Source organism: Leclercia sp. (genome assembly GCF_036780805.1).
Taxonomy (GTDB): domain Bacteria; phylum Pseudomonadota; class Gammaproteobacteria; order Enterobacterales; family Enterobacteriaceae; genus Enterobacter.
On sequence record NZ_DAIQCE010000002.1, the window covers coordinates 172,384 to 229,287 of the forward strand.

At 58.0% G+C, this 56,904-nt stretch carries 53 protein-coding genes and 1 tRNA gene (2 of these 54 cut by a window edge); 28 read left to right on the plus strand and 26 right to left on the minus strand.

The window, feature by feature from the left end; all coding sequences use genetic code 11:
- The 3 genes from V7Q49_RS10130 to V7Q49_RS10140 form a co-directional block, all read right to left on the minus strand.
- Positions 1-1,094, minus strand: the 5' end (the start) of a protein-coding gene (locus tag V7Q49_RS10130) for an efflux RND transporter permease subunit (RefSeq protein ID WP_333850825.1). 2,041 nt of this gene lie to the left of the window's left edge; 1,094 of the gene's 3,135 nt are visible here — the first part of the coding sequence; its start codon is at positions 1,092-1,094; its stop codon lies off the left edge, out of view.
- Positions 1,095-1,103: 9 nt separating this feature from the next.
- Positions 1,104-2,168 carry an efflux RND transporter periplasmic adaptor subunit gene (locus V7Q49_RS10135; RefSeq protein ID WP_333850826.1) on the minus strand — a complete coding sequence of 355 codons (1,065 nt, stop codon included), beginning with the start codon at positions 2,166-2,168 and terminating at the stop codon, positions 1,104-1,106.
- Between the two features lie 106 nt (positions 2,169-2,274).
- Positions 2,275-4,989 (minus strand): cation-transporting P-type ATPase, encoded by a 2,715-nt coding sequence (locus V7Q49_RS10140; RefSeq protein WP_333850828.1) that lies wholly within the window; start codon positions 4,987-4,989, stop codon positions 2,275-2,277.
- 486 nt (positions 4,990-5,475) lie between these two features.
- Here V7Q49_RS10140 and V7Q49_RS10145 point away from each other — a divergent pair, with 486 nt between their 5' ends.
- A complete protein-coding gene (locus V7Q49_RS10145; RefSeq protein ID WP_333850830.1) occupies positions 5,476-5,724 on the plus strand; it encodes a DUF1158 domain-containing protein in 249 nt (82 codons plus the stop codon).
- Positions 5,725-5,726: 2 nt separating this feature from the next.
- On the opposite strand, the gene V7Q49_RS10150 is transcribed toward V7Q49_RS10145, so the two are convergent.
- Positions 5,727-6,068, minus strand: coding sequence for a RamA family antibiotic efflux transcriptional regulator (locus V7Q49_RS10150; protein WP_106992253.1), 342 nt, complete (start codon positions 6,066-6,068; stop codon positions 5,727-5,729).
- A gap of 32 nt (positions 6,069-6,100) precedes the next feature.
- Entirely contained in the window at positions 6,101-7,204 is a 1,104-nt protein-coding gene (locus V7Q49_RS10155; RefSeq protein ID WP_333850834.1) for an MBL fold metallo-hydrolase, read from the minus strand.
- 190 nt (positions 7,205-7,394) lie between these two features.
- Between V7Q49_RS10155 and V7Q49_RS10160 the strand changes: the two genes are divergently transcribed.
- The 3 genes from V7Q49_RS10160 (at position 7,395) to nfsB (ending at position 9,076) form a co-directional block, all read left to right on the plus strand.
- Entirely contained in the window at positions 7,395-7,985 is a 591-nt protein-coding gene (locus tag V7Q49_RS10160) for a TetR/AcrR family transcriptional regulator (RefSeq protein ID WP_333850836.1), read from the plus strand.
- Positions 7,975-8,346 (plus strand): MmcQ/YjbR family DNA-binding protein, encoded by a 372-nt coding sequence (locus V7Q49_RS10165; RefSeq protein WP_333850838.1) that lies wholly within the window; start codon positions 7,975-7,977, stop codon positions 8,344-8,346. The genes V7Q49_RS10160 and V7Q49_RS10165 overlap by 11 nt, the downstream gene beginning before the upstream one ends.
- A 76-nt stretch (positions 8,347-8,422) precedes the next feature.
- Positions 8,423-9,076, plus strand: coding sequence for an oxygen-insensitive NAD(P)H nitroreductase (nfsB, locus tag V7Q49_RS10170; RefSeq protein ID WP_333850840.1), 654 nt, complete (start codon positions 8,423-8,425; stop codon positions 9,074-9,076).
- A gap of 62 nt (positions 9,077-9,138) precedes the next feature.
- On the opposite strand, the gene V7Q49_RS10175 is transcribed toward nfsB, so the two are convergent.
- Positions 9,139-10,173, minus strand: a complete 1,035-nt coding sequence (locus tag V7Q49_RS10175; protein ID WP_333850842.1) for a DUF2157 domain-containing protein — start codon at positions 10,171-10,173, stop codon at positions 9,139-9,141.
- On the minus strand, positions 10,170-11,039 hold the full coding sequence (locus V7Q49_RS10180) for a helix-turn-helix transcriptional regulator (protein WP_333850844.1): 870 nt from the start codon (positions 11,037-11,039) through the stop codon (positions 10,170-10,172). The genes V7Q49_RS10175 and V7Q49_RS10180 overlap by 4 nt, the downstream gene beginning before the upstream one ends.
- A 107-nt stretch (positions 11,040-11,146) precedes the next feature.
- Here V7Q49_RS10180 and V7Q49_RS10185 point away from each other — a divergent pair, with 107 nt between their 5' ends.
- Together V7Q49_RS10185 and V7Q49_RS10190 are read left to right on the plus strand one after the other, a co-directional pair.
- A complete protein-coding gene (locus V7Q49_RS10185) occupies positions 11,147-12,583 on the plus strand; it encodes an MFS transporter (RefSeq protein ID WP_333850846.1) in 1,437 nt (478 codons plus the stop codon).
- 67 nt (positions 12,584-12,650) lie between these two features.
- A complete protein-coding gene (locus V7Q49_RS10190) occupies positions 12,651-13,895 on the plus strand; it encodes a mechanosensitive ion channel family protein (RefSeq protein WP_333850848.1) in 1,245 nt (414 codons plus the stop codon).
- A 1-nt stretch (position 13,896) separates the two neighbouring features.
- Here V7Q49_RS10190 and V7Q49_RS10195 read toward each other — a convergent pair whose 3' ends face one another.
- The 9 genes from V7Q49_RS10195 to V7Q49_RS10235 form a co-directional block, all read right to left on the minus strand.
- The gene (locus V7Q49_RS10195) at positions 13,897-14,871 is read right to left on the minus strand and encodes a LacI family DNA-binding transcriptional regulator (protein WP_333850850.1); all 975 of its coding nucleotides are present in this window, start codon (positions 14,869-14,871) and stop codon (positions 13,897-13,899) included.
- A gap of 75 nt (positions 14,872-14,946) precedes the next feature.
- Positions 14,947-16,089, minus strand: coding sequence for a Gfo/Idh/MocA family protein (locus tag V7Q49_RS10200; protein WP_333850852.1), 1,143 nt, complete (start codon positions 16,087-16,089; stop codon positions 14,947-14,949).
- Complete coding sequence (locus V7Q49_RS10205) at positions 16,082-17,107, minus strand: sugar phosphate isomerase/epimerase family protein (protein ID WP_333850854.1); 1,026 nt, start codon at positions 17,105-17,107, stop codon at positions 16,082-16,084. Before V7Q49_RS10205 ends, V7Q49_RS10200 begins: the two co-directional genes overlap by 8 nt.
- A gap of 15 nt (positions 17,108-17,122) precedes the next feature.
- Complete coding sequence (locus V7Q49_RS10210; protein WP_333850856.1) at positions 17,123-18,361, minus strand: MFS transporter; 1,239 nt, start codon at positions 18,359-18,361, stop codon at positions 17,123-17,125.
- Positions 18,362-18,636: 275 nt separating this feature from the next.
- Complete coding sequence (gene pheP, locus V7Q49_RS10215) at positions 18,637-20,022, minus strand: phenylalanine transporter (RefSeq protein WP_333850858.1); 1,386 nt, start codon at positions 20,020-20,022, stop codon at positions 18,637-18,639.
- Between the two features lie 118 nt (positions 20,023-20,140).
- Positions 20,141-22,327, minus strand: a complete 2,187-nt coding sequence (locus V7Q49_RS10220) for a TonB-dependent receptor (protein ID WP_333850860.1) — start codon at positions 22,325-22,327, stop codon at positions 20,141-20,143.
- A gap of 64 nt (positions 22,328-22,391) precedes the next feature.
- On the minus strand, positions 22,392-23,474 hold the full coding sequence (locus V7Q49_RS10225) for a YncE family protein (RefSeq protein WP_333850862.1): 1,083 nt from the start codon (positions 23,472-23,474) through the stop codon (positions 22,392-22,394).
- A 284-nt stretch (positions 23,475-23,758) separates the two neighbouring features.
- Positions 23,759-24,223 carry a hypothetical protein gene (locus V7Q49_RS10230; protein ID WP_333850864.1) on the minus strand — a complete coding sequence of 155 codons (465 nt, stop codon included), beginning with the start codon at positions 24,221-24,223 and terminating at the stop codon, positions 23,759-23,761.
- The gene (locus V7Q49_RS10235) at positions 24,210-25,019 is read right to left on the minus strand and encodes a winged helix-turn-helix domain-containing protein (RefSeq protein WP_333850866.1); all 810 of its coding nucleotides are present in this window, start codon (positions 25,017-25,019) and stop codon (positions 24,210-24,212) included. The genes V7Q49_RS10230 and V7Q49_RS10235 overlap by 14 nt, the downstream gene beginning before the upstream one ends.
- 548 nt (positions 25,020-25,567) lie before the next feature.
- On the opposite strand from V7Q49_RS10235, the gene V7Q49_RS10240 reads away from it, so the two are divergent.
- From V7Q49_RS10240 to V7Q49_RS10250, 3 genes are all read left to right on the plus strand, one after another.
- Positions 25,568-26,008: a winged helix-turn-helix domain-containing protein gene (locus tag V7Q49_RS10240; protein WP_333850870.1), complete on the plus strand. Its 441-nt coding sequence runs from the start codon at positions 25,568-25,570 to the stop codon at positions 26,006-26,008.
- Between the two features lie 150 nt (positions 26,009-26,158).
- Positions 26,159-28,081 (plus strand): methyl-accepting chemotaxis protein, encoded by a 1,923-nt coding sequence (locus V7Q49_RS10245; protein WP_333850872.1) that lies wholly within the window; start codon positions 26,159-26,161, stop codon positions 28,079-28,081.
- Between the two features lie 74 nt (positions 28,082-28,155).
- On the plus strand, positions 28,156-29,001 hold the full coding sequence (locus V7Q49_RS10250) for an EAL domain-containing protein (RefSeq protein ID WP_333850874.1): 846 nt from the start codon (positions 28,156-28,158) through the stop codon (positions 28,999-29,001).
- Here the strand turns inward: V7Q49_RS10250 and V7Q49_RS10255 are convergent.
- The 3 genes from V7Q49_RS10255 to V7Q49_RS10265 all read right to left on the minus strand — a co-directional run bounded on the left by V7Q49_RS10255 (position 28,942) and on the right by V7Q49_RS10265 (position 31,433).
- On the minus strand, positions 28,942-29,790 hold the full coding sequence (locus tag V7Q49_RS10255) for a hypothetical protein (RefSeq protein ID WP_333850876.1): 849 nt from the start codon (positions 29,788-29,790) through the stop codon (positions 28,942-28,944). The two genes, V7Q49_RS10250 and V7Q49_RS10255, sit on opposite strands and share 60 nt — an antisense overlap.
- A gap of 148 nt (positions 29,791-29,938) precedes the next feature.
- The gene (locus V7Q49_RS10260) at positions 29,939-31,240 is read right to left on the minus strand and encodes a Fic family protein (protein ID WP_333850878.1); all 1,302 of its coding nucleotides are present in this window, start codon (positions 31,238-31,240) and stop codon (positions 29,939-29,941) included.
- Positions 31,241-31,356: 116 nt separating this feature from the next.
- Positions 31,357-31,433 (minus strand) — tRNA-Arg (locus V7Q49_RS10265).
- A gap of 222 nt (positions 31,434-31,655) precedes the next feature.
- On the opposite strand from V7Q49_RS10265, the gene folD reads away from it, so the two are divergent.
- From folD to V7Q49_RS10290, 5 genes are all read left to right on the plus strand, one after another.
- A complete protein-coding gene (gene folD, locus V7Q49_RS10270; protein WP_333850880.1) occupies positions 31,656-32,522 on the plus strand; it encodes a bifunctional methylenetetrahydrofolate dehydrogenase/methenyltetrahydrofolate cyclohydrolase FolD in 867 nt (288 codons plus the stop codon).
- 1 nt (position 32,523) lies between these two features.
- The gene (gene ybcJ / locus V7Q49_RS10275) at positions 32,524-32,736 is read left to right on the plus strand and encodes a ribosome-associated protein YbcJ (RefSeq protein WP_333850882.1); all 213 of its coding nucleotides are present in this window, start codon (positions 32,524-32,526) and stop codon (positions 32,734-32,736) included.
- A gap of 278 nt (positions 32,737-33,014) precedes the next feature.
- Positions 33,015-34,514 (plus strand): PTS transporter subunit EIIC, encoded by a 1,500-nt coding sequence (locus V7Q49_RS10280; protein WP_333850884.1) that lies wholly within the window; start codon positions 33,015-33,017, stop codon positions 34,512-34,514.
- Between the two features lie 74 nt (positions 34,515-34,588).
- The gene (locus V7Q49_RS10285; protein ID WP_333850886.1) at positions 34,589-35,605 is read left to right on the plus strand and encodes a substrate-binding domain-containing protein; all 1,017 of its coding nucleotides are present in this window, start codon (positions 34,589-34,591) and stop codon (positions 35,603-35,605) included.
- 72 nt (positions 35,606-35,677) lie between these two features.
- Positions 35,678-36,199 (plus strand): metal-dependent hydrolase, encoded by a 522-nt coding sequence (locus tag V7Q49_RS10290; RefSeq protein ID WP_333850888.1) that lies wholly within the window; start codon positions 35,678-35,680, stop codon positions 36,197-36,199.
- Positions 36,200-36,286: 87 nt separating this feature from the next.
- On the opposite strand, the gene cysS is transcribed toward V7Q49_RS10290, so the two are convergent.
- Positions 36,287-37,696, minus strand: coding sequence for a cysteine--tRNA ligase (gene cysS, locus V7Q49_RS10295; protein ID WP_333850890.1), 1,410 nt, complete (start codon positions 37,694-37,696; stop codon positions 36,287-36,289).
- A 296-nt stretch (positions 37,697-37,992) separates the two neighbouring features.
- Here cysS and ppiB point away from each other — a divergent pair, with 296 nt between their 5' ends.
- From ppiB to mnmH, 7 genes are all read left to right on the plus strand, one after another.
- A complete protein-coding gene (gene ppiB / locus V7Q49_RS10300; protein WP_333850892.1) occupies positions 37,993-38,487 on the plus strand; it encodes a peptidylprolyl isomerase B in 495 nt (164 codons plus the stop codon).
- Positions 38,488-38,490: 3 nt separating this feature from the next.
- Positions 38,491-39,213, plus strand: coding sequence for a UDP-2,3-diacylglucosamine diphosphatase (gene lpxH, locus V7Q49_RS10305; RefSeq protein ID WP_333850894.1), 723 nt, complete (start codon positions 38,491-38,493; stop codon positions 39,211-39,213).
- 142 nt (positions 39,214-39,355) lie between these two features.
- Positions 39,356-39,565: a YdgH/BhsA/McbA-like domain containing protein gene (locus V7Q49_RS10310; protein ID WP_333850896.1), complete on the plus strand. Its 210-nt coding sequence runs from the start codon at positions 39,356-39,358 to the stop codon at positions 39,563-39,565.
- A 70-nt stretch (positions 39,566-39,635) separates the two neighbouring features.
- Positions 39,636-39,824, plus strand: coding sequence for a hypothetical protein (locus V7Q49_RS10315; RefSeq protein ID WP_333850898.1), 189 nt, complete (start codon positions 39,636-39,638; stop codon positions 39,822-39,824).
- Positions 39,825-39,997: 173 nt separating this feature from the next.
- Complete coding sequence (gene purE / locus V7Q49_RS10320; protein ID WP_032616904.1) at positions 39,998-40,507, plus strand: 5-(carboxyamino)imidazole ribonucleotide mutase; 510 nt, start codon at positions 39,998-40,000, stop codon at positions 40,505-40,507.
- Positions 40,504-41,571, plus strand: a complete 1,068-nt coding sequence (purK, locus tag V7Q49_RS10325; RefSeq protein WP_333850901.1) for a 5-(carboxyamino)imidazole ribonucleotide synthase — start codon at positions 40,504-40,506, stop codon at positions 41,569-41,571. Before purE ends, purK begins: the two co-directional genes overlap by 4 nt.
- 74 nt (positions 41,572-41,645) lie before the next feature.
- Complete coding sequence (gene mnmH, locus V7Q49_RS10330; protein ID WP_333850902.1) at positions 41,646-42,716, plus strand: tRNA 2-selenouridine(34) synthase MnmH; 1,071 nt, start codon at positions 41,646-41,648, stop codon at positions 42,714-42,716.
- 3 nt (positions 42,717-42,719) lie between these two features.
- Here mnmH and V7Q49_RS10335 read toward each other — a convergent pair whose 3' ends face one another.
- The 6 genes from V7Q49_RS10335 to ybbA all read right to left on the minus strand — a co-directional run bounded on the left by V7Q49_RS10335 (position 42,720) and on the right by ybbA (position 49,938).
- Entirely contained in the window at positions 42,720-43,379 is a 660-nt protein-coding gene (locus V7Q49_RS10335) for a methionine ABC transporter permease (RefSeq protein WP_333850903.1), read from the minus strand.
- The gene (gene sfbB / locus V7Q49_RS10340; RefSeq protein WP_333850904.1) at positions 43,372-44,388 is read right to left on the minus strand and encodes a virulence-associated ABC transporter ATP-binding protein SfbB; all 1,017 of its coding nucleotides are present in this window, start codon (positions 44,386-44,388) and stop codon (positions 43,372-43,374) included. Before sfbB ends, V7Q49_RS10335 begins: the two co-directional genes overlap by 8 nt.
- A gap of 59 nt (positions 44,389-44,447) precedes the next feature.
- Positions 44,448-45,281, minus strand: a complete 834-nt coding sequence (locus V7Q49_RS10345) for a MetQ/NlpA family ABC transporter substrate-binding protein (protein WP_333850905.1) — start codon at positions 45,279-45,281, stop codon at positions 44,448-44,450.
- Positions 45,282-45,512: 231 nt separating this feature from the next.
- Positions 45,513-46,658: a porin gene (locus V7Q49_RS10350; RefSeq protein WP_333850907.1), complete on the minus strand. Its 1,146-nt coding sequence runs from the start codon at positions 46,656-46,658 to the stop codon at positions 45,513-45,515.
- A gap of 182 nt (positions 46,659-46,840) precedes the next feature.
- A complete protein-coding gene (ybbP, locus tag V7Q49_RS10355; protein ID WP_333850909.1) occupies positions 46,841-49,255 on the minus strand; it encodes a putative ABC transporter permease subunit YbbP in 2,415 nt (804 codons plus the stop codon).
- Positions 49,252-49,938 (minus strand): putative ABC transporter ATP-binding protein YbbA, encoded by a 687-nt coding sequence (gene ybbA, locus V7Q49_RS10360; protein WP_333850911.1) that lies wholly within the window; start codon positions 49,936-49,938, stop codon positions 49,252-49,254. Before ybbA ends, ybbP begins: the two co-directional genes overlap by 4 nt.
- On the opposite strand from ybbA, the gene tesA reads away from it, so the two are divergent.
- The 7 genes from tesA to V7Q49_RS10395 form a co-directional block, all read left to right on the plus strand.
- On the plus strand, positions 49,906-50,532 hold the full coding sequence (gene tesA, locus V7Q49_RS10365; RefSeq protein WP_333850913.1) for a multifunctional acyl-CoA thioesterase I/protease I/lysophospholipase L1: 627 nt from the start codon (positions 49,906-49,908) through the stop codon (positions 50,530-50,532). The two genes, ybbA and tesA, sit on opposite strands and share 33 nt — an antisense overlap.
- Positions 50,522-51,331, plus strand: a complete 810-nt coding sequence (locus V7Q49_RS10370) for an SDR family oxidoreductase (protein ID WP_333850915.1) — start codon at positions 50,522-50,524, stop codon at positions 51,329-51,331. The genes tesA and V7Q49_RS10370 overlap by 11 nt, the downstream gene beginning before the upstream one ends.
- A 60-nt stretch (positions 51,332-51,391) precedes the next feature.
- The gene (locus V7Q49_RS10375; protein ID WP_333850917.1) at positions 51,392-52,246 is read left to right on the plus strand and encodes a co-chaperone YbbN; all 855 of its coding nucleotides are present in this window, start codon (positions 51,392-51,394) and stop codon (positions 52,244-52,246) included.
- 599 nt (positions 52,247-52,845) lie between these two features.
- The gene (locus V7Q49_RS10380) at positions 52,846-54,336 is read left to right on the plus strand and encodes a hypothetical protein (RefSeq protein ID WP_333850919.1); all 1,491 of its coding nucleotides are present in this window, start codon (positions 52,846-52,848) and stop codon (positions 54,334-54,336) included.
- Between the two features lie 307 nt (positions 54,337-54,643).
- On the plus strand, positions 54,644-55,498 hold the full coding sequence (locus tag V7Q49_RS10385) for a hypothetical protein (RefSeq protein ID WP_333850921.1): 855 nt from the start codon (positions 54,644-54,646) through the stop codon (positions 55,496-55,498).
- A gap of 178 nt (positions 55,499-55,676) precedes the next feature.
- The gene (locus tag V7Q49_RS10390; protein ID WP_333850923.1) at positions 55,677-56,591 is read left to right on the plus strand and encodes an SPFH domain-containing protein; all 915 of its coding nucleotides are present in this window, start codon (positions 55,677-55,679) and stop codon (positions 56,589-56,591) included.
- Positions 56,588-56,904 carry the 5' portion of an NfeD family protein gene (locus tag V7Q49_RS10395; RefSeq protein WP_333850924.1) on the plus strand. Its footprint extends 142 nt past the window's final position, so only the first 317 of its 459 coding nucleotides appear in the window; its start codon is at positions 56,588-56,590; its stop codon lies beyond the right edge, outside the window. The genes V7Q49_RS10390 and V7Q49_RS10395 overlap by 4 nt, the downstream gene beginning before the upstream one ends.

Here is a 56,904-nt window from a genome sequence, read left to right on the forward strand (position 1 = left end):
GCACGCCAGCTCTGCAGGAACAAAGAGACCACGACCACCACAGCCAGCAGGGTCAGCGCCAGCGAGACGCCGATCTCCTTAATAGTGGCCGCAACAAAGGAGGTGGTGTCGAATTTAACCTCATAGACCAGGTCGTCCGGGAAGCGCGTCGAGAGGCGCTCCAGCTCCGCGCGCACCGCGTCGGCCACGCGCAGGGCGTTGGCGGACGGGGTCGGGTAGATGCCGAGGTAGGCGGAGTCATGTCCATTGAGCTGCGCGCCGGAGCTGTAGCTGCGCGAGCCAAGCTCGATAGTCGCCACGTCTTTCAGGCGCACCAGCTGGCCCATCTCACCCGCGCGGATGATGATGTCGGCAAAGTCTTCGGCCTGGCTTAAGCGCCCCAGCCCGTTGATGGTCAGGGTCTGCTGCTGGCCGTTAAACACCGGCGGCGTGCCGACCTGGCCCGCCGCCCCCTGCACGTTCTGCTCGCGCAGTGCCTGCGCCACGTCGTCGGTAGTGACGTTGAGGGCGTTCATGCGGTCCGGGCGCAGCCAGATGCGCATGCTGTAGTCGCGCGCGCCAAACATCTGCACCTGCCCGACGCCCGGCAGGCGGGACAGCGCCTCGCGCACCTGGGTGCTGGCGTAGTTGCTGACAAACAGCGGCGTGTGGGTGTTATTCGGTGAGTAAAGACTTACCCCCATCATCAGGTTGGTGGCGCGCTTGCGCACCTGCACGCCGTTTTGCTGCGCCTCGGCGGGCAGTTGCGCCACGGCCTGCGCCACGCGTTTTTGCACGTCGATGGCGGCCAGATCCGGATCGGTGCCTGCCGCGAAGGTGATGTTCAGGCTGTAGCTGCCTTCGTCTGAGCTGGTGGACTCCATATAAAGCATGTGATCCACGCCGTTAAGCTGGGTCTCCAGCGGCGTGGCGATGGCCTCCGCCACGTCGGCGGAGCTGGCACCCGGCCAGCTGGCCGACACATTCACTACCGGCGGCGTGATCTGCGGATACTGCTCCACCGGAATGATCCTCAGCGCGATGGCCCCCAGCAGGGCGATCACCAGCGCAATCACCATCGCGAAGCGCGGGCGTTTGATGAAAAACGTCAGCATGATGGCTCCTTAATTCAGTATCTGGACGGCAGCGCCGGGCTGCATGCGCTGCGCGCCGTCGGTAATCGCTCGCTCACCGGACGCAATGCCAGAGGCAATCTGAAACTGCTGGCCAATCTGCCCGGCAACCTTCAGCGGGCGTTGTTCGGCTTTGCCGTCGGCGTTAACCACCCAGGCAAAGAACCCGTCGCCATTTTGCTGCACCGCCGCCGCGGGCAGGGTCAGCACCGCCTTCTCGCTCATCGGGCGCAAAAACACATTCACGTTGCCGCCGGGCAGCAGCTGATGGCGTGGGTTGGCGAACTCGGCGCGCAGCATCACGCTGGCGGTGCGCGGGTCGATGCGGTTATCTACCGAGGTCAGCTCGCCGCTGATGCGCTGGCCGTTGCTGTCTATTAGCGCCTGCCACGCCTGCTTCATGGCGCGGATATCCGCATACTGCCCCGCTTTGGTGGCAAAATTACCCTCTTCCAGCGCAAAGGCGATGCGGATCGGATCGAGCTGCACCACCTCCACCAGCACGCCGCTGGACGGGTTGACCAGGCTGCCCACGTGGAAGCTGGCGTGCCCCACGCGGCCATCGATGGGCGAGGTAATGCGGGTATAAGCCAGGGTGACGTTGCGGGTGTCGAGCCGGGCTTTCGCCTGCTCCAGCGCCGCGCGGGCGACGTCGCGCTGCATGCGGGCGTTGTCCACGTCGTGGCGGCTGATGGCATGGTTACTGCCCAGGCTTTCAAAGCGGGAAAGCTGCTGCTGCGCCTGGCGCAGCGTCGCTTCGGCGCTGGTGACTTCGGCCTGCGCGAGACGCAGGGCAGCACGCGGCTCGGCGTCGTCGAGCTCAAACAGCACGTCGCCTTTTTTCACGTACTGCCCGTCGCGGAAGTTGATTTTCGTTATCACACCTTCCGTGCGGGCGCGCAGTTCCACGGTGTGAATCGCTTCGATGCGGCCCGGGATCTGACGCTCCGCGGCGTGGGCGGTCTGCTCGACCGTGGCGACGCGAACGGGGATGGCGGCGGCAAAGGCGGGCTGCAGGCTGCTGGCGAGGAGTGCGAACAGGAGTGGGAATTTCATGGGAGTACCTCGGCGTTGTTTTCCCTCACCCCGGCCCTCTCCCACAGGGAGAGGGAGGTCAGAGTTCCCTCTCCCTGTGGGAGAGGGTTAGGGTGAGGGCAAAAAGTTATGCAGCCTTACGGAACCTGCGGGTCAGGCGCTTCTCTATCTCAACGATGAAGAACATCGCGCCCGCTATCGCCAGGGTGACACCCCAGTAGCGCAGCGGCAGGGCTTCAGTGCCGAACAGCATCTGCATAAACGGCAGGTAGATAATCGCCAGCTGCAGCAGAAGCAGCACGCCCGTCACCAGCCAGATCCCTTTGTTCGCCAGCAGGCCGCGGTTGAGGGAGAAGCCTTCGGTGTTGCGGCAGTTAATCATGTAGACCCACTGGGCGCAGACCAGCATCTGCAGCAGCACGGTGCGGATAAACTCGGCGCTGTGGCCGCGCGGGGCCAGCCAGGCTTCCAGCGCGAAGGCGGCGACGGCAATCAGGGTACCGACGAAGGCCACGCGCCAGACGGCATAACCGTCCATCACGTGTTTCCCGGTCTGACGCGGCGGGCGCTGCATGATCCTGCGCTCGGCGGCTTCAAAGGCCAGGCCGAAGGAGAGCGTGGCGGAGGTGGCCATGTTCATCCACAAAATCAGCACCGGCGTCAGCGGAATGATATTCCCGGCCAGCAGGGCAATCACAATCAGCAGCCCCTGCGCCAGGTTGGTCGGCATGATGAACAGAATGGTCTTCTTCAGGTTGTCGTAGACGCGACGCCCCTCTTTCACCGCGCTGGCGATGGTGGCGAAGTTATCGTCCGTCAGCACCATATCGGCGGCCTCTTTGGTCACTTCAGTGCCCTTGATGCCCATGGCGATACCCACGTCCGCCTGGCGCAGGGCCGGGGCGTCGTTCACCCCGTCGCCGGTCATGCCGACGATCTCGCCCTGCTCCTGCAAGGCCTTCACCAGACGCAGCTTATGCTCCGGGCTGGTGCGGGCGAAGATGTCGTACTCCACCGCCGCCTTTGCCAGCTCGGCGTCATCCATGTGCTCCAGCTGGTAACCCGTAACGGCCTGGGCGCTGTTGGCGATCCCCAGCATCTGCCCGATGCTCATCGCGGTCTGCGGGTGATCCCCGGTGATCATCTTCACGCGGATCCCCGCCTGCTGGCAGGCGTGAATGGCGTCGATCGCCTCCGGACGCGGCGGATCCATCATCCCGGCGATGCCGAGGAAGATCAGGCCGTGGCTGAGATCGTCGTGGGTCAGTTCCTGCTCACCGTCAGCCGGTTTGAAGGCCGCGGCCACCATGCGCAGCCCCTGGCGGGCATAGCGCTCCATCTCCGCTTCCCAGTAGGCGCGGTTAAAGGCTTCAGCGCCGTGACGGGTCTGCTGCTGCGCACAGAGGGCGAAAATCACGTCCGGCGCGCCGGTGATCAGGATCTGCTCCTCGCTACCAATCTGGTAGTGGGTGCTCATGTATTTGTACTGCGAGTCGAACGGGATCTTGTTGATAAGCGTGGTCATCACCGGCTTGAGGTGGGCTTTCGCCGCCAGCACCTTCAGTGCGCCTTCGGTTGGGCCACCGGTTATCCCCCACAGGCCGCGCTCGTCCTGAACCATCTGGCTGTCATTACACAGGTCGATGGTGCGCAGATACTGCTCCAGGACGGTACCCGGCTGGATCTGCACCGGCTCGTCGCTGCCTTCGAGGCAGATGTTGCCTTCCGGGGCATAGCTGTCCCCCTCGACGCGATAGCAGCTCTCGGCGGTGATGATCGCTTTGACGGTCATCTCATTCATGGTCAGGGTGCCGGTTTTATCCGAGCAGACCACGGTCATCGCCCCTAACGTCTCGACGGTAGGCAGCTTGCGGATGATGGCCCGCTTACGCGCCATCGCCTGCACGCCCAGCGACAGGATAATCGAGATGATGGCTGGCAGACCTTCCGGCACCGCGGCCACCGCCAGGCTGATTAACGACAGCAGCAGTTCGCCAATCGGCATGTCGCGCAGCAGCAGGCTGAAGACAAACAGCGCCGCCATCATCGCCATGATCAGGCCGAAGATGGCTTTGCCGAGCTTGTCCATCTGCACCAGCAGCGGAGTGCGATGTTTTTCAATCCCGGCCATCATCTGGTTGATGTGGCCCAGCTCGGTCTCCTGGCCGGTGGCAATCACCACGCCCATGCCGCCGCCCGCGCTGACGGTGGTGCCGGAAAACAGCAGATTGGTGCGGTCGCCGAGGGTTAATTCTCCGGTTAAGGCCTGAATATGTTTATCGACCACCGTAGATTCACCGGTAAGGATCGCCTCTTCCACGCGTAAATTATGCGCCTCGATCACCCGCATATCCGCCGGAATACGATCCCCGGCGCGCAGGACAATAATATCGCCCGGGACTATTTCAGTAGTCGGTATTGTTTCATGGGTGCCTTCGCGAATAACAATCGCATCACTGGCGAGCATATTTCGGATACTGCTCAGGGACTTCTCGGCGTTGCTCTCCTGAATATGACCAATTAAGGCATTAATCACCGCCACACCCAGAATCACCAGGGTATCGACCCAGTGGCCCATAATTGCGGTTAATACCGCGGCGGCCAGCAGGACGTAAATTAAGACATCGTTAAAATGGGCGAGAAAACGCAGCCACGCCGGACGGGCTTTTTTTTCCGGCAGGGCATTGGGACCATGCTGTTGCAGACGCGCCTGGGCTTCGGCACGGCTCAGGCCAGCCGCGGTGCTGTGCTGCGCGGCGAGGGCCTGCTCGACGGTCTGATGGTACGCCTGGGTCGGGGCGCGGTCCGGTGTGGACGGTGGCATGTGATGCATTTTGGTCATATTTCAGCTCCTTCAATTTGCGGTGAGCAAAGCCTGAATTCCATTTCTGCTTTTATAAATCGTCGGCGTTAATTTAATGGGTTGTCACGGCAATTAATTTAACGCACTATTATTTCTGTCGACGGCATTAAACAGATAACGTTTCATTTCAATACGACGATTTTTACAAATTATTTCTAAACCTAAACTAAACGAGGGGTCAGCATGTTTGGAATTTATCGCGGGCGTCGTCTGGCGTTATATATTATCGCTGCCATTGTTATTGCAACGTTAATTGGCTACAGCACTTATACCTTTGTAAAACTATTAGCCGGAGGGTGACATTAATTTACATTAGTGCAGGTTAATTGAATTAACCGCTATCTGGCAGGGAAATAACTGTGAATTAGCGCGCGATTATTTATCACCCGCGCGCTGTATGAATGATATTGCTTTACGAAGTCCTATCCGTGACAATGTTATTTTTAACTGACGATTAACATATTTATGAAACACCCGTTAGAATCGCTGTTAACGGCAGGCGGCATCTTACTGATGGCTTTTCTCTCCGTTCTGCTGCTACCTGCCCCCTCCCTGGGACTGGTGTTGGCGCAGAAGCTGATGAGCACCTTCCATCTGATGGATCTCAATCAGCTCTACACCATTATCTTCTGCCTGTGGTTTTTACTGCTCGGCGCCGTTGAGTTCTTTGTCCTGCGCTTTATCTGGCGCCGCTGGTTTTCGCATTCAGCCTGACGCTAATGCGCCCGGCTGTGGTTATCCTTGCGATACGCGCCAGGCGGCTGGTTGAAGGTGCGGGTAAAGACGCGGGTAAAAGTCTGCTGGGAGTCAAAGCCGTAGCGCAGACAAATGTCATAGACCTTTTCGTCTGACTCCAGCAGATCCCGCGCCGCCAGCCGCAGCTTACGTTCGCGGATATAGCGCCCCAGACTCTCGCCTTTGTACTGCATAAACAGCCGCTGCAGGTGCCATTTGGAATAGCCCGCGTGACGGGCAATATCCTCAATGCGCAACGGCTGATGAAGGTTGTCGTCGATCCACTCGACAATGGTGTCGATAACCTGAGCGGAAATAGTCATGCTGCTCTCCCCCTCTGCTCTTCGATTAAATATTATTCCCACCACGCGTGAAATTGTTGCGTGGCATCATCCACTCTGACCGGCTCACCCAGCTCCGGCGTCAGCAGGCGATACGGCTTATCCTTGCTGGCCTCTGAAAGCTTGATCAGCGGGTCGTTCCAGGTGTGTTTTGCCAGCACAAAGCGACCGGAGTGGCCCGGCACTACCGCCCTGGCATTCAGATCCGCGGCGGCCTGCGCCGTTTCGGCAGGCTGCATATGGATGTACTTCCAGTCCTGGTCATACTGCCCGTTCTCCATGATCGCCAGATCGACGCTGCCAAACCGCTCCCCGATGGCGCTAAAGTGCGGGCCGTAGCCGGAGTCGCCGCTGTAGAACACCTTTTGCTGCGGGGTGACAAACATAAAGCTGCCCCACAGCGTCTGATTGCGCTTCAGCCCGCGTCCGGAGAAGTGGCGCGCCGGAAGGACATGCACGATTAAGTCGTCGCTGATGCGCACCGACCGATCCCAGTCCCGCTCCTCAATGATGGCCGGATCCATGCCCCAGTAGCGCAGGTGTGACCCGACCCCGAGCGGGGTAACTACGCGTTTCACTTTCGGCATCAGCGCCTTGATGGTGGCGTAATCGAGATGATCGTAGTGATCGTGCGAAATAATCAGCAGATCGATGTCGGGCATCTCGTCGGCGTGCCAGGGGTACTCCCCGGCAAAGGCTTTGTTGAGGAAGGAGAACGGCGCGGCGTAACTGCTGAACACCGGATCGATCAGGATACGTTTGCCCGCCAGCTGCAGATACCATGAGGAGTGGCCGAGCCAGACCAGGGTGTCCTGATCCAGCGGCAGCTGTGCCAGATCGGTTTTTACCAGCGGCAGCGGCTGGGCCGGACGCGCGTTTTCACGCTTCGTCACCAGAAACTCCCACCATGCCGCCAGCATATTCTTGTTGCCGGTAAACCCCGGCGTGGGCAGGGTGTTATGAAACTGGCCGTCGCGATACTGCGGCGAAGCGGCAAACTCACTCAGCTGCGCGCCCTGTGGCGGCTGGCCGAATCCGGCATTCAGTACGAACGGCAAACTTGCCGCGGATGCAATAATCATCACTACCACCAGGCTAATAATAAAACGCTTTTTCATATCCCGACCCGAATTCGCGCCCCATCCGATGGCCTGCGCGGGCAAAACTTGATTATGAGTGAGTAAGCACTCATTATAGAAGTGATGTGAAAGTCGTCAAGACGTTTTAAGATCTTTGACATTCCACGTTGCAGCCCCGCAAAGGGCATGATTCAATCAGGGTTTTTGCACATTAACTGGAGGAAATGCAGTGGCTCGTCCGAAAAGTGAAGATAAAAAACTGGCGTTGCTGGACGCGGCAACCGCTGCCTTTGCCCAGTCGGGCATTGCGGCCTCTACCGCGTTAATCGCCCGCAGCGCAGGGGTGGCGGAAGGCACCCTGTTTCGCTATTTCGCCACCAAAGACGATCTGCTCAACGCCCTCTACCTGCACCTGAAACAGGATCTGTGCCAGACCATGCTGGCGAATATGGATCGTGCCCTCACCCAGCCGAAAGAGCATACCCGCAATATCTGGAACAGCTACGTTGACTGGGGGATCCGCAACCCGGTGGCCCACGGCGCGATCCGCCAGCTCGGCGTGAGCGAGAAGATCAACGCCGAAACCGAACAGGCGGTGCACGAGATGTTCCCTGAGCTGCATGAGCTGTGCCGCCGTCATATCCGCCCGGTATTTATGTCAGAGGCGTTTCGTCTGTTTGGCGACGCCCTGTTCCTGTCGCTGGCGGAGACGACGATGGCCTTCGCCACCCGCGAACCGGCGCGCGCTGCCGAATTCAAGGCGCTGGGTTTTGAAGCCATGTGGCGCGCGCTGGCCGAAGAGGATAACCATGGACAGTAAAACGCTCGCCGCCTGCGCTAAACAGGTGGCGCTGGATCTGCCCTTTACCGAGCACTGCTGGCCGTTTGGCCCGGAATATGACGTGTTTAAAGTGGGCGGCAAGATTTTTATGCTGATGGGCGTGGCGCACGGGCGTCAGCACGTCAGCCTGAAGTCCGATCCGCAAAAGTCGCTGCTCAACCAGCAGATCTACCGGGGGATCGAGCCCGGCTACCATCTGAATAAAAAGCACTGGATCTCGATTTACGCGGCGGAGGATATCACTCCCGAGCTGATCGCCGATCTGGTTAACGATTCGTGGCATCTGGTGGTGGATAAGCTGCCGAAAAAAGAGCAAAAAAAATTACGCCCCGGCGGTTAAGCGCCCGGAATGCCCTTACCTTTGTCACCTTCCCTTTGTATTATTTTCCCTTTTGCACTGAACCCCAGGAGTAGTAATGGATATCATCTCTGTTGCCTTAAAACGTCACTCAACGAAGGCCTTTGATCCGAACAAAAAACTGACTGCCGACCAGGCGGAACAGATTAAAACCCTGCTGCAGTACAGCCCGTCCAGCACCAACTCGCAGCCGTGGCACTTTATCGTTGCCAGCACCGAAGAAGGCAAAGCGCGCGTGGCGAAATCCGCCGCCGGTGGCTTTGTCTTTAACGAACGCAAAATGCTGGATGCCTCTCACGTGGTGGTGTTCTGCGCCAAAACCGCGTTGGACGATGCCTGGCTTACCCGCGTGGTGGATCAGGAAGAGGCCGACGGCCGTTTCAACACCCCTGAAGCGAAAGCCGCCAACCACAAGGGCCGCACCTTCTTCGCCGATATGCACCGTGTCGATCTGAAAGATGATGACCAGTGGATGGCGAAACAGGTTTACCTGAACGTCGGTAACTTCCTGCTGGGCGTAGGCGCAATGGGCCTGGACGCGGTACCGATTGAAGGCTTCGACGCGGCGGTACTCGACGAAGAGTTTGGCCTGAAAGAGAAAGGCTTCACCAGCCTGGTGGTAGTGCCGGTAGGGCATCACAGCGTGGAAGATTTCAACGCCACGCTGCCGAAATCTCGCCTGCCGCTGAGCACAATTGTGACTGAGTGCTAATGCAAACGGGCCGCTGATAGCGGCCCGTTACTTTTTACTGATAACCAGCCTGCGATGCAGATCTACTTAGCCGTATTTCCCGCGTGCCAGATCCGCTCCGCATAGCGCCCGATCACCGCCAGCGAGGCTGCCAGAATCAGGAAGAACAGTACCTTGTTCATCCCGTCCCAGAAGTATTCGAAATAGCGGGTATAGAGGTTGATCCCAAGAAACGTCAGGCCAAAGCCGCGCAGCATGCCGTCGTCGGTTTTCAGGCTGATGTAAATACAGATCCCCGCCGCCATCGCGAACAGCAGCGCCCACGGCAGCAGCGCCGCGCGGGTAGTGCCGTACCAGCTATCGATATCGTAATTGCCAAAAATCGACAGGATCCACAGGGCGACAAACAGATAGGTCAGCCCCATCGCTTTACTGGTGGTATACAGATGGCGTTGACGCAGCATTCCGCGCAGCCACCAGCACAGCGCCAGCAGTGCGCCGCCGAAGAAGATAAAGCGTACCGGATAGCTCATCCCCAGCCAGTAGGCACCCCAGCCGGACATGTAGCCGGTCTCTGCGCCAAACCAGTTGCCGAGAGAGAGCAAAAAGAACAGCCACACCAGCCCCGAACGCCCGAAGAAACCCACCAGCCCGTAAACGGCGCAGCCTGCCAGGAACAGCGGCGCGATATGGCCGCTGCCGGTATCCAGCCGTTCACCCAGCTGCCAGAGCGCAATGGCGGTAAAGAACACCCCAAGGAATAAAATCGCCTCGGTGCTGTAGTGCCACCGGGTTTCCCGCCGCTGGCGGCTGAATCCCCACAGATAAAACAGTACGGCGGCAAGCGCAGGCAGCCCGATGCGGGCGAGGGAGGAGAAGGCGAAGAATTCGATGATGCGTGCCATCAGCTCGCTGTCAGCAAACAGACTGCCGATGGCGATGATGACGCAGGCGATGGCGGTCCAGAAGGCGTAGCGGCTGAGGCGCTGCCAGTCCATAGCGACGCGTTTTAAGCTCCCGGCCAGACGCTGATGCTCGTCGGCGGTTAATGCCCCCTCCTGTTGCCACTCGGTGAGCGCGCGGCGCAGGAGGCGTTCCTGTTTGCGGGTAACGTTCATGGTGCCTGCTCCGCCAGCCACGTCAGGGCGCGCTCGCCTTCGTCATCCACCGGGAGATAGACCAGCAGCCGCGAGCCGTTACGCGGGGCGGAGTACCAGTACATCTGCTGGAGATGAAAATCGCCCAGCTCAGGATGGGTAAACAGCTTGAGCTGGTTTTCCACGCCACGCACGTCGTTGCGCTGGTGCCACAGGGTTTCAAACTCTTCGGATACGGCAAAGAAGCGCGCCAGTTTGGCCTCCCACTGCGGGTCGCCCCGGTGCTCGGCCATCGCCGCGCGAAAGTAAGAGACAAAAATGGCCAGCACATCATCACGTCTGCCAAGCCGGGCGCGCCACGCCGGATGCGTGAGATAGAGGTAGATACAGTTGCGGTCTTCCGGCGGAATGTCGTTGAAGTCGACGCCCATCAGATGGCCGAAGCTGTCGTTCCACGCCACGATATCGAAATTCGGCTTCTGAATGCTGGCGGGTTTTGGCATCAGGGTGTCGAGCAGACGGCGGGTGCCTTCGCTGATCCCCTCACAGCAGACCGCCTGGGGCGCTTCGCCCGGCGGCAGGCCAGCCAGCACAAACAGATGGCGGGTTTCGGTCGGGGTACATTGCAGCGCTTTCGCCACCGCCGCCATCACTGCGCTCGACGGATTGACGTCCCTGCCCTGCTCGAGCCAGGTGTACCAGGTGACGCCCACGTCGGCCAGCAGGGCCACCTCTTCCCGACGCAGGCCTGGAGTACGACGGCGGCCGCTGCGCGGTAAACCGAGGCGCTGCGGATCGAGACTTTCACGCCGCGCGCGTAAAAATGCGCCCAGCTGTTTACGGGTGTCATCCTGAAGTGAGGTGACGGGTTCAGACATCAGCGCCATATTGCCCCCTGCATGGTAGTGCCAGTACCAGTATAAGCAAGAACTGGTACCCGTTTATCAGATGGTTGATGCTACGACGCTACGCTGTTTGACGCAATGGAGTCACCATGAATACGTCAGTTGTTTCACCGGGCCGGGCAGGCCTGATATTGCTGTTAACCGGCCAGATGCTGCCGCTGATTGATACCTCGATCACCAACGTGGCGCTGGACTCCATCACCCACTCGCTGCACGCTACCGCCACCGAGCTGGAGCTGATTGTCGCCCTCTACGGCGTGGCCTTTGCCGTCTGCCTGGCGCTCGGCAGCAAGCTGGGGGATAACTTCGGCCGTCGTCGTCTGTTTATGTGGGGCGTGGCGAGCTTTGGCCTGGCCTCGCTGCTGTGCGGCATGGCGGGCACTATCGAGCAGCTGCTGGCCGCGCGCATCGTTCAGGGTGCCGGGGCGGCGCTGATCGTGCCGCAAATTCTCGCCACCCTGCACGTGACGCTGAAAGGCACGGCGCATGCCAAAGCCATCAGCCTGTTTGGCGGCATCGGCGGGATTGCCTTTATCGTCGGGCAGATGGGCGGCGGCTGGCTGGTCTCGGCGGACATCGCCGGGCTGGGCTGGCGTAATGCGTTCTTTATCAACGTGCCGATCTGCCTGCTGGTGCTGGCCCTGAGCCGCCGCTACGTGCCGGAAACCCGCCGCGACACGCCGTCGCGCATCGACTGGCCGGGCACCGCCCTGTTGGCGGCGATCCTCTGCTGCCTGCTGTTCCCGATGGCGCTGGGGCCGCAGTGGCACTGGTCCTGGCCGCTGAAGGCCGCGCTGATCGCCATTATCCCGCTGGCATATTTCATGGCGCTGAATGCGCGTAAAAAAGAGCGCGAGGGGGCTCACCCGCTGATCCCGCCGCGTCTGATGCAGCTCGGCAGTATCCGTTTTGGCGTGCTGATTGCGATGCTCTTTTTCAGCGTCTGGTCCGGGTTTATGTTCTGTATGGCCCTGACCATGCAGACCGGTCTGGGGATGGCACCGTGGCAGTCCGGCAACAGCTTTATCGCACTCGGGGTGACCTATTTCGTCTCGGCGTGGTTTGCCCCACGGCTGATTGCCCGCTACAGCACCAGCGCAATTTTGCTGACCGGTCTGGCGATTCAGATTGCCGGCCTGCTGGCGCTGATCGCCACCTTCCGCCTCTGGGGAGTGGAAAACACCGCCCTGACCCTCGCCCCGGCCACCGGGCTGATCGGCTACGGCCAGGCGCTGATTGTGAACAGCTTCTACCGCATCGGGATGCGCGATATTCAGCCCGACGACGCCGGGGCCGCCAGCGCGATTCTCAGCACCCTGCAACAGGCAGCGCTCGGCCTTGGCCCGGCGATCTTCGGCGCGATTTTGCTCCACGCCCTGCACAACCATCACGGAGATTACGCAGAGGCGATTAACGTCTTCCTGGTGGTGGAAACCGTCATGATGATCGTCCTGGCGCTCGCGACGCTGCGGCTGCGCCATCGCCTGAGCCTGCCGGTGGTGAAGACCTGCCATGCGGTAAAATAAGCCAGGCGAATTTGCATAATAGATCCTCAGCCGCCATTATGGCGGCTGCTTTAATACAGGAGACATTATGCAGGAGTTCATTTCTCTGATCGAAGAGACAGGCATTGAAATAAATCACACCACCTCCCTCGCGATCATTTTTGGCATTATTTTTCTTACTGCCCTGATTATTCATTTTATTCTGCACAAAGTGGTGCTGCGGGCATTCGAGAAACGCGCCCGGGCCAGCAGCCATTTATGGCTGCAAATTATTACCCAGAATAAGTTATTTCACCGTCTGGCCTTTACCCTGCAGGGGATAATCGTCAACGTTCAGGCGGTATTGTGGCTGCAAAAAGGCAGCGACGCGGCGGAAATACTTACCACCAGCGCGAAGCTGTGGGTGATGGTTTACGCCCTGCTGGCGTTCTTCTCCCTGCTGGACGTGATATTCAATCTGTCGCAGAAAATGGCGACCGCCTCGCAGCTGCCGCTGAAGGGCATCTTCCAGGGCATCAAGCTGGTGAGCGCCATTCTGGTGGGCATCCTGATTATCTCCCTGCTGATCGGCCAGTCCCCCGCCATTCTGATTAGCGGCCTCGGGGCGATGGCCGCGGTGCTGATGCTGGTGTTTAAAGACCCGATCCTCGGGCTGGTGGCGGGCATTCAGCTTTCGGCCAACGATATGCTCAAGCTCGGCGACTGGCTGGAGATGCCGAAATACGGTGCCAACGGCACGGTGACCGATATTGGCCTGACCACCGTCAAGGTGCGTAATTTCGATAACACCATCACCACCATTCCCACCTGGGCGCTGGTCTCGGATGCCTTTATCAACTGGAGCGGCATGTCGGCCTCCGGCGGACGGCGGATTAAGCGCAGCCTGAATATTGATACCACCAGCATCCATTTTCTCGACGAGCAGGAACAGCAGCAGCTGATTCAGGCAAAGCTGCTCAAGCCCTATATGTCCACGCGCCACGAGGAAATTACGCTGTGGAATCAGGAAAATGGCGAAGGGGAATCGGTCCTGAACCTGCGTAAGATGACCAATATTGGCACCTTCCGCGCCTATCTGAATGAATATCTGCGTAACCATCCGCGTATTCGTCAGGATATGACTCTGATGGTGCGGCAATTAGCGCCGGACGCCAACGGTCTGCCGATTGAAATATATGCGTTTACCAACACCGTGATCTGGGCGGAATATGAGGCGATTCAGGCCGATATTTTCGACCATATTTTCGCGGTGATTGATGAATTTGGTCTGCGCATTCACCAGACGCCAACCGGGAACGATATTCGCGCTCTGGCGGGCGTCCTGGCGAAATAACTCAGGTGCTGGCGCGGGAAATAAAGCGCCAGTTCATCATCACCCGCTCGGTGGCGGCGTCGGGGTTGTCGATTCTGTTCAGCAGCAGATCGACCGCCTTACGCCCGATATCCCGCGACGGCTGTTCGATGGTGGTCAGCGCGATCATGTCCGCCAGCTCGGTGCCGTCGAAGCCCACCACGGCGATATCCTGCGGCACGCGCAGCCCCGCTTTTTCGATAGCGCGTAATGCCCCTGCGGCCAGCGTATCGGAGACGGCAAATACCGCATCCGGGCGCGGTTCCGTCGCCAGCAGCTTGCTCATCGCCGCCATTCCGGCCGCCGCACTCAGATCGCTGGCATACTCCACCGCCTGATACGCTAAATCGCGCAGATGCAGCACGCTTTTATACCCGCGCTCGCGCAGACGGGCATATTTGTAGCTCAGATCGTGGTTGATCAGCGCAATCCGCTGACGCCCGCCGTCCGCGAGACGGCTGACCACGTGCTGGGAGGCGTCGACATCGTTGATCCCGACGCAGGAGACCGCTCCCGCGTCGGCGTATTCGGCGCACTGCACCCAGGGCGCATCGCCAATCAGCGCCGCCAACTCGGTGAGGCGGGTAAAGGCATCCATGGTGATAATGCCGTCGACCATTTTGCCGGTCAGCAGGCTCAGCCCCGAGCGGGAGCGTTCAATATCGGAGCCGGAGTTGCACAGCAGAATGCGGTAGCCATTTTTCTCCGCCTGCTCCTCAATGCCCTTCACCACCGCGGCGCAGAACGGGTTGGCAATGTTGGAGACCATCACCAGGATCATATAGCTGCGCGAGGTGCGCAGCTGACGAGCCAGAAGATTGGGCTGGTAGTTAGCCTCTTTAATCGCCTGCAAGACGCGATCGCGGTTTTTGGCTTTAACGGTATCGCTGTTATTCAGCACGCGCGATACCGTCGCCACCGAGACGCCCGCCAGTTGGGCGATTTTCTGAATTGACATAGCGACGAGAGATCCTGCAGTTAGCGTTAGCAGCAGGCTACCATAAATTCGTTGCCCGGCGTACCGGGCAAGCGGTTACTGCGCGACGCTAACCCAGCGCTGCTGCTGATGGCTTTTCACTATGGCGTCAATGATATACATCACGTTTGCCCCGTCGTGGAAGGTGGCAAACAGCGGCTTGTCCGGCATCCTGCCCGCCTGCACCGCGCGATAGAACTGCGCCATCATGTTTTTAAAGGCGTCCGGCCAGCCCTCGATGTGGCCGCCGGGGAAATGGGCGCTGTCGGCCACGTCGCGGTTCATCAGGCCCGGATCGTCCGTCAGCCACCGATTGGCCTGGGCGCGATGGCCGACCCACAGCTGCTGGGGCACCTCCTGATCCCAGGCCACCGAGGCCTCGCTGCCGTTGACCTCAAGGCTGAGGCGGTTTTTTCGTCCGGCGCTCACCTGCGAGACGGTAAAACTGCCTTTGCTGCCGTCGTCGAAGCGGAACAGCACCGAGCCGAAATCCTCGGTGGTGACGGGCCGGTCTTCATAGACCGCATCGCCCGCCTGACTGAAGGTCTGGTTCCCGGCCACGTTCGCCTTGCGGGTCGGCCAGACGATCGACAGGTCGGCCATCACCTCGGTGATGCGTCGTCCGGTCAGAAACTGAATGGTGTCGCACCAGTGGGAACCGATATCGGCCACGGCCCGCGATGCCCCGCCGAGCGCCGCATCGACCCGCCAGTTGTAGTCGGTTTCCAGCAGCATCCAGTCCTGCAGGTAGCTGCCGTGGGCGGCAAACAGCCGTCCGAGCGAACCGGCTGCCACCATGCTCGCCGCCTGGCGCACCATGGCAAACTGGCGATAGACAAAGCTCACGCCGTGGATCACGCCGGCCTGCTCCGCCAGTGCGACCAGCTCCCGCGCCTCGGCCGGGGTCATGCACAGCGGCTTTTCGGAGAAGACATGCTTCCCGGCGCGCAGGATCTGGCGGTTGATCTCTGCATGCAGATGGTTTGGCGTGCAGTTGTGCACCACGTGCAGATCCGGGTGCGCCAGCAGTGCGTCCACGCTGCCGTAGGCGTGGGGAATGTTCAGCGCCCGGGCTTTCTCCTGCGCCTGTTCCAGCGAGCCGTCGCACAGGGCGACGACCTGCACGAAGCCGAGACGGCGCAGGGCTTCGATGTGCGCCGGGCCGATAAAACCGCTGCCGATAATGCCGACGTTAATCATGAAGTTCTCCTGCGGCGAAATCGTCAAACGCCCGATCGGACACCGGAATAATGTGGCGGGAGATAAACTCGCGCCCTTCCCGCGCGCCAGTATCGCCGTCCTTCAGGCAGCACTCCCACTCCAGCACCGCCCAGCCGTCATAGTCGTACTGGGTCAGCATGCTGAAGATGCCCTTGAAGTCGATCTGCCCGTCGCCCGGCGAGCGGAAGCGCCCGGCGCGGTTGATCCAGCTCTGATACCCGCCATACACCCCGCTGCGCCCGTTGGGGCGGTACTCGGCATCCTTGACGTGGAACGCCTTGATGCGGGTGTGGTAGTGGTCGATAAAGGCCAGGTAATCCATCTGCTGCAACAGCAGGTGGCTCGGATCGTAGAGAATATTGCAGCGAGGATGGTTGTCCACCAGGGCCAGAAAACGCTCGAAGGTGACGCCGTCGTGCAGGTCTTCACCGGGATGGATCTCATAGCACAGGTTGACCCCCTGCTCGTCGAAGGCATCCAGAATCGGCCGCCAGCGGCGGGCCAGCTCGCTGAATGCCTCCTGGAAACGCGCCTCGTTATGCGGCGGCCAAGGGTACATAAACGGCCAGGCCAGCGATCCCGAGAAAGTGGCGTGGGCGGTCAGTCCAAGCCGGGACGAGGCGATCGCCGCCTTTTTGACGATATCAGTGGCCCACGCCTGGCGGGCCGCCGCGTTGCCACGCACCGCCTGCGGGGCAAAGTTATCAAACGCTTCGTCGTAAGCCGGGTTAACGGCGATCAGCTGTCCTTCCAGATGAGTGGATAGCTCGCTGATGACCAGCCCGTGATTGGCCAGCTTACCGCTGATTTCGTCGCAGTAGGTCTGGCTCTCAGCCGCCAGCGCCACGTCAAAAATCGTCTTATGATTGCAGGGAATTTGCAGCGCTTTATAGCCCTTGTCCGCTGCCCAGCCTGCCAGCCCGTCGAGGGTGTTAAACGGCGGTTGCCCTCCGATAAACTGCGACAGAAAAATTCCCGGGCCTTTAATTGTCCTCATACCACCTCCTGAACATTACGCCTTGTCATCGTCATATTTGAACGTGACAAGGAAAATCAGCGCGATGACCGCAGCCGCCACCGCCGGGATCCACCAGAAGGTGACCCAGGCCTGTGGCACGGGCTGCCCCGCCACCAGGCGGTTGTACAGCGCGCCGGAAATCTGTGAGCCCAGCAGCATGCCGATACCGTAAGTGAACATCACGATCATGCTCTGCGCCTGGCCTTTCACCTTTTCGCCCGCCACGCGGTCGGTGTAGATAAAGCCCACCACAAAGAAGAAGTCATAGCAGACGCCGTGCAACAGGATGCCGAGGTACAGCAGGAAGCGCCCCTCCTCGCTTACGCCGAGGGCAAACATGGCGTAACGGACGAACCATGCCAGCATGCCGATCAGCAGCATGATTTTCACGCCCAGACGGCGGAACAGCAGCGGGATCACCAGCATAAAGAAGATTTCGGACATCTGGCCGAAGGACATGGCGGTACTGACATCGGCAATACCGGCATCTGCCAGGTACGACGCGGTGTAGGCGTAGTAGGTGCCCAGCGGAACGGAGATCAGCATCGCGCACAGGCAGAAGATAAAGAAGTGACGGGTTTTCAGCAGCGCGAAGGCGTCGGCGCAGAAGAGATCGCGCATCTTCACCGGCATCCCTTTCGCCGGAGCCGGCGTGTGCGGCAGGGTAAGGCTATAGAGCGCCAGCAGGACGGAGCTGGCCGCCGCGACCTGGAAGATGGTGACGCTGGAGGCCACGCCGGTGACGCCGATAAAGATCCCGGCCACAATCCAGCCGATGGTGCCAAACACGCGAACCACCGGGAAGGTCTTGTCGATATTCGCCAGACTGTGGAAGGCGATGTTGTTGGTCAGCGCCAGGGTCGGCATGTAGCAGAGCGTGTAGCCAAACAGCAGGCCGATCAGCAACGCGCCGTTTTCCGCGATTAACGCGCCCGGCACGAACCACAGGATCGCCGCCCCGGCCAGGTGCATCACCGCCATCACCTTTTGCGAGGCGAAGAAGCGGTCCACCAGCATGCCGAGGACGAACGGCGACAGAATCGAGGCAATCGGCCCGGCAGAGAAGGCATCCCCGATCAGCAATGACATGTTGTGCTGGGTCATCACCAGACCGAGGGTTACCGACCAGCTACCCCAGATGAAAAATTGCAGGAACATCATCAATGACAGGCGCGGCACCAGCATTCGGTGCTGCCCTATCACCTTTCCACTACTTTCAGTTGTTGACACCATGATCAGCCCCACCCTTAAAAAGTAATCGATTACAAACCGTTTCAAATGAAAAGTAATCGATTACAAAAAAAAGATCATCTGGATCAATGAAGAAGTGGGAGGGGGGTCACGATAAAGGTGAGAAGGGGTTTTGCTATGTGCTCGTATTTCTGCCGGGTGGCGGCTGCGCCTTCCCCGGCCTACGAGTTTTGTAGGCCCGTGCAAGCGCAGCGCCGCCGGGCGAAAAGGTGTTTGCGGCCTGATGTCCCCTCCAATAGGGAGGGGAAGAAAAGCGTTTATTTTCTGGAGAGTTTAAACGCCACAAACAGGAACACCACCCACACCGGGAGCAGAATAGCCGAGGTGCGCATGCCGTCCATGGTGCACATCAGCACCAGGATCATCGCCAGGAAGGCAATACAGATGTAGTTCCCCGCCGGATAGAGCAGCGCCTTGAACTGGGTCTCGCGCCCTTTGCGGCGCATTGCCGCGCGAAAACGCAGGTGCGCCAGGCAGATCATGATCCAGTTCAGCAGCAGGGTCGCGACCACTAGCGCCATCAGCAGGCCAAAAGCCTCGTGCGGCAGCAGGTAGTTGACCAGCACCACCAGTGAGGTGATGGCCCCGGAGAGCAGCAGCGAGTTGACCGGCACGCCGCGACGGCTGACGCGGGTCAGGAACTTCGGCGCGTTGCCCTGCACGGAGAGGCCAAACAGCATCCGGCTGTTGGAGTAGACGCCGCTGTTATAGACCGACAGCGAGGCCACCAGAATCACAAAGTTGAGTGCTGATGCCACCACGTTGCTGTTCAAGTCGTGGAAAATCATCACAAACGGACTGCTGTCGGACTTCACTTCCACCCACGGGTAGAGCGCCAGCAGTACCACCAGCGAACCGATATAGAACAGCAGAATACGGTACACCACCTGGTTGACCGCTTTCGGGATGCTTTTATGCGGATCCTGCGCTTCGGCGGCGGTAATGCCGATCAACTCCAGCCCGCCAAAGGAGAACATGATCACCGCCAGCGACAGCACCAGCCCTTTCCAGCCGGTCGCAAGGAACCCGCCGTGCTGCCAGAGGTTGTCGATGGTTGCCCGCTCGCCGCCGTGCCCGGAGAACAGCAGCCACAGGCCAAAGCCGATCATGCCGATGATCGCCAGCACCTTGATTAAGGCGAACCAGAATTCCGTCTCACCGTACAGGCGCACGTTCACCAGGTTAACGGCGTTAATGATGATGAAGAACACCGCCGCCCAGATCCAGGTCGGCACGTCCGGCAGCCAGTACTGCATATAGATGCCCGCGGCGGTCAGCTCCGCCATGCCCACCAGCACGAACATCACCCAGTAGTTCCAGCCGGAGAGGAAGCCGGCGAACGGGCCCCAGTACTTATAGGCAAAATGGGCGAAGGAGCCAGATACCGGCTCTTCCACCACCATCTCGCCGAGCTGGCGCATGATCAGAAAAGCGATAATGCCCGCGATGGCATATCCCAGCAGCACGGCAGGGCCAGCCATCTGAATGGCGGGACCGATGCCGAGGAACAGCCCGGTGCCGATAGCACCACCGAGGGCGATAAGTTGAATATGTCGGTTCTGTAAACCACGATGCAGCGTCGGTGTCTGTTCCGACGAGGCTTCAGCAACACCTTTGCCTGAAGCGGATGACGCGTTTTTCACGTCTTACCCCTGTCTCTTTTTATGGAAGGGGCACCTTTTAACACTTCAGCCAGGTGGTAGCAAGTAAAGGCGCGGAGAGATGGATGGGGCATCCCTGCCCCGATAACGAGGGTCGAACTCAGAACTCGTAGCCGACGGAGACCTTAAAGGTGCGCGGCTCACCCTGGAACAGGTAGGTGCCGCCGTCGTCCACGCTTGACCAGTAGTTCTCGTCGGTGACGTTTTCAATCCCGGCGCGAACGGTCATCTGGTTCTGGTCATTGTTGACCGCGAAGCGGTAACGCATGCCCAGATCCAGGGTGGTGTAGCTGTCCAGCTTTTTGCTGTTGGCCAGATCCGCATACTGCGAACCGGAGTGGTTCACGCGGGCGGTAGCGGTCAGGCCATCGACAGGCTTGATGTCATACTCCGCGCCCAGCACGCCGTAGAACGACGGAACGCCAATGGCGTCGTTGCCCTGGTTCACCCCGTTGTTGGTTTTGGTCAGCTCCGCCTGCAGCCAGGTGGCGCTGGCGTTCAGACGCAGGCCCAGCATCGGCTCGCCAAAGACGTTCAGCTCAACGCCGCGGTTACGCTGTTCGGCATCCAGGCCGTAGTGTTTGGTCTGGCTGTCGAGAATGGCGGACGGCATTTTGATCTCAAACAGCGCCAGCGATCCGCCAACGCGCCCGAAATCGGCCTTCACGCCCACTTCATTCTGCTTAGAGTGAACGATCCCGGTGCTCTGACCGTAGTTGGTGGCGGTATTTGGCGCGGTTTTACCCGGCTGCAGCGCCTCGGTGTGGTTGGCATACAAGGAGACCGTCTCCCACGGCTTGTAGACCACGCCGTAGGTCGGCATCCAGCGGTCGCCGTCGAAGCTGTCGCCCGCGTTTTCCATGCCGGTCACTTTGTTATAGCCGCGGATCACCACCTTCTGATGACGAGCCCCGGCGGTGAACAGCAGCGTGTCGTCCAGTACGCCGAGGGTGTCGCTCAGCAGCCAGCCCTGGGTGCGGGTGCGGCCGCTGGTCAGCGGATCGCTGTAGTTGCCACCTGCCCCATTGGAATTGGTGCTCGGCGGCGCGTCCACGCCGGTATTGTGGTAGATGTTGGTGACCGGGTTATCCTTCGCCGCCGACATCTTCCAGGCAATTTTCTCGTTTTTGGTCATCGCCGAGTAGCCAACGTTGACCTTGTGGGTCACAAAGCCGGTGGCAAAGTTGCCGCGAATGCCCGCCATCCCGCTGACGCTGTCGCTGATGCGGTTGGTATCCAGGCGGGACGCGGTGGCTTTCCCGCTCTTGTCGACCAGCTTCGCGCCGCTGTACAGCCCCTCTTCATGGGCGTGCTGGGCACCGAGACCGGTATAGGCGGTCCAGCTGTCGATGATGTCGTACTCGCTGCGCCACATACCGAATTCGTTTTCGATATTGCTGTAGGCCCATTTCTGGGAGTAGTTGCGATCGTTCTTCGGCGGTTCGGGCACAAAATCAACGCCGGCGATGTTGACCCCGGTTTCCGAGCCGTGGAAGGTTTTCTTCTGATAGCCCATGTCCACGGAGCTGCGGAACTTATCCCCCGCATAGTCCAGACCGGTGGAGAGCAGCGTGGTGCGGCGGCGATCGTTGGCGACCGGCGCTTCGCCTTCACGGTGCACCAGGTTAACGCGAGCGCCAAACTGGTCGCTGTCGCCGAAGCGGCGTCCTGCATCAAGGGTGGTGCCAATCTGCGAATCCGAGGTGTAGTCGACGCCCACTTTCGCCTGCGGCGTTGCGCCCGCATGTTTCGGCTCGAGGTTGATCATCCCGCCGACGCCGGAGCTGGCAGCGCCGTTCATCAGGGAGTTAGCGCCTTTGAAGATCTCAATGCGATCCACCATCTGCGCATCCACCACCTGACGCGGCAGCACGCCGGAGAGGCCGCCGAAGGTCATGTCGTCGCCGTCGAACTTCAGGCCGCGAATGCGATAGCTCTCCGCGCTGTTGCCGTAGCCCTGCACGGACTGGACGCCCGCATCGTTAGCTACCACGTCGGCAATGGTGTGTGCCTGCTGATCTTCCACCAGTTTCGAGGTGTAGCTGATGATGTTAAAGGGCACGTCCATCGCATTTTGCTGACCGAGCATCCCCATGCGTCCGCCGTTCGCCACCTGCCCGTCGAGGAAGGCAGGCACCAGCTGGTCGCCGCCGGGTTTAAAGTCGCTGGCAGCGGACTGGACCACGATGGTCTCTTCTTTCTTAACATTCGCCGCCACGGCGGAGTGGGCGATGGCACCAATAGCGAGGGCCAGTAGCGTTTTGTTCATTGTTCTGGTGTGGTTCATAATTAACTCGTTCAAAATTCGCGCAAAATGGCCCGTTACCGGGCCTTAATTGTTATGAGAAAGATTATTTCAGGGCGACACGCACCACGCTGTCCGGCCCGTTGGTGGAGTGGTCTTTGTTGAACGCCTGCTTCACGGTGACGTACAGCGTCTGACCGTCCGCCGACAGCAGCAGGCTGTTCGGGTTCGGCGGCAGATCCCAGCTCTGCTTCACGGCATAGGTGTTGGCATCCAGGCTCAGTAGCTTGCCGCTCTCGCGCTGGGTGATGTACAGCTCGTTGCGTTTAGGGTTGAACTTCACCGCCAGCGAGTCGCCCACGTCGAGCTGCTTGATGACCTCACCGGTATGGATATCCAGCACCAGCGTGGTTTTGGCTTTCGAGTTGTCGGTAACAAACAGACGGCCGGTGGCGGGATCTTCCGCCAGATTGAGCAGCAGGGCCGGTTTGTCACCGAGCGGCTTCCAGCGTTTTTCAATGCGGTTGCTGCGTGGATTAATAATCAGAATTTCCCCGCCGCCGTTGGCGACATAAATGCGCTGGGTCTGTTCAGACCACATCAGGCCGGTGACCCACTGCCCTGCGTTCTGGATCGTTTTCTTCAGCTTCAGCGTGTTGGCATCCACCACCCAGATCACCGCCGGATCGGCCACGCCGCCGATGTACAGCACGTCGTTATGCAGCAGCACCTGACGCGCGCCGTACGGGTAGCCCTCTTTGTTGCGCTCGGTAAACAGCAGACGCTGTTTCACCTTGCCGTCGGCGGTGCTGATGGCGCTGATCCCGCCGTCCAGCGAGTTGGTGGCATAGAGGGTCTGGCCGTCCTCAGAGAGGGCGAGGGCGAAGTTTTTCAGATCGGTATGGCTGCGGCCAAGGGTTTTCAGGGTCGTCGGATCGAGCTTGTACACCACCCCACCCTGCACATCCTTGAAGCCTTCGGCGCTGGCAACATACAGCGCGTCGCCTTTCCGGTTGAGGACCATTTCGTACAGGCCGTCAGCGAGCTCGCGTTTTACGACGTTGGTTTGCGCCGGGGCAGCAGGTTTCGGGGCATCAGCGGCGGGCGCGGTGGTCGCGGCGTGCTGAGCGGCGCAGCCGCTGAGTGAGACAGCCATCAACAGCGCCAGGGCAGACAATTTCTTTGACATCAGGAACATCCTTTACCGTGCAAATCGAATTTGAGGTGGACGTCTGCGTCGCTTATGTTTTGCGATTAGGATTGTGATTGCGGGCCATCAGGCCAGGGCAGCGTCCACCGTTAACACTCAGTGTTCCGTGTGAGATCTGCACTCACTGTTGATGCGGGAAAGTCCCTACGCGCCCACAAACACTAAAGAGAATGAGAACTATACTCATTATCTTTATGTAATCAAGTGTAAATAGGGGCAACAAAGTAAAAAGGCGGGTAAAAACACCCCGCGCTGGCGCGGGATTATCCTTTCGTACAGTACATGACCGGCGAATTGCTGTAGGTGAAATAATAGCTGTCAGCATTGGCGGGAAGGATATTCAATCTTATTCCCCGCTCCCGGTGCTGAAAGAAGTCCGGGACATAGGCGAGATAGTTTAAATGCTTCTTCGGCAGGACGTTAGTTTCGTTCGAGACCAGAATCACTTCGTTGTTTTCACGCCAGTAGGTGAATCCCACCTTATTACCGATCGCCACCGGCGGTTTATTCTCTTCGATATAGTCCCCGGAGGCATCATAACTCCCAACGCCATCCTTAAATGAAAAAGTCATTATCATGTCGATTACCGCACGCGGTTCAACGATGGTGGTATGGGTCTCGCAGCTAAAATTATTGCGCTGATAATGCAGATACCAGGCAACCAGCAGCGGGGAGATCGCCAGCAGAAAAATAATACCCCAGCGCAATGCTGAATTATTCATTGTCATAATAGGGCTGCCTGTAAAAAATAGACTCACAGCGCGCCTCGCGATTTTCCGGCGCACGGTCACAAATAATCACCGATATTCCCAACTGGGCACGATTCATCGTCATATAGGCCACCTTCCCCGTTTTACAGGCCAGCGGAAAACGCTGTGACAACGCGGCCCACATCCTTTGGCTTTTCTCTGTTTCATTCCATGAGGAATAGACCTGACAGCCATTAATTGTGCCTATGGGGTGATAGCCGACAAATACCGGTTCCGCGGGCTTAATCTCAGGATAGAGCACGCCACAGGAGAATAAAAAAAGGGCACCTGCCAGCCAGTACGCTATGGATGGCCGCCAGAAACGGGGTGTGCGCGGCGTTACAGCGGGTGGGATTTCGGGTTTGGCCATTTCGGAGGATGCATCGGCCAAAACAGGCGATGGAGCTGTTTTATTCTGCTCAACAAACTCCGCAAGGGTTCCTACCCGCAGCTGGGCGACGGATTTAAACCCCGCTTTCGGGACGGTGATAATGACGTTCTCTTCCAGCCCGGCGGATTTCAACGCTTTTCTGATCGAGGCGATGGTCTGGTAAAGCGCGTTAGTGGTCACCACAGCGCCCTGTTTCTCCCATACCGCGGCAAACAGGTAGCGCTGCGTCAGCAGTTGCTCATTTTGCTCGAGAAGTTGAAGCAGGCACTCACTCACCGGCCCATGGAGAATGACCGCGCGTGATGGGTAGTCAGCAAGCGAGCACAGGCGGCGGGCATCCGGCTCGAAAAGCACGGTTTCGTTAATCAGAAAAACAGGTTTCATTTCATGCCTACTGGCTCATTTTAAAAAGACAACGCTGATCAAATTTCTGATTCAGATTTTTTAGATTATTTATCAACAGGCTAGTTGTCAAAAAATCCTCCGCCGTAACGGTCAACGCGGCGGTAGCCCCTCCCCTGATTCAGTATAAATCATTTAACTTCACTCCTCTTTTTTCATCGTTCATCGCATTCTGAGTGCACAGAAAAACGGTGTGCGGCTCAGAACAGGTCATGCCCTGATGAATCAGTGCAAAATGCTGAGTTGGCGCCTCAATACGCCATATCCTCTTGATGCATTGCCTCATCACGCAAAAGCAGGATATAAGCAAAATCACGGCAAAACCGGCAGCGTTTAAAACTAAAAATAGCGTTTACGGCAACGAAAGAACTACACCCGAGGGATTCTCAACCGCTTTCATATAGCGCACCGGAGTGTGTATTGGAAAGCATTCATAGCAGCCATATAATCCCCCACATAAACGGTGTGGACTTATGTTTGGCGTGCAGGTCAGGATCGGTATTTTATTTAATTATCCAGGTATGAAATAAATGGGCTATCGACTCTATGGATTTATGATCGGTGATGAGATTCATTTCGATATTTCTAATCGCCGGCTGTATCGGCTCACCGGGAGTCAAACGGATAAAAGTATCGCGTTTGCATCGATCTATTTTAATGAAACCATGCTCAGGCTTTTTCTCTATCTGCTGGAGCATGGCCGCCGCAGCGCGATCAGTAAAGAAGAGCTGTTCGACAAAATCTGGGAGGAGAATAACTTATCGCCTTCCTCACAGCGGCTGTGGCAAGTATTAAACAACCTGAATAAAAAGCTGCGTCTGCTGGGACTGCCCGCAGATTTTATCCGCAACATCAAGGGTCGCGGCTACATGATTAATTATCAGGATGTGATACCGGTATATTACAGGATGAGTGAACTCCCGTCTCAGCCTGCAAAAAAAGGGGAGAAACCAGATAGTCTGAGTGAGTGATGTCAACCCAGGCATTCGCCCTGAGCAATACTGCGAGGGGCTTTTTTTTTAGATTTTAATATCCAATACCAGGGAATTCATTTCCCGCTAATGATGGCAAAAATAGCATAAAAACACTTTTTATCGGCATGCACCGATAATGGAAGACATATGAGCATAATCAATCGCTTTATGAATTTAAAAGTCGGTCGAAAATTATTTTTCGGCTTTTCGGTATTGCTGATACTGACCCTGGCGATCCTCGCCTCCGGTCTGCTGGGGCTGAATAATATTCAGGACAAAGTCACGAAAAATGGTGTCGCCACCAACCTGTTTAATGCCCTGACCGCAGTGCGTCTGAACCGGACCAATTTCCAGTACACGCTGGATGAGAAGTACCTGGATCAGGTTAATGTCGCCACTGCGAAGATGCAGGACACCCTCGCCACGCTGAATACCTTTAGCTGGACGCCGGAAGGCAAAGCGTCCCTGGACAGCACTGCAGCAGCGGTAAACAGCTATATCGAGACGCTGGTGCCCTTTACCAGGGCCTTGACTGAGAAGAAAATCAGTGAGCAAAAGATCTCCTCTCAGGTCCTGAACGACAACGCCGAACTCGTTGCCCGACAGAGCCGGGATGCCGCGCAATCCCCTGAAACCGAGTTGCTGACCGCGCAGGTAGCGTTTGCCATGAGCGATATCGACTCCCAGGTAACGACCTACCGGCAGCACCCGACCCCGGAGCTGGAGAAGCTGATCCAGAGCCGTCTGGAAGCGGGTAAAAACGATGTTACCCGGCTTATTCCGTTAATCCCGGAAGACCAGAAGCCCGTGTTGCAGGCGGCCCTGGACAATATTCACAACATTGACGGTGAGCTGGAACATTATCGCGCCATCTGGACGGAGCAAGCCAACCTGTCCACCGCCTTAACCGGCAAGGCGGTTATCCTGACCAATGCCATCCAGTCGATGTACGACCGGCAGCAGAAAAACGTGGATGATACTGTCGGCAGCGTTCAGATGCAGATGGCGATCGTGGCCGCAATCGGCATCGTGCTGGCCGTGCTGCTGGCGCTGGCTATCACCGGTTCAATTACCCGTCCGCTGATCGAAACCCTACGCGTGGCCGAGCAGATTGCCAAAGGCGATCTTACCGCGACCCTCAGCAGCCACCGCCGCGACGAGCCGGGCATGTTGATGAACGCCGTGGCGACCATGAATGAGAACCTGAAAAACATCATTCATGACGTGCGTAACGGCGTGGATAGCGTGGCGCGTTCGGCCTCCGAAATTGCCGCCGGGAATATGGATCTGTCATCGCGTACCGAGCAGCAGTCGGCAGCCGTGGTCGAAACCGCAGCCAGTATGGAAGAGTTGACCTCCACCGTGGCGCTGAACGCCGAGAACGCCAGGCACGCGCGCACGCTGGCTCAGGAAGCGTCGGTGAACGCCACCGAAGGGAGCCAGATTGCACAGAAGGTGATCGACACCATGAAGAACGTGCGTCAGAGCTCGCACCGTATCTCTGAGATCACCACGGTCATCAACAGCATCGCCTTCCAGACCAACATTCTGGCGCTGAACGCTGCGGTAGAAGCAGCGCGCGCCGGAGATCAGGGCAAAGGCTTCGCGGTGGTCGCCGCCGAGGTACGCACCCTGGCGCAGCGCAGCGCCCAGTCCGCGAAGGAGATTGAAAACCTGATTGGCGAATCGGTGGAGTTTGTCGACACCGGCTATAACCTGGTGGAAGGGGCCGGCGACGCTATGTCCCGCATCGAAGGATCTGTCGCTCAGGTTCGCGACATCATGAGTGAGATTGCGGCTGCGACCGATGAGCAAAGCCGCGGGATCGCGCAAATCGCTCAGGCAATGGCCGAGATGGATACGACCACCCAGCAGAACGCCGCCCTGGTGGAAGAGTCTTCTGCCGCCGCCAGCTCGCTGGAGGATCAGGCCGTCCAGCTGGAGAAAGTGGTGGCCGTCTTCAAAGTCTCAGATACCACTCCGTCGCGGGCCGTCGCCGCGCGGACCGTCATGCCAGCCACGGGCAAAAAAGCCGCGGCGCAACAATCGGGCGACTGGGTGCAGTTTTAATCCAGCCAGGTGATTTAGCCCCTTCAGGCAGCTGGTTTTCCGGTTGCCTGACTCAGGCCGCGGTGAAACCGATCATGATTAACGCATACAAACTGCGGGCCAGCCTGAATGCCAGGTTCGCCCGCTACTTTTCAGGACAATTTAGCGCCTCAGTCAGCGCGCTACGCTCGGCGATTGCACAACGGCAGATTGTTCCCTTCTATCAGCCCTTTATGAATGCCAGCACCGGCCAGATTGCCGGGATCGAAGTGCTGGCCCGCTGGCGCCATCCGCTGTATGGCGCGGTGTCACCCGATGCCTTTATTCCGCTGGCGGAAAGCCACGATCTGATCGTTCCCCTCACCCACCTGCTGATGCAGCAGGTGATTGCCGATCTACAGGATCAGATCCACCGTTTCCCGGTCGGGACCTACATCTGCATCAACATCAGCGCACAAAACTGTCTCGATCCCGGTTTTGCATGTGATACCCGCGACATGCTGCGTAAATTCACTGCCAATCAGAGCCACGTGGTGGTGGAGATCACCGAGCGGCATCCGCTGCATTTCACCCCGCAGCTGAGTAACTGGTTTGCCGCGCTGCGCGAGGCCAATATCTCGGTGGCGCTGGATGACTTCGGCACCGGCTATTCGAATCTGTCCTATATCTCGGCCCTCAATCCTGAATTTATTAAGATTGATAAGCTGTTTGTCAGCCAGATTGGCGTGAGTGAGGATACGCGGCTGGTAGATAGCGTGATAGACCTGGCGAAAAACATGCACCTGAAGATCATTGCTGAAGGGGTGGAGACCGAGGCGCAGGCCGACTATTTACGCCGTAAGCACATCGATTTTATGCAGGGGTACTATTTCTGTAAGCCACTACCGGCCAGTGAGTTGATCCACGAGGTGATTGCCCGGGATCGCCTGCTCGCCAGCTGATACGTTTAATACCGGCGTTGGGCTGTCCGACAGCGCCGCCGTTCCCAACGCCGACGCTATCCCGCTCGCGATGGTCTCATCGGTAAAGGGCACCTTCCCATTCTCCTGATGAATAATGGCCTTGCTCAGCGCGGTTAATACCGCGGGAGAGGCCACATCCAGCCGGGTGGTCGGTGAGACCCCGAGGGCCAGGCTGACGTTCTGAATATACGCGGTGGTGTTGTTATTGTCCTGCGGCGGTGCCCAGCGGGAGATAATTTTACTGATGGTATCCAGCCCGCGCCGCTGGTAGGCAAGCAGGTTGACGCCCAGCGCGCGGATCCCGTGTTCGGGGGAGGCGAAGGTGGCAAAACGCCCGTCGGTGCCGTTCTGTCCCTGCCAGGTAAAGGCCCAGCTGGCCTCCAGATTGCCGGGGTTGTTATTACGAAGCCCGCGGATCCCCCCAACCGGCGACCACGCGGGCCCGGTGCGGCTGTTCCGGTACTGCGGTAAGCGTTTCATCAGCGCGAGCTGATTTTCACTCCATCCCTGCAGGCTGGCGTACCGATCCAACTGTTCAAACGAGGCGGGCGTGGCGGTAACCGATGCCTGGCGGCGGTCGGCGGGCTGCGTTGAGCCTGTCGCAGGCTGAGCGACGATCGGCTGCGAAGAGTGCGTTAACTGCGAAAAGGAGGCGGGGACGCTGGTCTGCGTCATCCCGGCAGAGGGCGCCTGGGCCGATAGCGTGGTCAGTTGCTGCGGGCTGCTAACCTGCTGCTGTTCATAGTAATGCGCAATACCAGACATCATTTCCTCTTAAGACTTACCCGCCATCCACGCGGAGGCAGCCAGCGCGTTCGCCGGTATTATACAGATGCGGGCCAGGGTAGCGAGCGGGATCAATGACGCGTCGGTTCGTGGAGGATACCGGGCGCGCATCGCTTGCCCGGCCTGCGGCCTAGCTCATGAAATTGCTCGCGATTCTGTACACTGTTTTCTGGCTGTTGGCGTATGTTTCCTCGACCAACCCCTCGCGCACCAGCGCGCGCAGATCTTTACGAGCGGTATTATCCGACATACCCAGCGCATCGCTAACGTCAGCGGCGGTATAAAACGTTCCAGGCGTTGCCAGCATAATATTAAACAGCGTCACCTGGCGGGATGTCAGGCGCGATAAGGCACGGGATTCAAACAAGATCCTGTCAATGTTTGCCGCTCTGACGACCAAAGCGTCAACATGCTGAAGCAGGCGGTCCAGGGCCCGGCGGATCACGCCGGTTTGATACTCCAGAAAGTACGTCAGATCCATGCCGTCAGTTTCCGTGTACTGATAGCTTTGGGCATATTTCACCGGTGCCGCGTGTAGCAGGCTGCTGATGGATATGTATTTAAATGCCTCATATCCCGATTTCAGCATAAACCAGTAGAACAGCGCCCGACTGGTGCGCCCGTTTCCGTCCCGGAAAGGATGTTCATGGGCGATCATGAAATGCAGGATGCAGGCCTTTACCAGCGGATGAACGTACTCTGAATGGCTGTTAACCCAGTCACACACCCCTTGCAGGCGGGCAACCAGTTGCTCTGCCGCTGGCGGCTGGTGAACGACGTTGCCGTCGTAATCGGCAATCACGATATCGTTTGTGGTTCGGAATTCGCCAGGCTGGTATTTTTCATCATTGATCCCGTCCATGCCAATGGCATGAAAACGGCGGATGAGGTCTGGTGTCAGAGATTCATTCAGCAAGTGCGGAATTTCCGCCATCAGCCGTGCGTTTCCCACGATCATATGTTCATCTTCGGTACGCGGCGTCCGGCCAGATTCCAGCATGCTTCTCGCCACCAGCGTGGTGGTGTTTGCACCTTCCAGCTGTGCGCTGGTGATGGGCTCATCAAGCTGGAGCTGGATTAACGCTGCACCTGCGCCACGCAGCCTGGCAATCAGATCATTGAGCGCAAGACGTGTGGCATCTTTATCGACCCGTTCACAGGTGGCGGAAATAGCGGGCGTATGAATAAATCCTGCCCGCTCATCAGCCGCGTTCCAGTAGTCGATCCGCTGCATAGCAGCATCACGGGTACGGCGGGTTAGCGTCCAGGCAAGGGTGACGTCTTCACGTTGAGATAAGCGATGTCTGAACTCGTCAAAAGGCAGGTATCGGCCTTTTTCGTCAGTAATACGCGAGAAGCGCTGATAGGCAGCCATCTCAGCCCCCGTAAGGGATTCCAGCGGTATCAGTTTGGGGGGATGTTTAATAGCCACGTTTCAAACTATCTCAAAATATCGCGAATTTGAGATAGTTTAACTTACTCGCGATAAAAGGCCTACCGCAGAGCAGCATTCTCAGTGGGAAACAGGAAGTAACAGGAGGTTTTGAATGGTACGCCCTAAAGGATTCGAACCTTTGACCTACGGCTTAGAAGGCCGTTGCTCTATCCAACTGAGCTAAGGGCGCACAGAGAAGAATATCTTCGCAGTGGTGAAGCGCGTGGAATTATACGGTCAATGACCGTTGAGTCAATGCATTTTAGTACAATCCTCTTGCAGTTCATGCCGATGGCTGACAACAGCCCTGCTTAACAGGAAAATCCGCAAAGTGTGACTGACAGCAGCGCGCGCTTCTGACAAAATATGCGCATCCCCCCTTTCACTCCTTACAGATGGAATCTTCTCTCTGATGGCAGCAAAGATTATTGACGGTAAAACGATTGCGCAGCAGGTGCGCTCTGAGGTTGCGGAAAAAGTGGCAGCACGTCGGGCCGCAGGAAAACGCGCTCCCGGGCTGGCTGTTGTGCTGGTCGGCAGTAACCCGGCTTCACAAATTTATGTCGGCAGCAAACGCAAAGCGTGCGAAGAGGTGGGCTTTCTCTCCCGCTCCTACGATCTGCCGGAAACCACCTCCGAAGCAGAGCTGCTTGAGCTGATTGATACCCTGAATGCCGATGAAGAGATCGACGGCATTCTGGTCCAGCTGCCGCTGCCTGCGGGCATCGACAACGTGAAAGTGCTGGAACGTATCGCCCCAGACAAAGACGTGGACGGCTTCCATCCGTACAACGTCGGCCGTCTGTGCCAGCGTGCGCCACGTCTGCGTCCGTGCACGCCGCGCGGCATCGTCACCCTGCTGGAGCGTTATAACATCGACACCTACGGCCTGAACGCCGTGGTGATTGGCGCATCCAATATCGTCGGTCGTCCGATGAGCATGGAGCTGCTGCTGGCCGGCTGCACCACCACCGTCACCCATCGCTTTACCAAAAACCTGCGTCAGCACGTCGAAAATGCCGACCTGCTGATCGTCGCCGTGGGCAAGCCGGGCTTTATTCCGGGCGAGTGGATCAAGGAAGGCGCGATTGTGGTGGACGTGGGGATTAACCGTCTGGAAAACGGCAAAGTGGTGGGCGACGTGGTGTATGAAGATGCCGCCGCTCGCGCCTCTTACATCACCCCGGTACCGGGTGGCGTAGGGCCGATGACCGTAGCGACACTGATTCAGAATACTTTACAGGCATGCGTTGAGTATCACGACGTAGAGGAAGCGTAAAATGGCGACATTTTCATTAGGTAAACACCCGCACGTTGAGCTGTGCGATCTGCTGAAGCTGGAAGGCTGGAGCGAGAGCGGCGCCCAGGCCAAGATCGTCATTGCCGACGGTCTGGTCAAAGTGGACGGCGTGGTGGAAACCCGCAAGCGCTGCAAGATTGTGGCCGGTCAGACCGTGAGTTTTGAAGGCCAGAGCGTGACCGTCGTTGCATAACCGTAGGCCGGGTAAGGCGTCAGCCGCCACCCGGCATGAATACCGCACCACGCTGATGCCCCCACCCTAACCCTCTCCCACCGGGAGAGGGAATTAATATCCCCTACACCCATCACGGTTAATTATCGATCAACTTCAAATAATCACTATTTCATCTGTTGAAATGTGAAAATTAAGTTGCGCGATTTTCAGGCTTTCATCACGATAAGTAGAACGTTCTACTAAAACGTTCTACTCACTATAACAGCGCTCACAGAGCGCACTCGGGGGAAATCAGAATGGGTCTGATATCAGGGTTTGTTAAATCGCTGTCGAAATTATCGATGATTGGTCGCGCCTTAATGCTGCCAATCTCACTGCTTCCTGCTGCGGGCCTGCTGTTGGCCTTCGGGGATAAGTTCCACCTGCCGCTGATGATGAACGCGGGCGGCGTCATTTTTGATAACCTGCCGATGCTGTTTGCTATCGGTTCGGCCGTCGGTCTGGCATCCGAATCTGGGATTGCCGCGCTGTCGGCGGCGGTGGCGGTGTTTGTCACCAATATCACGATCGGCACCGTGCTCGGCATTACGCCGGAGATGGCCTCCCAGGGCGGCAAATACGCCATGGTGGTGGGCATTCCGACGTTGCAGATGGGCGTCTTTGGCGGCCTGCTGTGCGGGATTCTCGCCGCCTGGTGTTACAACCGCTTCCACACCATGCAGCTGCCGGAATTCCTCGGCTTCTTCTCCGGTAAGCGTTTTGTCGCCATTGCCACGGCGTTTCTGTCGTTCGTGATGGGCCTGCTGCTGCCCTACATCTGGCAACATATCCAGGCCGGTATCGACGCGCTGTCGGTGGTCGTCAACGGCGATAACCAGGCGGCATCGACCTTTATCTTTGGTCTGGTGGAACGTGCGCTGATCCCGCTGGGTCTGCACCACATCTGGTATCCGTCCTTCTGGTACTCGTTCGGGGATTACACCACCCAGGCGGGCCAGGTGATCCACGGCGACCAGACTATCTGGTTCAAAATGCTGGAAGAAGGCACCAAATCCTTCAGCAGCGATACCTACCAGAACGCCGGTAAGTTCATGCAGGGCGAGTTCCCGCTGATGCTGTTCGCGCTGCCTGCGGCCTGTCTGGCGATGTACCACGAAGCCCATACCAAAAACAAAAAGATCGCTGCCGGTATTCTGTTCTCTGCGGCACTGACCTGCTTCCTGACGGGGATCACCGAGCCGGTAGAGTTCACCTTTATCTTCGTGGCACCGATCCTCTACGTCTTTAACGCCATCATGGCGGGCCTGGCCTACATGACCATGTACCTGATGCATGCGCATATCGCCAAGTCCTTCTCCGCGGGCTTTATCGACTACCTGTCGTTCGGGATCCTGCCGTCGTTTAACGGCTATCAGACCAACTTCCTCAACGCCATTATCATCGGTATCCCGATGGCGCTGATCTACTACTTCACCTTCCGCTTCGTGATCCGTCGTTTCGACGTGAAAACGCCGGGCCGCACCGAAGTCACCGCCAATGCGAATGACAAAACGGATAGCGAAATCGCCACCGAAATCATCGGCCTGCTGGGCGGCGCGCAGAACATCGACTCCGTCGGTGCCTGCATCACCCGTCTGCGTCTGGAAGTTGCCCAGAGCGACAGGGTGGATAAAGACGGTCTGAACGGCCTCGGCGCACGCGGCGTGGTCTTCGTCGGCGACTCCGGCATTCAGGTAATCTTTGGCGCCCGGGCGCAGTTTATCGCCCAGACGATGTCCACCATGATCGGTAAATAATAAGCTGCCTGACCGACACGTCTCCTGTACTCTTACGGGAGACGTGGTTTTATCAGGCATTTCAGGGAGAAGATGTGAAGAAGGTCAGCATCATTGATGTCGCCCGCGAGGCAGGAGTCTCCGTCTCCACCGTCTCACTGGTCCTGCGTCAGAAAGGAAAAATCTCCGAGGCGACGATCGAAAAAGTTCACGCCGCCATCACCGCCCTGGGCTATGTGCATAACGTGGCCGCCGCCAACCTTCGCGCCAACACCTCCAATCTGATTGGTCTCATCCTGCGTGATTTCAGCGACAGCTTTTCCATCAAGGTGATGGCAAGTATCGTCCAGGAGCTGGAAAAGCAGGGTTTTATGGTGTTTCTCGGCCAGCCGCTGAACGATGGCGAGCATCTGGAGCGCTGCCTGCTCTCCTTTAAGCAGCAGGGCGTCGCCGGGGTGATTTATCTGGCCTCTGACACCCGTCATGCTGCCCTTCCGGCGTTGATCCGCCAGTGTCCGCTGCCGCTGGTGGCGGTGTCGCAGTCGCTGCTGGACGAGACCTGCAATCTGGTGATGCGCGATAACCGCCAGGCGGCGCATCTGGCGACCCGCTATCTGATTGAGCGCGGTCATCGCAATATCGCCTATATCGGCGGTATGGAAGGAGATCGGATCCGCGAGCAGCGCCTGCTCGGTTTTCGCAGCGCGATGACGCAAAACGGGCTGGTATTCCGCGACGAATCCGCCCCGGTCTGCAGCGACGATACCCAGGCGGTGAGTTTCGCCACCCGTCAGCTGCTGGAGAAGAACAACACCATCACTGCCCTGCTCTGCCACTCCCCGGATGCGATGATCGGCTCCATCTCCGGTATTCATCACGTCGGGCGTACCGTGGGGAAAGATGTGTTTCTCACCCAACAGGTGGCGCTGGTGGGGTTTGAGGATATGCTGCACGTCAATCTTACCTCCCCGTCCTTTACCTATGTCTCCTCGGCCAGCGAAGAGACGGGCCGTCAGGCGGCGGGGCTGATGATCCGCAAGCTGAAAGAGCCAGAGCTGCAAACCCAGCGCATTACCCTGTCGGGGCAATTGATCGCCCGGGAATCGGCATAATTCAGATTTACGCCCGGCACTGTGTTCAGCCGCGCTCTGCTATATTTCCATGATTTGCCATGGATAATCGTTATGCCAACCATCATTACCCACGCCGCGGTGCCGATTTGCCTCGGCTTAGGGCTGGGCACCCGGGTTATTCCCCCTCGCCTGCTGTTCGCCGGGATCGTCCTCGCCATGCTGCCGGATGCCGACGTGCTGTCGTTTAAGTTTGGCGTCGCCTACGGCAATGTTTTCGGTCATCGCGGCTTTACCCACTCCCTGCTGTTTGCCTTTGTGGTGCCGCTACTCTGCGTGTTAATCGGCCGACGATGGTTCAGGGCCGGGCTGGTGCGCTGCTGGCTGTTTTTAACGGTGTCATTGCTTTCGCACAGCCTGCTGGATTCGGTGACCACGGGCGGGAAAGGGGTCGGCTGGCTATGGCCGTGGTCGGATGAACGCTTCTTTGCGCCCTGGCAGGTGATTAAGGTCGCGCCTTTTGCGCTGTCACGCTACATGACGCCGTACGGTCATCAGGTAATTCTGTCGGAGCTGCTGTGGGTGTGGCTGCCGGGTGTGGTGCTGATGGGGTTGTTATGGTGGCGGCGGAGATAAAAAAGCCGGGTGGCGGCTGCGCCTTACCCGGCCTACGTCTGTGCTTTTGTAGGCCCGGCAAGCATCGCGCCGCCGGGCGTTACGGACTTACTTACGGCGCCAGGTGGTACCCTGCGGGCCATCTTCCAGAATGATACCCATCTCGGTCAGACGGTTACGCGCGGCATCGGCAGCGGCCCAGTCTTTCGCCTGACGGGCTTCCAGACGGGCTTTAATCAAGGCTTCAATCTCCGCCACTTCCCCGTCATCGGTCTGAGCACCGCTCTGCAGGAATACTTCCGGCTCCTGCTCCAACAGGCCCAGCACTCCCGATAGCTTGCGTAAATAACCCGCAGCTACATTTGCACCGGAATAATCGTTATTTTGTTTGCAATGATTAACTTCTTTCGCAAGTTCAAAGAGAACAGCATATGCCAAAGGAGTATTAAAATCGTCATCCATTGCTTCTTTGAAACGATCTTCATAATCAATACCGCGTGGAAATTCTGCCAACCCTCCTGACTCTGGAATATATGGGAGAGTCCCGCGCAGCGCGGTGTACAGACGCTCCAGCGCTGAACGCGCCTGCTTGAGGTTCTCTTCGCTGTAGTTCAGCTGGCTACGATAGTGGCCGGACATCAGGAAGTAGCGGATGGTTTCGGCATCGTAATACTTCAGCACGTCGCGCACGGTGAAGAAGTTGCCCAGCGATTTAGACATCTTCTCGCGGTCAATCATCACCATCCCGGAGTGCATCCAGTAGTTCACATACTCGCCGTCGTGGGCGCAGGTGGACTGGGCGATTTCGTTTTCATGGTGCGGGAACATCAGATCGGAACCGCCGCCGTGAATATCGAAGTGGTTACCCAGCTGTTTGCAGTTCATAGCCGAACATTCGATGTGCCAGCCCGGACGGCCCGCGCCCCACGGTGAAGGCCAGCTCGGCTCACCCTCTTTGGACATCTTCCACAGCACGAAGTCCATCGGGTTGCGCTTCACATCAACCACGTCCACGCGGGCTCCGGCCTGGAGCTGATCCAGGTCCTGACGAGAGAGCTGACCGTAGTGCGGATCGGTCGGCACGTCGAACATCACGTCGCCGTTGTCCGCCACGTAGGCGTGACCTTTGGCAATCAGCTGTTCGGTGATCTCAATGATCTCAGGGATATGGTGCGTCGCACGCGGCTCAAGGTCCGGGCGCAGGATGTTCAGCGCGTCGAAATCCTTGTGCATTTCGGCGATCATGCGATCGACTAAGGCGACGAAGTTTTCGCCGTTCTCGTTAGCACGCTTGATAATTTTGTCGTCGATATCGGTGATATTGCGTACATACTTAAGCTTGTACCCGAGGAAACGCAGATAGCGTGATACCACGTCAAACGCAACAAAGGTACGGCCATGGCCGATATGACAGAGGTCGTAAACGGTAATACCACACACGTACATGCCGACTTCCCCGGCATGAATAGGTTTGAATTCCTCTTTTTGGCGCGTCAGTGTGTTGAAGATTTTTAACATCGAAGATTCCATGTGAGACGTGTGTGGGTGAAAACGGCGTATTCTACACGCAAAATCATTTAAGTTGCATCAAGGCGGCAAGAGAAGAAATCCCCGGGAGCATAGATAACTATGTGACCGGGGTTTCTGAACGCAGCCAACGATGAGGCAACTTAAAGGATGAAGCGTGTCCGATAATTCAAACCTGAAGCAGCACACAATGCAAGGTGATCGCGCCGTGAGGTTATGCTATAACAAGCGCTTATTGTGGCCCCCCACGGGGTCGAAGCACCACTATAACGGAACAGGATGCAAAAATGGTTACTTTCCACACTAATCATGGCGATATCGTAATCAAAACCTTTGATGACAAAGCGCCTGAAACAGTTAAAAACTTCCTGGACTACTGCCGCGAAGGTTTCTACAACAACACCATTTTCCACCGTGTGATTAACGGCTTTATGATCCAGGGTGGCGGTTTTGAACCTGGTATGAACCAGAAAGAGACCAAAGACGCGATCAAAAACGAAGCGAACAACGGTCTGAAAAACACCCGCGGTACCCTGGCGATGGCCCGTACTCAGGCACCACACTCTGCCACCGCGCAGTTCTTCATCAACGTGGCTGACAACGACTTCCTGAACTTCTCCGGCGAAAGCCTGCAGGGTTGGGGCTACTGCGTGTTCGCAGAAGTGGTTGAGGGTATGGACGTGGTTGACAAGATCAAAGCCGTTTCTACTGGCCGCAGCGGTATGCACCAGGACGTTCCAAAAGAAGACGTCGTGATCACAAGCGTGACCGTCAGCGAATAATTCGTGGCGACACTCTTTATTGCAGATCTGCATCTGCAAACAGAAGAACCGGCGATCACCGCCGGTTTTCTGCGTTTTTTACAGGGTGAAGCCCGGCACGCCGATGCGCTTTACATCCTGGGGGACCTGTTCGAAGCCTGGATTGGCGACGACGACCCGAACCCGCTGCACCGCGAGATAGCGAGTGCGCTTAACGCGCTGGTTGACTCCGGCGTCCCCTGCTTCTTTATCCACGGCAACCGCGACTTTCTGATCGGCAAGCGTTTTGCCCGTGAAAGCAGCATGACCCTGCTGGCGGAAGAGACCGTCCTCGATCTGTACGGCCGCAAAATTCTGATTATGCATGGCGACACGCTCTGCACCGACGATACCGGTTATCTGGCGTTTCGCGCCAAAGTGCATACGCCCTGGATCCAGACCCTGTTTCTCGCCCTGCCGCTGTTTATCCGCAGCCGCATTGCGGCGAAGATGCGCGCCGGCAGCAAGGCCGCCAACAGCAGCAAATCGATGACCATCATGGACGTCAATCCGCAGGCCGTCGTCAGCGTGATGGAAAAACATCAGGTGCAGTGGCTGATCCACGGCCATACCCATCGCCCGGACGTGCACGACCTGACCGTCAACGGCGAGCCCGCCCACCGCGTGGTGTTAGGGGCCTGGCATAGCGAAGGCTCGATGATTAAGGTCACGCCCGAAGGCGTGGAGCTGATCGCTTTTCCGTTCTGAAACCCCGCCTGAAATTCATTCAAATTTTTTGAATTCAATCCGCAAATTGTTTTGATTTTAATCACACTCTGGTCGGCCTATGATGACTCACATCAGGGCAACAACGCCCTACTCCAAACAAAACAGCTTAAGGAATACGACCATGAAATCCATCAAAACTTTCGTTGCAGTTGCCACTCTTTCTCTGATCTCTTTCGGTTCTTTCGCTCAGAGCGTGAGCGCTACCGCCTCCACCCTGGACCGTGCCGAAGCGAAAATTGCCGCTCAGGCCGCTAAAGAAGGTGCTGCGTACAAAATCACCAGCGCACAGTTCGACAACCGCGTGCACATGACCGCTGAACTGACCAAATAATTTAACTGATTGCCGTGCCGCCAGAGAGAAGACCCGCGACAGCGACAATACGATGAACAAGGAAAAGAGAATGAAAAATATCAGTATCGTCAGCGCCCTGCTGCTGGCCGCAACACTGTCATCTGGCGCAATGGCTGCAGCGCATCACGTCTCCGCGCCAGAGGCGGGCTCCAATATCGACACGGCAGTGCATCAGAATCATATTGATGTGAACCATGCCTTCGACAAAGAGAACCTGACCGCAGGCAATCTCCTGTAAAAAAGGTTCAGATATCCTGTTAAAGCCCGCCGAAAGGCGGGCTTTTTCGTTGCAGCAACAGACCGACTTTGGCAGAAGTTTTAGCCGCGCAACCGTTTTCCTTGCCTGTGTATCGTGCTATTCTCTGTCACCTCAAAAGCCGAGAGTTGTGCACCACAGGAGTTTTAAGACGCATGTCTTCCAGCAATAATCCGGCGCGTGTCGCCATCGTGATGGGGTCCAAAAGCGACTGGGCTACCATGCAGTTCGCCGCCGAAATCTTTGACATCCTGAATGTTCCTCACCACGTTGAAGTGGTCTCCGCACACCGCACCCCCGATAAACTGTTCAGCTTCGCCGAAGGCGCGGAAGAGAACGGCTATCAGGTGATTATTGCCGGTGCCGGCGGGGCTGCGCATCTGCCCGGCATGATTGCCGCCAAAACCCTGGTGCCGGTGCTCGGCGTCCCGGTCCAAAGCGCAGCCCTGAGCGGCGTCGACAGCCTCTACTCCATCGTGCAGATGCCGCGCGGCATTCCGGTAGGAACGCTGGCAATCGGTAAAGCGGGTGCTGCTAACGCCGCCCTGCTGGCCGCACAGATCCTCGCCACTCACGATAAAGAACTGCATCAGCGCCTGGTCGCGTGGCGTACCGCCCAGACCGACGAGGTTCTGGAGAACCCGGATCCGCGAGGTGCGGCATGAAACAGGTTTGCGTCCTCGGTAACGGTCAGTTAGGCCGCATGCTGCGTCAGGCCGGTGAACCGCTGGGGATCGCCGTCTGGCCGGTCGGGCTGGACGATGAACCTGAAGCCGTGCCCTTCCAGCAAAGCGTCATTACCGCCGAGATTGAGCGCTGGCCAGAGACCGCTCTGACCCGCGAGCTGGCGCGCCACAACGCCTTCGTTAATCGCGACGTCTTCCCGATCATTGCCGACCGTCTGACGCAAAAGCAGCTGTTTGACGATCTGCATCTTGCCACCGCGCCGTGGCAGCTGCTGACGGAGAAAGGCCAGTGGTCCGGCGTGTTTGCCACTCTGGGCGAGCTGGCGATCGTCAAGCGCCGCGTGGGTGGCTACGACGGACGCGGCCAGTGGCGTCTGCGGGCCGGTGAAACCGACCAGCTGCCGGATGAGTGCTACGGCGAGTGCATCGTTGAGCAGGGCATTAACTTCAGCGGTGAAGTGTCGCTGGTGGGCGCCCGTGCCCACGACGGCAGCACCGTCTTTTATCCCCTGACGCACAACCTGCATCAGGACGGCATTCTGCGCACCAGCGTAGTCTTCCCGCAGGCCAATGCGGCTCAGCAGGCGCAGGCCGAAAGCATGCTCTCGGCCATTATGCAGGAGCTGGGCTACGTCGGCGTGATGGCAATGGAGTGCTTTGTCACCCCGAACGGCCTGCTGATCAACGAGCTGGCCCCGCGCGTGCACAACAGCGGCCACTGGACGCAAAACGGCGCTTCCATCAGCCAGTTTGAGCTGCACCTGCGCGCCATTACCGGGCTGCCGCTGCCGCAGCCGGTGGTCAATAGCCCGTCGGTGATGATCAACCTGATCGGCACCGATCTGAACTACGACTGGCTGAAGCTGCCTCTGGTGCATCTGCACTGGTATGACAAAGAGGTGCGTCCGGGACGCAAGGTCGGCCACCTGAACCTGAACGACAGCGATATTCCTCGTCTGAGCGCCACGCTCGAAGCCATTGTCCCCCTGCTACCGCCGGAATACGCCAGCGGTATCGCCTGGGCGCAGGCAACGCTAAGCTAAGTCTTACCGCCGGGGAGTTGATCTTCCCCTTCCCCGGCGTAAAATCCTGCCCATCGCTGTTTTGAGGGATCCTTATGAACGATGGGACGGACTACCGCGCCATACTTACCGCCGACACGCCGATAATCGACGTGCGCGCCCCCGTGGAATTTGCCCAGGGCGCGATGCCTGCGGCGATCAACCTGCCATTAATGAATGACGACGAACGCGCCGCCGTAGGCACCTGCTATAAACGCCAGGGGCCGGAGGCAGCCCTCGCGCTCGGCCACCGTCTGGTGAGCGGCGAGACGCGCGACCAGCGCCTGGAAGCCTGGCGCACCGCCTGTCTCGCGCAACCTCAGGGTTATCTCTGCTGCGCCCGGGGTGGGCAGCGCTCGCATATCGTGCAGGCGTGGCTGAAAGCGGCAGGGGTCGATTATCCGCTGATCCGCAGCGGTTATAAGGCGCTGCGTCAGGCGGCGATCCAGGCCACCGTTGAGCAGGTGCAAAAGCCGACCGTGCTGATTGGCGGCTGTACCGGCAGCGGCAAAACGCTGCTGGTGAAGGCCCGTCCTGACGGGATCGATCTTGAAGGGCTGGCGCACCATCGCGGCTCGTCGTTTGGCCGCACGCTGACGCCGCAGCTTTCGCAGGCCAGCTTTGAAAATCATCTCGCGGTGGAGCTGCTGAAAAAAGACGCCGCGCGCTGGGTGCTGGAAGACGAAGGAAGGATGATTGGCTCTAACCATCTGCCGGAGTGCCTGCGCGATCGGATGGTGCAATCGCCGATTGTGGTGGTTGAGGATCCGTTTGAGGTGCGGCTGGAGCGCCTGCGGGAGGAGTATTTCGAGCAGATGTGGCAGGCCTTCCGCACCGCGCGTGGCGAAGAGGCGGGCTGGCTGGAGTACGGCGAGTACCTGCACCACGGCCTGTTTGCCATTCGGCGTCGGCTGGGGTTACAGCGATTTGGCGAATTGACCGCCCTGCTGGATAACGCGCTGGTTGAACAGCAGCGCACCGGCAGCACCGAGGCGCATTTTGCCTGGCTTGCGCCGCTGCTCAATGACTATTACGACCCGATGTACCGTTATCAGCTGGAGAAAAAAGCAGACAACATTGTCTATCGGGGCGTATTTAACGACGTCGCCGCCTGGCTGGCGGCCTGAAGGTCAGCGGCGATCGCGCTTATCGGCGCGTTTCGCCAGCCAGTCGCCGAGCACCTGGACAATTTGCACCAGCACAATCAGCGCGATCACCGTCACCACCATCACCTGCGTTTCGTAGCGGTAGTAACCGTAGCGGATCGCCAGATCCCCTACGCCGCCACCGCCGACAATCCCGGCCATGGCCGAGTAGCCGATCAGGCTGACGAGGGTGATGGTCAGACCGCGCAGCAGCCCGGCGCTCGCCTCCGGCAGCAGCACGGTGCAGATAATGCGCATCGGGCTGGCACCAAAGGCTTCGGCCGCTTCAATGATCCCCTTATCCACTTCGCGCAGGGCGCTGTCCACCAGCCGGGCATAGAACGCAATGGCCGCCACCGAGAGCGGCACGGAGGCGGCAATGGGCCCAATGGTGTTACCCAACAGGAACTGGGTTAACGGCAGCAACAGCACCAGCAAAATCACAAAGGGCACCGAACGGATGATGTTCACCAGCACGGAGCTGAGGAGATAGACAAACCGGTTTTGCCAGAACAGATGGCGGTCGGTGACGAAAATCAGAAAGCCCAGCGGCAGGCCGCCGACAATAGCCAGTACCGTTGAGATGGCCAGCATCTGAAAGGTTTCGTTAAACGCCAGACTAAGGTCGAGCACTAAATCATCCACGGATCACCTCTACCTGAGCAGTACGTTGACGGATATGTTCCACGGCCAGGGCCACGGCAGGCAGATTGTCTGGCGCAGTAAGCTGCACCACCAGAATCCCCAGCGCCCGCTCGCCGATATACTCAATTTTGCCGTGCAGAATATTCACTGCCACGCCGAATTTCACCGCCACCTCTGACAGCACCGGCTGTTCGGCAGAGTCGCCGATAAACAGGATCTTCAGCAGTTGTCCCGGCAGATGCTGGCGCAGGCGCTCCGGCAGGGTCAGGTTCAGGGTGTGCGACACCAGCTGCTGCGTAAAGGCATGCTGCGGGTGGGCAAAGATATCAAAGACCTCGCCCAGCTCCACCACTTCGCCGCCGGACATTACCGCCACGCGATCGCAGATGGATTTGATGACGTTCATTTCGTGGGTGATCAGCACGATGGTGATCCCCATCTGCACGTTGATCTGCTTTAATAGCGCCAGAATGGTGGCAGAGGTTTCCAGATCCAGCGCCGAGGTCGGTTCATCGCAAAGCAAGACGTCGGGATGATTGGCAATGGCGCGGGCAATGCCCACACGCTGTTTTTGTCCACCGCTGAGCTGCACCGGGTAACGGTTGGCTTTATCGCTCAGCCCCACCAAAGCGAGGATTTCGCTGACGCGCGGGGCGATTTTGCTGCGCTCCCAGCCGGCAGCCTTCAGGCTAAAGGCCACATTCTGCGCCACGGTACGGGTATGCATTAAGTTGAAATGCTGAAAAATCATGCCAATACGCTGGCGGGCCTGACGCAGATTGACGCCTTCAAGGGCGGAAATTTCCATGCTGTTAATCTTGACGCTGCCCGACGCCGGGCGCTGGAGCGCGTTCAGGGTGCGCAGCAGCGTGCTCTTGCCTGCGCCGCTGGTGCCGACGATGCCGAATATTTCCCCGGCGGCGATACGCAGGCTAACGTCTGACACCGCCCGGGTGGCAGGGCCGCGTCCGGTCTGGAAATCGACGCAGACCTTATCTAACTCAATCATGACTACCTCAGAAATGCGAAAAGGGCAGCCGTTGCTGCCCTGGTGTCTGCCCAACGCGATCAGGGTTTCGCGGCCGTCATCCAGTCTGGTTTCTGGAACGCGGTATAGACATTTTTCGGATCATCAATCACTGCGCGATAGGCCGGTGACTGCACCACGGTGACGATATCTTTGGCAAAAGGCTTATCCGCATCTTCCGTGCGAACCGCAATAATATTTTTCAGGTTCTCGTCCAGGTGTTCCTGGGCCAGCGCGCTGGAGAGATCCAGCCCGGCGGCAATGGCAAAATTACCGTTAACCAGCGAGGCGGTGACGCTGTCCAGCGTGCGCGGCAGCTGGGCCGCTTCCAGCGGTTTGAACACCAGTCCTTTCGGATTACTGGCAATATCACGCTCAGAGGCTTTGGTTGGATCGATATTCTCTTTGATGGTAATCAGCTTGAGCGACGCGAGGAAACGCAGGCCACGCGCAAGGTTGGTGGGATCGTTAGAGAGGGTGACGATATCGCCCTTTTTCAGTTCATCCAGGCTCTTCACTTTGCGGGAGTAGAAGCCCATCCCGGCGGTAGGCACGGTGAGTAATTTGCTGAGCTTCAGATCTTTGTCGGCGGTGAACTTGGTGAAATAGAGCGTGTGCTGGAACAGGTTGGCATCAATGCTGCCGTTCGCCAGCGCCATATTCGGCTGCACGTAGTCGCTGAATTCGCGCACCACAACCTTGTAGCCTTTTTCTTTCAGCGACGGGGCAATGGCCTGCTTGACCATATCGCCATACGGACCCGGCGCAACGCCGAAGACGATAGTGTGTGGATCGCTGTTCGCGTGGGCAGCCTGCAAACCGCAGACCAGCAAAAGCGCGCCAGCGGCAGCGCGAAGCGTATGACGTAATCCCATGAGATCTCCATTTCAAAGCGGTGATGCGTGATGTGGATGCGCCGTACGGTGCGACGCAGCTCCTGCTAACATGACACAGATCACAGGCCGCGTCCTTGAAATTATTTCATGATGTTGCGAATTATGTCGTTGAATGTACTACAGATGCTTATGCGATTTTCGGGATAGCTATCCCGGCGGGTAGGCGATATCCCCGGCAGCGACGCGCCGCCGGGGATATATGACGCAGACTTAGAAGTCGTAACGCAGACGCACCAGGTTCATATCACCCAGATCGTCGGTGCTGGAGGTGAACACGTGTTCGTAATCAACACGGAAACCGTAGTCCAGCTGGAAGCTGATACCCACGCCGTTGTCGATGCGCTGGTAGTTGCGGCCATTCATGGTCTCAATACGATCACCCATGAAGTAAGGCTGGATGGATTTCACCGCATACTGACCAATCGGGAATTTATAGCCCGCGAAGTACTCGATACCCCACGCATCGCCCGCGAAGTAGTCGTTAACCGACACTTTTTTGCTGGTCATAAAGTTCTGATACCAGCCGCCGCCTGCGGAGAAGGTCCAGTTGTCCGGGGTCCAGCTCAGCGCGGTACCGAGGATGTTCTGATCCCAGGTCTTGCTGTCGCCGTTATCCGGGTTACGCATGTCGGCACGGGTGTAGTTCCAGGCCGCGCCCCAGGTCAGGTCGGTGGTCAGGCGATAATCCAGACCCAGTGAGCCGCCGCCTTTACGCTTGTAACGCAGGCCGTTGCCCGGCAGGTATTCGCTGTCTTCGAACAGGTAAGAGGCGTAGATGTCAGCATCGCCGAGGGTTTTCTTGTACTTCAGCATCTGGCGTGAACGGTAAGAGCCGTCATAGTCGCCGTTGATGCCGTTACCCGGTGCCTGGCCGATCATGTCGTAGTCCCAGATATCGGTTTTCGCGCCCACCACGTCATAATAAACGCTGTTCTGCTGGCCGAAGGTCAGGGTACCCCAGGTGTCGCTTTTCAGGCCGGTGTAGAGCATACGGCGGGAGGTGTCGTGCGCGCCGTCGGCATAGTGATTGTCCCAGTTGAACTGGGCCGGGATGTTCACACCCAGCTCGTAGTAGCTGATCCAGCTGATGTCATCAAACAGGTAGTAATCGGCCGCGAAACGGAAGCGGGTGCCGCCGTCAAAGCCGTTACGCTTGTAGCTGTTTTTGCCGTCGTCGCCGGTCATGTTCTGGAACTGAGGACGGATACTGCCGCCCACGGTGAAGTTCAGACGGCTCAGCGGGTTACCCGCCTGCGGATCCTGCTTCAGTACGGTGATTTCAGCCTGGGATGCAAAAGACGCCAACGCCACTGCTGCGCCGATCGATACCGCCAGCGCTTTTTTAGTTATGGTCATTATTTTTCCTTAATAGACACACTGCCATTTATTTAGCAGGTGAATATTAACCAGGATTTATCCGCTCGTGTTGCCCGGTTTTTAATGATTTGTGCCACTAAAAGACAGTGATTTATCTTTTTATGCTACTTAGACATCACACACCGGCATAAAAACCGGTGCGTGATGATTACGGAGAGAGATTAACCGGAGAACTGACGGAACAGGGCTTTGCCTTTCAGCAGGCGGGCACCCAGCCAGCCGCCGCACAGCGAGAGCATCACCGCCCCACAGAGCGGCAGGATCGCCCACAGCCGCCAGTCCGGCTCCCACGGGAAGTCAAACACCCGGGTTTGCAGCACCGCCAGCGCGGTTTCTGCGCCAATGGCCGCCACCAGGCCTGCCACCAGCCCCAGCAGGGCAAACTCGCTCCACAGCGTAGTGCGCAGCAGCTTTTTACCCGCGCCCAGGGTGCGGTAGACCACCAGCTCCTGATGACGCTGACGCATACCGACCTGTACCTGAGCCAGCAGTAACAGCACGCCGCAAATCGTGACCAGCACCACCATCACCTCCAGCGCCCGGCTCACCTGCTCCAGCACCTGCCCGACCTGTCTGAGGATCGCCCCGATATCCAGCAGGCTGATGGTCGGGAACTCACGGTTAAGCTGGGTGAGCATGCCGGGGCCTTTCTCCCAGCGGAAGCTGGTCAGCCAGCTCTGGGGCTGCCCGTCCAGCGCCCCGGAAGGGAAGATAAAGAAGAAGTTCGGCCGCAGGCTTTCCCAGTCAACCTTGCGCAGGCTAGTGACTTTCGCGCTAAAGTCCTGGGTATCGCCGGTAAAGGTCACCGTATCGCCCAGCCCGACGTTAAGGCGTTTCGCCAGCCCCTCCTCCATCGACACCTCACCCGCTTTTGGCGGCCAGCTGCCGGCGGTGATCGGGTTGTGATCCGGGCGTTTATCCTGCCAGGTCAGATTCAGCTCGCGGTTCAGCGATTCATCCTTATTGCCCTCGGTGGACTGGCCGTTAATCTGGGTCAGACGCGCCCGCACGATGGGGTAATACGATTCGGGGATAATCTGGTGCTCAGAGAGGAATCCCTTCAGCGGCGCGATCTGCTCCGGGGCAATGTTGATCAGGAAATAGTTCGGGCTCTCCGGCGGGAGCTGCTGTTGCCAGCGATCCAGCAGGTCGCCGCGCAACACCAGCAGCAGCGCCAGCAGCATAAACGACAGCGAAAACGCTGACAGCTGGCTGAGGGTCGACCACGGCTGGCGCAGCAGGCGATTGACCGCCAGACGCACCGGCAGCGATTTCAGCGTCAGCCCGCGCAGGACGCTGAGCAGCATCCAGCCCAGCACGCCGCAGAGCAGCGCCAGTACCACCGCGCCGGCCAGCACCGCCCACAGCAGCATGCTGCCGCCCATCAGCCAGGCGAGCAGCAGCACCACCACCGCCACGATAACCGGCAGGTAAAATTTCAGCGGCCAGACGCTGGCCACCACGTCGCGACGCAGAACGCGCAGCGGCTGGGTCGCCAGCAGCAGACGGTATGGACGCAGCCCCACCAGCAGCGAGATGACGACCATCGCGCCGATGGCCCACAGCCACGGCCAGAGGCTGGCGGGCGGCAATGCGGCAGGCAGCACCGGCTTGAGCAGCACCATCAGCACCTTTTCAAACAGCAGCCCCATCGCCCCGCCCGTCACCGCGGAGAGCGCCAGCACCGCCAGCCACTGGCCGACAATCAGCTTACGCAGCTGCGCCCTGCCCGCCCCCAGGGTTTTGAGGATCGCCACCAGGTCGTAGCGGCTGCGGCAGTAGTGGCCCATCGCCACCGCCACTGCCGCCACCGCCAGCAGCAGCGTCAGCAATGCCGAGAGCAACAGGAACTGCTGGGACCGTTCCAGCGATTTGCCGAGCGCCCCTTCCTCCTGCTCCATCCCGGACCAGCGGTGTTCCGGCTTCAGCTGCGGCAGCAGCCACTTCTCGTAGCTGGCTAATTGGGCGGGCGTTCCGCCAAACTTAATGCGCCAGGTGACGCGGCTCCCGGGCTGTACCGCCCCGGTTTTGGCCACATCAGCAGTATTCATCAGCAGACGCGGCGCCATCTGGAAGGGGTTGAAGCCGGAGTCAGGCTCCTGAACCACTTCCCCGGCAATTTTCAGCGTGGCATCCCCGACGTCGATGCTGTCACCGGTTTTTAAATTCAGCAGCGCCATCAGACGCGAGGCCAGCAGCACCGTGCCCGGGGCGGGCTTCAGGCCCGGCGGGTTGGTCTGAAGCTCGCCGTACAGCGGATAAATATCATCCACGGCCTTCACGCTCGCCAGCTGCGGCGTATCGGCGGCAAAGGTCATGGTCTGGAAGCTGAGCTGCTCGCTGACCTTCAGTCCCGCTTTTCTTGCCTCCTCAAGCCACGCCTGCGGCACCTCGCGGGAGCTGCGTAACGTCCGGTCCCCGGCCATAAACTCGCGGCTTTGCTGGCTGAGCCCCTTTTCCATCCGATCGCTGACGCTGCCGAGCGCCAGCACGCAGGCCACCGCCAGGCTCAACGCCAGCCAGACGATCAGCAGCGAGGGGGAGCGCCATTCGCGCCAGAACCAGCGGGCAATCATGCTTCCTCCCGCAATTCACCATTGACCAGGCGCAGGCGACGGTCGCAGCGGGCCGCCAGCTGCGGGTCATGGGTGACGAGGATCAGCGTGGTGCCGTGCTCTCGGTTCAGGGAAAAGAGCAGATCGGCAATTTTATCCCCGGTCTGGCGATCGAGGTTGCCGGTAGGTTCATCGGCAAAGAGCACGTCCGGGCGGCCGTTAAACGCCCGGGCCAGCGCCACGCGCTGCTGCTCGCCGCCGGAGAGCTGCGCCGGGAGGTGATCGAGGCGCTTGCCCAGCCCCAGCTGCCCCAGCAGGGCTCTGGCGCTCTCGCGGCTGTGGGCGGTATTTTCGCCGCGCAGCAGGCCCGGCAGCTCGACGTTCTCCAGCGCATTAAGGGTCGGGATTAACATAAACGACTGGAATACAAAGCCAATGTGCTTCGCTCGCAGGGCGGCGCGCGCCTCTTCATCACGGCTGTGCAGCGGTTGCCCGACCAGGTGGACCTCACCGCTGCTGCCGTCATCCAGACCGGCGAGGATCGCCAGCAGCGTGGACTTGCCGGAGCCCGACTCCCCAATCAGGGCGATGCTTTGCCCGCGTTTGACAATGAGTTCAACTCCGGTAAGGATGGAAAGCTCGTGCTCACCCTGACCCACGGACTTCTTAAGATGATGAACTTCAACAATGTTTTCCGCTGGCATTTGCCCTTCCTGTTTCTGATTCTGATGACATTTCGCGCCGCGGCGGCGGACACGTTATTAATTCTGGGCGATAGCCTCAGCGCGGGCTACCGGATGGCGGCCAGTGCCGCCTGGCCTGCTCTGCTGAACGATAAATGGCAGACCAGAACGTCGGTGATCAACGGCAGCATCAGCGGCGATACCTCCCAACAGGGGCTTTCGCGCCTGCCGGCCCTGCTGAAGCAGCATCAGCCGCGCTGGGTACTGGTGGAACTCGGCGGCAATGACGGTCTGCGCGGCTTCCAGCCTCAGCAGACCGAGCAGACCCTGCGCAAAATTTTGCAGGATATTCGCGCGGCGAACGCTCAGCCGCTGTTGATGCAAATTCGCCTGCCCGCCAACTACGGTCGTCGGTATAATGAAGCCTTCAGCGCGATCTATCCGAAGCTTGCCAAAGAGTTCGATGTGCCGCTGCTGCCCTTTTTTATGGAAGAGGTCTACCTGAAGCCGCAGTGGATGCAGGATGACGGTATTCACCCCAATCGGGACGCACAGCCGTTTATTGCCGACTGGATGGCGACCCGGCTGGCTCCTTTAGTTAAACATGACTCGTAATTCAGCGGAGATCCTGACAGGTAAAGTTATGCAAAAATCGGTCTTAATAACAGGATGTTCCAGTGGAATTGGCTTTGAAAGTGCCCTTGAACTGAAGCGCCAGGGATTCTGGGTACTGGCCGCCTGCCGCAAACCCGAAGACGTTGAACGGATGAACGGAGTGGGTTTGACCGGTGTGCTGTTGGATCTGGATTGTGCCGACAGCATTGAGCGCGCCGCCGATGAGGTGATCGCTCTGACCCATAATCGTCTGTACGGGCTGTTTAACAATGCCGGTTTCGGCGTTTACGGCCCGCTGCAGACCATCTCCCGCCAGCAGCTTGAGCAGCAATTTTCCGCCAACTTTTTTGGCGTCCACCAGCTCACCATGCGCCTGCTGCCCGCCATGCTGCCGCACGGCGAAGGGCGGATTGTGATGACCTCCTCGGTGATGGGGCTGATCTCCACGCCCGGCCGCGGGGCCTACGCCGCCAGCAAGTACGCGCTGGAAGCCTGGTCAGATGCACTGCGCATGGAGCTGCGCCACAGCGGCATTAAGGTGAGCCTGATTGAACCGGGCCCCATCCGTACCCGCTTTACCGACAACGTTAACCAGACTCAGGCCGACAAGCCGGTAGAAAATCCCGGTATCGCCGCACGTTTTACGCTCGGCCCGGAGGCAGTTGTCGCCAAAGTGCGCCATGCTTTTGAGAGCAAAAACCCCAAAATGCGTTATCCGGTCACGCTGGTGACCCACGCCGTCGGCCTGTTGAAGCGCCTGCTGCCTGGCCGGATGATGGACAAAATTTTACAGGGCTGAGTTGAAGCCACGCGCCACGCCCCCATGTAAATAAAAACTCATAACAGAGAATAATGACGCATGTCCGTACAGAATATTGTCAACATTACCGAAGCCAACCTGCACCAGACTCTTGAACAGTCGATGACCAAACCGGTGCTGTTCTACTTTTGGTCTGAACGGAGTCAGCACTGTCTGGAGCTGACGCCGGTGCTCGAGAAGCTTGCGGCCCAGTACAACGGTCAGTTTATTCTGGCAAAACTGGACTGCGACGCCGAGCAGATGATCGCCTCGCAGTTTGGCCTGCGCGCCATCCCAACGGTTTATCTGTTCCAGAACGGTCAGCCGGTGGATGGCTTCCAGGGGCCGCAGCCGGAAGAGGCGATCCGCGCCCTGCTGGATAAAGTGCTGCCGCGCGAAGATGAGCTGAAAGCGCAGGAGGCAGCGGCCCTGATGGCCGAAGGCAAACATGACGAAGCCCTGCCGCTGCTGAAAGAGGCCTGGCAGCTCTCCGGTCAGAACAGCGAAACTGGCCTGCTGCTGGCGGAAACGCTGATTATCTTAAAACGCTCCGAAGATGCCGAAGTGGTGCTGAAGACTATCCCTCTGCAGGATCAGGACACCCGTTATCAGGGGCTGGTGGCGCAGATTGAACTGCTGAAGCAGGCCGCGGATACCCCGGAAATTCAGCAGCTGCAGCAGCACGTTGCCGCCAACCCTGCCGATGCGGCGCTGGCCAGCCAGCTGGCGCTGCAGCTGCATCAGGTCGGTCGTAACGAAGAGGCGCTGGAACTGCTGTTCAGCCATCTGAAAACCGATCTGGCTGCCGCTGATGGTCAGGCGCGTAAAATGTTCCAGGAAATTCTGGCCGCGCTCGGGACAGGTGACTCCCTGGCCTCGACCTATCGCCGTAAGCTCTACGCCCTGCTGTACTGATCCCTACCTCCTGTGCCCGGTAAGCGAAGCATTATCGGGCATACGCATCTGATTTAACCTCTCCTTATCATTTCCACCTGATAGCTAACGACTTAATATTTTCAGTCTATGGACAGATTGACTGTTTTTATTAACTTGTCAGTCAACTCTCATTTGAAAATATAAAAAGCCTGATATAAGTCTATATAAAGACTGATTGATGATATGCAAAAAGATAACAATCTTTTCATAAACCGATAAAAAGACCGCCTGAATACGGCCAAAATACGTTACCAACCGTAAACCCGATCACAATTTCCTGCCTGAAAGACTAATCACACACTTTTAGTAACATTTTTTCTGTAAGCGAAACTTGTCAACCTTTCGCTCGAAACAAGACTATTAAAAGACAAAAATATTGATCGTTAATTGACTTGCCAATAACTATTTAATGTTTAGAATCCATCAAAAAACGACCATATTCATTTATGGTAGTTATATAAAAGACAACAAAAAGACAATAAAAATACCTGCAAATACTTCAGAGCCAGAGCCCTCATACTCTCTGCCACTCTGCAATTTACATTTTGATCAAACGATTGACCTCAGGATATGTAGAGATGAAAACCACGTTGAAACTGATCGCATCGGCGGTGTCGCTGTGCGTGGCTGCCCCAGGTGCGTATGCGATAAGTTCGGACCAGGCCGCAGCGAATCTGAAAGGCGCGCTGGAATTTGACCACTTCGCACAAAAAAATTACGCCGCCGCGCTCAGGACTGAGCGCGTGAGCAATGTGGATATGATGAATGTGATGCATCAGTTCGGGACGGGCTCGCCGCAAGCCGTTGCTGCAGCCCAGACGCATCAGGATGCGTTCGACGCGATCGGGCAACGCCGCAACGAGGTTAAATTTGCTCAGACCCAGCTGCAGGCCGCACGCAACGCATTCAAAGATGGTTCGATTGCGCCAACAGCCATTCCTGTTGCACCGATGCCACAGCCAGCTATGACCCCATCGCTGCCGGTACAGGCCGTGCCACCAAAACTGGCGACCTACAGCACTCCGCAGCCGCTTATCGCTCCGCCGGATCCGATCAAATCCGTGCCGCCAAAACTGGCGACCTACAGCACCCCGCAGCCGCTTATCGCTCCGCCGGATCCAGTCAAATCTGTGCCGCCAAAACTGGCGACCTACAGCACTCCGCAGCCGATGAACGTGCCGCCGGTACCCGTGCAGCTCACCCCTGCTTATGAAACCAAAACCATTCAGCCCATCCTGAGTGTCGAGCCTGCGGCCGGCGATATCCCATCGCCTCAACCGCTGCCGACGTCGACGGTACAGGTCGTTAACCTGCAAACTCCGGCAACCACGCTGGTGAAGGGGACGCCGGACAATACTGTCATTAATCCTCAAACGGTGGATACACATACTGTGACGCTGGCGAATACGCAGACAACTCCGTTGACCGTGACCAGCGGGGTGACCGATCCACAGCCGTCAGCGTCAGTACCAACGAAGAAGTCCACCAGTCCCCGTCAAACCGCGGGCAACAGCTACACTGTCAACGTCGTTAGCGAGGTGAACAGCTACTATGTCGATCAAACTAACCGCAGCCAGGTGAATACCAACGGTCAACGCATCGCGAGCAACAGCCAGCGTATTGAGACCAACGGCCAGCGTATCGAGAACAACGGCCAACGCATCACAGGCAACAGCCAACGTATCGACAACAACAGCCAACGTATCTCTGGCAACAGCCAGCGTATCAACAGCAACAGTCAGCGTATTTCAGGTAACAGCCAGCGCATCGACAGCAACAGTCAACGCATCACCCGCAACAGCCAGTCAATTGAGCGTAACGCGAAAGAGATTGATGACACCCGTGAAGATCTCAAACGGGGTCTGAATAACGCCGCGGCGATGTCCAGCCTGCATTATCACTCCGATAACTCATGGGCGCTGTCGACGGGTACGGCGAATGGCGATGGCGCAGCCCTGGCTGCCGGTCTGCAGAAAGGCATTACTCCGCATGTTGCCGTCAACATGCAGGCATCCAGCTCCTTTGATAACGGCTGGATGGCCGGAGCGGGCATCTCTGGCGATTTTTAATCCCCTCTCTCCGCTCTAAAACCCACTTCTGGCCGCCGTTACGGCGGCCTTTTTTTATCAAAATGGGCTTCACTTAAGTCTTATTAATGTTTAGTTCTGGCAAACAGATAAAAAGACTTATCTCTGCCCGCGACAGTCATTAAAATGCCCGCTTTTTTTTACACTGCCCCACCCGGAGTAACCTTTATCTTTCATTTGTGATCGACACAAAATTCCCGCATTTGTCGCTAATGGCCTCATCCTGCAAGAGATGATAAACTTTTGCGCGTTTGAAATGGCAGGCTAATAACTAGAGGAAGTATGCGGCATGACACACATCTTTTATGAGTTCACCTCCCTGAAGCCGGGCGTTCCTGATGTAGAAACATTAATGCAAGTCATCAATTCCTCGGCAGTCACCAGCTTTGTTATTGGCCCTGAAGTCGTTGATTTCGTAAAAAAAGCGTTAATCGTTAATACCACCATTATCAGCTTTAAAAACTGCAAGTTTGCCTTCGATAACGGCACGCACTTCATTGAATTTGATGGGAAAGGCAAATCGAAGCGCTACGATGAGATCCCGGAGTGGTTTGTCTCTCCGGCTGACTTCTCCCGCACTCAGTGGCTCATCAACCATAATCTGTCGGATGTGAAGGCGACGGCCTTTATCGACGTGCTGATGTCTTACCCGCTGAAAGAGCGTCGCGCCCACTGCAATCTGCTGTTCGGATTAGACTTGCATAAGACAGGGATCGTGCCATCCAGCACGCCTGCCGCAAGCAAGATCGGCAATAAAAACGGCAAAACCACTAAACCCAAAATCATCGAACTGGGATCGTTCGAGCTGTTCAGCCAGTTCTTTGAGCGCCTGAAGAGCGCCGTTGCGGAAGATCGGTTCCCGACCCTGCAGGTGCTGACCGGCATCGACAATCTGGCGAAAGCGCCGAACAACCTTAAGCAGGGGATCCGCACCTGGTTCAAAGCCATTACCGGCGACCTGCCGCCTAACAACAAGCGCGTCGAAGCCGGGAACGCCGGATTGTTCTGTGCCCCGGTACGCGAACAGCTGCAACAGATTGAAGCGATCGGTCTGGAAAAATACTATGTCGCGCTGTCACGCGCGATTAATGAGGCCGGTGAGCAGTATATCTCTGACTTCTCCTGGAGCGGGCCCAACGCCTGACCCACCGCATTCTGATGATTTTTTGTCTCGCCCCGCTATTTTTAGCGGGGCTTTTTTATGTCTGGATCCTGCCTGCGCCGTTGATTCGGCGCGAATTCGTCCCTGTTTGCCGATATACTTATGGGCAACAAACGAACAGTTGTTATCGCAACATGGAATTCAAAACAGGAGGTTTTACATGTTCATTGTCATCCCCATTCTGATCTTCGTCGCGCTGGTCATTGTTGCCGCGGGGGTCAAAATCGTACCGCAGGGCTATCAGTGGACGGTTGAGCGTTTTGGGCGTTATACCAACACGCTGCAGCCGGGCTTAAGCCTGGTGGTGCCGTTCATGGACCGTATTGGTCGCAAGATCAATATGATGGAGCAGGTGCTGGATATCCCCTCCCAGGAAGTTATCTCCAGGGATAACGCCAACGTCACCATCGACGCGGTGTGCTTTATTCAGGTGATCGACGCGCCGAAAGCGGCCTACGAGGTGAGTAACCTTGAGCTGGCGATTATCAATCTGACGATGACCAACATCCGTACCGTTCTGGGTTCAATGGAGCTGGACGAGATGCTCTCCCAGCGCGACAGCATCAACACCCGCCTGCTGCACATCGTCGATGAAGCCACTAACCCTTGGGGCATCAAAGTCACCCGTATCGAAATTCGCGATGTACGTCCGCCCGCCGAGTTGATCACCTCCATGAACGCCCAGATGAAGGCCGAGCGAACCAAACGCGCCTACATTCTGGAGGCCGAAGGGGTGCGCCAGGCCGAGATCCTCAAAGCCGAAGGGGAGAAACAGTCGCAGATCCTCAAAGCCGAGGGCGAGCGCCAGTCTGCGTTTTTACAGGCTGAGGCCCGGGAACGTTCGGCCGAAGCGGAAGCCCGCGCCACCAAAATGGTGTCAGAGGCGATCGCCGCCGGGGATATCCAGGCGATTAACTACTTTGTGGCGCAGAAGTACACCGAAGCATTGCAAAAAATCGGCTCGGCGGACAACAGCAAGGTGGTGATGATGCCGCTGGATGCCAGCAGCCTGATGGGCGCGATCGGCGGTATCGCGGAACTGATCAAGAACAGCGGCAACGAGCGCAAATTATGATCGAGACGATCGCGGCACATCCGCATGTCTTCTGGCTGAGCCTCGGCGGCCTGCTGCTGGCGGCTGAAATGCTCGGCGGCAACGGCTACCTGCTGTGGAGCGGCGTGGCGGCGGTGATCACCGGACTGCTGGTCTGGATCCTGCCGTTCGACTGGGCATGGCAGGGAGCGCTGTTTGCGGTGCTGACCCTGACGGCCGCCTGGCTGTGGTGGCGCTGGCTCTCAAGGCAGGTGCGCAGGCAAAAGCCCGCCGATGCCCGACTCAATCAGCGCGGACAGCAGCTGGTGGGAATGCAGTTCACGCTGGATACCGC

Excerpts from the sequence above, each read along its gene's own strand:
- V7Q49_RS10180 (WP_333850844.1), bottom strand. The coding sequence starts at position 11,039 with ATGGCGCTGATGTCTGAACCCGTCACCTCACTTCAGGATGACACCCGT.
- V7Q49_RS10225 (WP_333850862.1), bottom strand. The coding sequence starts at position 23,474 with ATGTCAAAGAAATTGTCTGCCCTGGCGCTGTTGATGGCTGTCTCACTC.
- V7Q49_RS10255 (WP_333850876.1), bottom strand. The coding sequence starts at position 29,790 with ATGATGTCTGGTATTGCGCATTACTATGAACAGCAGCAGGTTAGCAGC.
- V7Q49_RS10175 (WP_333850842.1), bottom strand. The coding sequence starts at position 10,173 with ATGAACGTTACCCGCAAACAGGAACGCCTCCTGCGCCGCGCGCTCACC.
- ybbP (WP_333850909.1), bottom strand. The coding sequence starts at position 49,255 with ATGATTGCCCGCTGGTTCTGGCGCGAATGGCGCTCCCCCTCGCTGCTG.
- folD (WP_333850880.1), top strand. The coding sequence starts at position 31,656 with ATGGCAGCAAAGATTATTGACGGTAAAACGATTGCGCAGCAGGTGCGC.
- V7Q49_RS10185 (WP_333850846.1), top strand. The coding sequence starts at position 11,147 with ATGAATACGTCAGTTGTTTCACCGGGCCGGGCAGGCCTGATATTGCTG.
- V7Q49_RS10150 (WP_106992253.1), bottom strand. The coding sequence starts at position 6,068 with ATGACTATTTCCGCTCAGGTTATCGACACCATTGTCGAGTGGATCGAC.
- V7Q49_RS10245 (WP_333850872.1), top strand. The coding sequence starts at position 26,159 with ATGAGCATAATCAATCGCTTTATGAATTTAAAAGTCGGTCGAAAATTA.
- V7Q49_RS10290 (WP_333850888.1), top strand. The coding sequence starts at position 35,678 with ATGCCAACCATCATTACCCACGCCGCGGTGCCGATTTGCCTCGGCTTA.
- V7Q49_RS10165 (WP_333850838.1), top strand. The coding sequence starts at position 7,975 with ATGGACAGTAAAACGCTCGCCGCCTGCGCTAAACAGGTGGCGCTGGAT.
- V7Q49_RS10390 (WP_333850923.1), top strand. The coding sequence starts at position 55,677 with ATGTTCATTGTCATCCCCATTCTGATCTTCGTCGCGCTGGTCATTGTT.
- V7Q49_RS10280 (WP_333850884.1), top strand. The coding sequence starts at position 33,015 with ATGGGTCTGATATCAGGGTTTGTTAAATCGCTGTCGAAATTATCGATG.
- V7Q49_RS10195 (WP_333850850.1), bottom strand. The coding sequence starts at position 14,871 with ATGTCAATTCAGAAAATCGCCCAACTGGCGGGCGTCTCGGTGGCGACG.
- V7Q49_RS10385 (WP_333850921.1), top strand. The coding sequence starts at position 54,644 with ATGACACACATCTTTTATGAGTTCACCTCCCTGAAGCCGGGCGTTCCT.
- V7Q49_RS10350 (WP_333850907.1), bottom strand. The coding sequence starts at position 46,658 with ATGACCATAACTAAAAAAGCGCTGGCGGTATCGATCGGCGCAGCAGTG.
- V7Q49_RS10190 (WP_333850848.1), top strand. The coding sequence starts at position 12,651 with ATGCAGGAGTTCATTTCTCTGATCGAAGAGACAGGCATTGAAATAAAT.
- V7Q49_RS10370 (WP_333850915.1), top strand. The coding sequence starts at position 50,522 with ATGACTCGTAATTCAGCGGAGATCCTGACAGGTAAAGTTATGCAAAAA.
- V7Q49_RS10240 (WP_333850870.1), top strand. The coding sequence starts at position 25,568 with ATGGGCTATCGACTCTATGGATTTATGATCGGTGATGAGATTCATTTC.
- V7Q49_RS10200 (WP_333850852.1), bottom strand. The coding sequence starts at position 16,089 with ATGATTAACGTCGGCATTATCGGCAGCGGTTTTATCGGCCCGGCGCAC.
- purE (WP_032616904.1), top strand. The coding sequence starts at position 39,998 with ATGTCTTCCAGCAATAATCCGGCGCGTGTCGCCATCGTGATGGGGTCC.
- V7Q49_RS10310 (WP_333850896.1), top strand. The coding sequence starts at position 39,356 with ATGAAATCCATCAAAACTTTCGTTGCAGTTGCCACTCTTTCTCTGATC.
- V7Q49_RS10205 (WP_333850854.1), bottom strand. The coding sequence starts at position 17,107 with ATGAGGACAATTAAAGGCCCGGGAATTTTTCTGTCGCAGTTTATCGGA.
- purK (WP_333850901.1), top strand. The coding sequence starts at position 40,504 with ATGAAACAGGTTTGCGTCCTCGGTAACGGTCAGTTAGGCCGCATGCTG.
- sfbB (WP_333850904.1), bottom strand. The coding sequence starts at position 44,388 with ATGATTGAGTTAGATAAGGTCTGCGTCGATTTCCAGACCGGACGCGGC.
- tesA (WP_333850913.1), top strand. The coding sequence starts at position 49,906 with ATGATGAACTTCAACAATGTTTTCCGCTGGCATTTGCCCTTCCTGTTT.
- V7Q49_RS10250 (WP_333850874.1), top strand. The coding sequence starts at position 28,156 with ATGATTAACGCATACAAACTGCGGGCCAGCCTGAATGCCAGGTTCGCC.
- V7Q49_RS10155 (WP_333850834.1), bottom strand. The coding sequence starts at position 7,204 with ATGAAAAAGCGTTTTATTATTAGCCTGGTGGTAGTGATGATTATTGCA.
- V7Q49_RS10210 (WP_333850856.1), bottom strand. The coding sequence starts at position 18,361 with ATGGTGTCAACAACTGAAAGTAGTGGAAAGGTGATAGGGCAGCACCGA.
- V7Q49_RS10345 (WP_333850905.1), bottom strand. The coding sequence starts at position 45,281 with ATGGGATTACGTCATACGCTTCGCGCTGCCGCTGGCGCGCTTTTGCTG.
- V7Q49_RS10235 (WP_333850866.1), bottom strand. The coding sequence starts at position 25,019 with ATGAAACCTGTTTTTCTGATTAACGAAACCGTGCTTTTCGAGCCGGAT.
- V7Q49_RS10140 (WP_333850828.1), bottom strand. The coding sequence starts at position 4,989 with ATGACCAAAATGCATCACATGCCACCGTCCACACCGGACCGCGCCCCG.
- V7Q49_RS10145 (WP_333850830.1), top strand. The coding sequence starts at position 5,476 with ATGAAACACCCGTTAGAATCGCTGTTAACGGCAGGCGGCATCTTACTG.
- nfsB (WP_333850840.1), top strand. The coding sequence starts at position 8,423 with ATGGATATCATCTCTGTTGCCTTAAAACGTCACTCAACGAAGGCCTTT.
- cysS (WP_333850890.1), bottom strand. The coding sequence starts at position 37,696 with ATGTTAAAAATCTTCAACACACTGACGCGCCAAAAAGAGGAATTCAAA.
- V7Q49_RS10220 (WP_333850860.1), bottom strand. The coding sequence starts at position 22,327 with ATGAACCACACCAGAACAATGAACAAAACGCTACTGGCCCTCGCTATT.
- V7Q49_RS10315 (WP_333850898.1), top strand. The coding sequence starts at position 39,636 with ATGAAAAATATCAGTATCGTCAGCGCCCTGCTGCTGGCCGCAACACTG.
- V7Q49_RS10135 (WP_333850826.1), bottom strand. The coding sequence starts at position 2,168 with ATGAAATTCCCACTCCTGTTCGCACTCCTCGCCAGCAGCCTGCAGCCC.
- ybcJ (WP_333850882.1), top strand. The coding sequence starts at position 32,524 with ATGGCGACATTTTCATTAGGTAAACACCCGCACGTTGAGCTGTGCGAT.
- V7Q49_RS10375 (WP_333850917.1), top strand. The coding sequence starts at position 51,392 with ATGTCCGTACAGAATATTGTCAACATTACCGAAGCCAACCTGCACCAG.
- ybbA (WP_333850911.1), bottom strand. The coding sequence starts at position 49,938 with ATGCCAGCGGAAAACATTGTTGAAGTTCATCATCTTAAGAAGTCCGTG.
- ppiB (WP_333850892.1), top strand. The coding sequence starts at position 37,993 with ATGGTTACTTTCCACACTAATCATGGCGATATCGTAATCAAAACCTTT.
- V7Q49_RS10230 (WP_333850864.1), bottom strand. The coding sequence starts at position 24,223 with ATGACAATGAATAATTCAGCATTGCGCTGGGGTATTATTTTTCTGCTG.
- V7Q49_RS10380 (WP_333850919.1), top strand. The coding sequence starts at position 52,846 with ATGAAAACCACGTTGAAACTGATCGCATCGGCGGTGTCGCTGTGCGTG.
- mnmH (WP_333850902.1), top strand. The coding sequence starts at position 41,646 with ATGAACGATGGGACGGACTACCGCGCCATACTTACCGCCGACACGCCG.